General features: G+C 44.4%; 57 protein-coding genes (2 of these 57 running past the window's edge). 36 read left to right on the top strand and 21 right to left on the bottom strand.

What is annotated here, in order from left to right:
* A protein-coding gene (gene ushA, locus DKT73_RS07750) for a bifunctional UDP-sugar hydrolase/5'-nucleotidase UshA (protein WP_111637989.1) crosses the window boundary here: on the top strand, positions 1 to 719 show its end. It extends 886 nt beyond the left edge of the window; only the last 719 of its 1,605 coding nucleotides appear in the window; its start codon lies off the left edge, out of view; the stop codon is at positions 717 to 719.
* Positions 720 to 828: 109 nt separating this feature from the next.
* Here the strand turns inward: ushA and DKT73_RS07745 are convergent, their stop codons facing one another.
* The 4 genes from DKT73_RS07745 to rph all read right to left on the bottom strand — a co-directional run bounded on the left by DKT73_RS07745 (position 829) and on the right by rph (position 5,700).
* A complete protein-coding gene (locus tag DKT73_RS07745; protein ID WP_111637988.1) occupies positions 829 to 1,338 on the bottom strand; it encodes a hypothetical protein in 510 nt (169 codons plus the stop codon).
* Positions 1,339 to 1,445: 107 nt separating this feature from the next.
* A complete protein-coding gene (locus tag DKT73_RS07740; protein WP_111637987.1) occupies positions 1,446 to 3,860 on the bottom strand; it encodes a sensor domain-containing protein in 2,415 nt (804 codons plus the stop codon).
* A 26-nt stretch (positions 3,861 to 3,886) separates the two neighbouring features.
* Positions 3,887 to 4,678, bottom strand: a complete 792-nt coding sequence (locus DKT73_RS07735; RefSeq protein WP_157959164.1) for a substrate-binding periplasmic protein — start codon at positions 4,676 to 4,678, stop codon at positions 3,887 to 3,889.
* A 302-nt stretch (positions 4,679 to 4,980) separates the two neighbouring features.
* The gene (gene rph / locus DKT73_RS07730; protein WP_111637985.1) at positions 4,981 to 5,700 is read right to left on the bottom strand and encodes a ribonuclease PH; all 720 of its coding nucleotides are present in this window, start codon (positions 5,698 to 5,700) and stop codon (positions 4,981 to 4,983) included.
* A 145-nt stretch (positions 5,701 to 5,845) separates the two neighbouring features.
* Here rph and DKT73_RS07725 point away from each other — a divergent pair, with 145 nt between their 5' ends.
* The gene (locus tag DKT73_RS07725) at positions 5,846 to 6,712 is read left to right on the top strand and encodes a YicC/YloC family endoribonuclease (protein WP_111637984.1); all 867 of its coding nucleotides are present in this window, start codon (positions 5,846 to 5,848) and stop codon (positions 6,710 to 6,712) included.
* Between the two features lie 156 nt (positions 6,713 to 6,868).
* Here the strand turns inward: DKT73_RS07725 and DKT73_RS07720 are convergent, their stop codons facing one another.
* Both DKT73_RS07720 and DKT73_RS07715 read right to left on the bottom strand, forming a co-directional pair.
* On the bottom strand, positions 6,869 to 7,522 hold the full coding sequence (locus tag DKT73_RS07720) for a DUF4276 family protein (RefSeq protein WP_111637983.1): 654 nt from the start codon (positions 7,520 to 7,522) through the stop codon (positions 6,869 to 6,871).
* Positions 7,519 to 8,511 carry an AAA family ATPase gene (locus DKT73_RS07715; protein ID WP_198666568.1) on the bottom strand — a complete coding sequence of 331 codons (993 nt, stop codon included), beginning with the start codon at positions 8,509 to 8,511 and terminating at the stop codon, positions 7,519 to 7,521. Before DKT73_RS07715 ends, DKT73_RS07720 begins: the two co-directional genes overlap by 4 nt.
* A 428-nt stretch (positions 8,512 to 8,939) precedes the next feature.
* Between DKT73_RS07715 and DKT73_RS07710 the strand changes: the two genes are divergently transcribed.
* The 4 genes from DKT73_RS07710 to DKT73_RS07695 all read left to right on the top strand — a co-directional run bounded on the left by DKT73_RS07710 (position 8,940) and on the right by DKT73_RS07695 (position 11,589).
* A complete protein-coding gene (locus DKT73_RS07710; RefSeq protein ID WP_111637981.1) occupies positions 8,940 to 9,119 on the top strand; it encodes a hypothetical protein in 180 nt (59 codons plus the stop codon).
* 90 nt (positions 9,120 to 9,209) lie between these two features.
* Entirely contained in the window at positions 9,210 to 10,523 is a 1,314-nt protein-coding gene (locus DKT73_RS07705; protein WP_111637980.1) for an ATP-binding protein, read from the top strand.
* 503 nt (positions 10,524 to 11,026) lie between these two features.
* Positions 11,027 to 11,404 (top strand): type VII toxin-antitoxin system MntA family adenylyltransferase antitoxin, encoded by a 378-nt coding sequence (mntA, locus tag DKT73_RS07700; protein WP_111637979.1) that lies wholly within the window; start codon positions 11,027 to 11,029, stop codon positions 11,402 to 11,404.
* Positions 11,401 to 11,589 carry a hypothetical protein gene (locus tag DKT73_RS07695; RefSeq protein ID WP_111637978.1) on the top strand — a complete coding sequence of 63 codons (189 nt, stop codon included), beginning with the start codon at positions 11,401 to 11,403 and terminating at the stop codon, positions 11,587 to 11,589. Before mntA ends, DKT73_RS07695 begins: the two co-directional genes overlap by 4 nt.
* Here the strand turns inward: DKT73_RS07695 and DKT73_RS07690 are convergent.
* From DKT73_RS07690 to DKT73_RS07680, 3 genes are all read right to left on the bottom strand, one after another.
* Entirely contained in the window at positions 11,586 to 12,800 is a 1,215-nt protein-coding gene (locus DKT73_RS07690; RefSeq protein ID WP_111637977.1) for a type II toxin-antitoxin system HipA family toxin, read from the bottom strand. The two genes, DKT73_RS07695 and DKT73_RS07690, sit on opposite strands and share 4 nt — an antisense overlap.
* Positions 12,793 to 13,104, bottom strand: coding sequence for a type II toxin-antitoxin system RelB family anti-toxin (locus tag DKT73_RS07685; RefSeq protein WP_111637976.1), 312 nt, complete (start codon positions 13,102 to 13,104; stop codon positions 12,793 to 12,795). The genes DKT73_RS07690 and DKT73_RS07685 overlap by 8 nt, the downstream gene beginning before the upstream one ends.
* A gap of 211 nt (positions 13,105 to 13,315) precedes the next feature.
* On the bottom strand, positions 13,316 to 14,149 hold the full coding sequence (locus DKT73_RS07680) for an ion transporter (RefSeq protein WP_111637975.1): 834 nt from the start codon (positions 14,147 to 14,149) through the stop codon (positions 13,316 to 13,318).
* A gap of 254 nt (positions 14,150 to 14,403) precedes the next feature.
* Here DKT73_RS07680 and DKT73_RS20390 point away from each other — a divergent pair, with 254 nt between their 5' ends.
* Positions 14,404 to 14,538 (top strand): entericidin EcnAB, encoded by a 135-nt coding sequence (locus tag DKT73_RS20390; RefSeq protein ID WP_111637974.1) that lies wholly within the window; start codon positions 14,404 to 14,406, stop codon positions 14,536 to 14,538.
* An 80-nt stretch (positions 14,539 to 14,618) separates the two neighbouring features.
* Here DKT73_RS20390 and rhuM read toward each other — a convergent pair whose 3' ends face one another.
* Entirely contained in the window at positions 14,619 to 14,813 is a 195-nt protein-coding gene (gene rhuM, locus DKT73_RS20270) for a RhuM family protein (RefSeq protein ID WP_232827819.1), read from the bottom strand.
* A gap of 364 nt (positions 14,814 to 15,177) precedes the next feature.
* On the opposite strand from rhuM, the gene DKT73_RS07665 reads away from it, so the two are divergent.
* A complete protein-coding gene (locus DKT73_RS07665; protein WP_111637973.1) occupies positions 15,178 to 19,086 on the top strand; it encodes an NACHT domain-containing antiphage protein EruA in 3,909 nt (1,302 codons plus the stop codon).
* 120 nt (positions 19,087 to 19,206) lie between these two features.
* On the opposite strand, the gene fic is transcribed toward DKT73_RS07665, so the two are convergent.
* The 5 genes from fic to DKT73_RS07640 all read right to left on the bottom strand — a co-directional run bounded on the left by fic (position 19,207) and on the right by DKT73_RS07640 (position 23,519).
* A complete protein-coding gene (gene fic / locus DKT73_RS07660) occupies positions 19,207 to 20,319 on the bottom strand; it encodes a protein adenylyltransferase Fic (RefSeq protein WP_111637972.1) in 1,113 nt (370 codons plus the stop codon).
* 203 nt (positions 20,320 to 20,522) lie between these two features.
* On the bottom strand, positions 20,523 to 21,773 hold the full coding sequence (locus DKT73_RS07655; RefSeq protein ID WP_111637971.1) for a type II toxin-antitoxin system HipA family toxin: 1,251 nt from the start codon (positions 21,771 to 21,773) through the stop codon (positions 20,523 to 20,525).
* Positions 21,770 to 22,075 (bottom strand): transcriptional regulator, encoded by a 306-nt coding sequence (locus DKT73_RS07650; protein ID WP_111637970.1) that lies wholly within the window; start codon positions 22,073 to 22,075, stop codon positions 21,770 to 21,772. The genes DKT73_RS07655 and DKT73_RS07650 overlap by 4 nt, the downstream gene beginning before the upstream one ends.
* Positions 22,076 to 22,226: 151 nt before the next feature.
* Entirely contained in the window at positions 22,227 to 22,523 is a 297-nt protein-coding gene (locus DKT73_RS07645; protein ID WP_111637969.1) for a helix-turn-helix domain-containing protein, read from the bottom strand.
* A 108-nt stretch (positions 22,524 to 22,631) separates the two neighbouring features.
* Complete coding sequence (locus DKT73_RS07640) at positions 22,632 to 23,519, bottom strand: LysR family transcriptional regulator (RefSeq protein WP_111637968.1); 888 nt, start codon at positions 23,517 to 23,519, stop codon at positions 22,632 to 22,634.
* A 96-nt stretch (positions 23,520 to 23,615) separates the two neighbouring features.
* Between DKT73_RS07640 and DKT73_RS07635 the strand changes: the two genes are divergently transcribed.
* The 3 genes from DKT73_RS07635 to DKT73_RS07625 all read left to right on the top strand — a co-directional run bounded on the left by DKT73_RS07635 (position 23,616) and on the right by DKT73_RS07625 (position 25,647).
* A complete protein-coding gene (locus tag DKT73_RS07635) occupies positions 23,616 to 23,933 on the top strand; it encodes a DMT family transporter (RefSeq protein WP_111637967.1) in 318 nt (105 codons plus the stop codon).
* 95 nt (positions 23,934 to 24,028) lie between these two features.
* Positions 24,029 to 24,958 carry a LysR family transcriptional regulator gene (locus DKT73_RS07630; protein WP_198666567.1) on the top strand — a complete coding sequence of 310 codons (930 nt, stop codon included), beginning with the start codon at positions 24,029 to 24,031 and terminating at the stop codon, positions 24,956 to 24,958.
* Positions 24,959 to 25,032: 74 nt separating this feature from the next.
* On the top strand, positions 25,033 to 25,647 hold the full coding sequence (locus DKT73_RS07625) for a LysE family translocator (RefSeq protein ID WP_111637966.1): 615 nt from the start codon (positions 25,033 to 25,035) through the stop codon (positions 25,645 to 25,647).
* 23 nt (positions 25,648 to 25,670) lie between these two features.
* Here DKT73_RS07625 and DKT73_RS07620 read toward each other — a convergent pair whose 3' ends face one another.
* The gene (locus tag DKT73_RS07620; RefSeq protein WP_232827813.1) at positions 25,671 to 26,480 is read right to left on the bottom strand and encodes an AraC family transcriptional regulator; all 810 of its coding nucleotides are present in this window, start codon (positions 26,478 to 26,480) and stop codon (positions 25,671 to 25,673) included.
* Between the two features lie 95 nt (positions 26,481 to 26,575).
* On the opposite strand from DKT73_RS07620, the gene DKT73_RS07615 reads away from it, so the two are divergent.
* From DKT73_RS07615 to DKT73_RS07595, 5 genes are all read left to right on the top strand, one after another.
* Positions 26,576 to 27,793, top strand: a complete 1,218-nt coding sequence (locus DKT73_RS07615) for an MFS transporter (protein WP_232827812.1) — start codon at positions 26,576 to 26,578, stop codon at positions 27,791 to 27,793.
* An 86-nt stretch (positions 27,794 to 27,879) separates the two neighbouring features.
* Positions 27,880 to 28,503 carry a guanylate kinase gene (gene gmk, locus DKT73_RS07610; RefSeq protein ID WP_111637963.1) on the top strand — a complete coding sequence of 208 codons (624 nt, stop codon included), beginning with the start codon at positions 27,880 to 27,882 and terminating at the stop codon, positions 28,501 to 28,503.
* Between the two features lie 57 nt (positions 28,504 to 28,560).
* Complete coding sequence (gene rpoZ, locus DKT73_RS07605; RefSeq protein WP_111637962.1) at positions 28,561 to 28,785, top strand: DNA-directed RNA polymerase subunit omega; 225 nt, start codon at positions 28,561 to 28,563, stop codon at positions 28,783 to 28,785.
* Positions 28,786 to 28,846: 61 nt separating this feature from the next.
* Positions 28,847 to 30,964: a RelA/SpoT family protein gene (locus DKT73_RS07600; protein WP_111637961.1), complete on the top strand. Its 2,118-nt coding sequence runs from the start codon at positions 28,847 to 28,849 to the stop codon at positions 30,962 to 30,964.
* Between the two features lie 49 nt (positions 30,965 to 31,013).
* On the top strand, positions 31,014 to 31,400 hold the full coding sequence (locus tag DKT73_RS07595; protein ID WP_111637960.1) for a deaminase RidA: 387 nt from the start codon (positions 31,014 to 31,016) through the stop codon (positions 31,398 to 31,400).
* 296 nt (positions 31,401 to 31,696) lie between these two features.
* On the opposite strand, the gene DKT73_RS07590 is transcribed toward DKT73_RS07595, so the two are convergent.
* Positions 31,697 to 32,542, bottom strand: a complete 846-nt coding sequence (locus DKT73_RS07590) for an NAD-dependent epimerase/dehydratase family protein (protein ID WP_111637959.1) — start codon at positions 32,540 to 32,542, stop codon at positions 31,697 to 31,699.
* 182 nt (positions 32,543 to 32,724) lie between these two features.
* Here DKT73_RS07590 and DKT73_RS07585 point away from each other — a divergent pair, with 182 nt between their 5' ends.
* The 3 genes from DKT73_RS07585 to DKT73_RS07575 all read left to right on the top strand — a co-directional run bounded on the left by DKT73_RS07585 (position 32,725) and on the right by DKT73_RS07575 (position 36,664).
* Complete coding sequence (locus DKT73_RS07585) at positions 32,725 to 33,630, top strand: hydrogen peroxide-inducible genes activator (protein ID WP_111637958.1); 906 nt, start codon at positions 32,725 to 32,727, stop codon at positions 33,628 to 33,630.
* Positions 33,631 to 33,701: 71 nt separating this feature from the next.
* A complete protein-coding gene (recG, locus tag DKT73_RS07580; RefSeq protein WP_111637957.1) occupies positions 33,702 to 35,783 on the top strand; it encodes an ATP-dependent DNA helicase RecG in 2,082 nt (693 codons plus the stop codon).
* A gap of 206 nt (positions 35,784 to 35,989) precedes the next feature.
* Positions 35,990 to 36,664 carry a ComEA family DNA-binding protein gene (locus DKT73_RS07575; RefSeq protein WP_111637956.1) on the top strand — a complete coding sequence of 225 codons (675 nt, stop codon included), beginning with the start codon at positions 35,990 to 35,992 and terminating at the stop codon, positions 36,662 to 36,664.
* Between the two features lie 30 nt (positions 36,665 to 36,694).
* Here the strand turns inward: DKT73_RS07575 and lrp are convergent, their stop codons facing one another.
* Positions 36,695 to 37,171, bottom strand: coding sequence for a leucine-responsive transcriptional regulator Lrp (gene lrp, locus DKT73_RS07570; protein ID WP_111637955.1), 477 nt, complete (start codon positions 37,169 to 37,171; stop codon positions 36,695 to 36,697).
* Positions 37,172 to 37,782: 611 nt separating this feature from the next.
* On the opposite strand from lrp, the gene DKT73_RS07565 reads away from it, so the two are divergent.
* From DKT73_RS07565 to phoR, 9 genes are all read left to right on the top strand, one after another.
* Positions 37,783 to 38,805 (top strand): amino acid ABC transporter substrate-binding protein, encoded by a 1,023-nt coding sequence (locus tag DKT73_RS07565; protein WP_111637954.1) that lies wholly within the window; start codon positions 37,783 to 37,785, stop codon positions 38,803 to 38,805.
* 107 nt (positions 38,806 to 38,912) lie between these two features.
* Positions 38,913 to 40,085 carry an amino acid ABC transporter permease gene (locus DKT73_RS07560; RefSeq protein ID WP_111637953.1) on the top strand — a complete coding sequence of 391 codons (1,173 nt, stop codon included), beginning with the start codon at positions 38,913 to 38,915 and terminating at the stop codon, positions 40,083 to 40,085.
* A gap of 10 nt (positions 40,086 to 40,095) precedes the next feature.
* A complete protein-coding gene (locus DKT73_RS07555; RefSeq protein WP_111637952.1) occupies positions 40,096 to 41,196 on the top strand; it encodes an amino acid ABC transporter permease in 1,101 nt (366 codons plus the stop codon).
* 22 nt (positions 41,197 to 41,218) lie between these two features.
* On the top strand, positions 41,219 to 41,998 hold the full coding sequence (locus tag DKT73_RS07550; protein WP_111605872.1) for an amino acid ABC transporter ATP-binding protein: 780 nt from the start codon (positions 41,219 to 41,221) through the stop codon (positions 41,996 to 41,998).
* Between the two features lie 86 nt (positions 41,999 to 42,084).
* Entirely contained in the window at positions 42,085 to 43,353 is a 1,269-nt protein-coding gene (locus tag DKT73_RS07545) for an HDOD domain-containing protein (protein ID WP_111637951.1), read from the top strand.
* Positions 43,354 to 43,359: 6 nt separating this feature from the next.
* The gene (locus DKT73_RS07540) at positions 43,360 to 43,920 is read left to right on the top strand and encodes a chorismate--pyruvate lyase family protein (protein ID WP_111637950.1); all 561 of its coding nucleotides are present in this window, start codon (positions 43,360 to 43,362) and stop codon (positions 43,918 to 43,920) included.
* On the top strand, positions 43,917 to 44,771 hold the full coding sequence (gene ubiA / locus DKT73_RS07535; protein ID WP_111637949.1) for a 4-hydroxybenzoate octaprenyltransferase: 855 nt from the start codon (positions 43,917 to 43,919) through the stop codon (positions 44,769 to 44,771). Before DKT73_RS07540 ends, ubiA begins: the two co-directional genes overlap by 4 nt.
* Positions 44,772 to 44,855: 84 nt before the next feature.
* Positions 44,856 to 45,551: a phosphate regulon transcriptional regulator PhoB gene (gene phoB / locus DKT73_RS07530; protein WP_111637948.1), complete on the top strand. Its 696-nt coding sequence runs from the start codon at positions 44,856 to 44,858 to the stop codon at positions 45,549 to 45,551.
* Positions 45,548 to 46,909 (top strand): phosphate regulon sensor histidine kinase PhoR, encoded by a 1,362-nt coding sequence (gene phoR / locus DKT73_RS07525; protein WP_111637947.1) that lies wholly within the window; start codon positions 45,548 to 45,550, stop codon positions 46,907 to 46,909. The genes phoB and phoR overlap by 4 nt, the downstream gene beginning before the upstream one ends.
* A 135-nt stretch (positions 46,910 to 47,044) precedes the next feature.
* On the opposite strand, the gene DKT73_RS07520 is transcribed toward phoR, so the two are convergent.
* Together DKT73_RS07520 and cysZ are read right to left on the bottom strand one after the other, a co-directional pair.
* Positions 47,045 to 47,887, bottom strand: coding sequence for a response regulator (locus tag DKT73_RS07520; protein ID WP_111637946.1), 843 nt, complete (start codon positions 47,885 to 47,887; stop codon positions 47,045 to 47,047).
* Positions 47,887 to 48,822 carry a sulfate transporter CysZ gene (gene cysZ / locus DKT73_RS07515; protein WP_232827811.1) on the bottom strand — a complete coding sequence of 312 codons (936 nt, stop codon included), beginning with the start codon at positions 48,820 to 48,822 and terminating at the stop codon, positions 47,887 to 47,889. The genes DKT73_RS07520 and cysZ overlap by 1 nt, the downstream gene beginning before the upstream one ends.
* Positions 48,823 to 48,977: 155 nt before the next feature.
* On the opposite strand from cysZ, the gene DKT73_RS07510 reads away from it, so the two are divergent.
* The 8 genes from DKT73_RS07510 (at position 48,978) to DKT73_RS07475 (ending at position 57,421) form a co-directional block, all read left to right on the top strand.
* The gene (locus tag DKT73_RS07510; protein WP_111637945.1) at positions 48,978 to 50,588 is read left to right on the top strand and encodes a peptide ABC transporter substrate-binding protein; all 1,611 of its coding nucleotides are present in this window, start codon (positions 48,978 to 48,980) and stop codon (positions 50,586 to 50,588) included.
* Positions 50,589 to 50,708: 120 nt separating this feature from the next.
* A complete protein-coding gene (gene oppB / locus DKT73_RS07505; RefSeq protein WP_111637944.1) occupies positions 50,709 to 51,629 on the top strand; it encodes an oligopeptide ABC transporter permease OppB in 921 nt (306 codons plus the stop codon).
* A gap of 9 nt (positions 51,630 to 51,638) precedes the next feature.
* A complete protein-coding gene (oppC, locus tag DKT73_RS07500) occupies positions 51,639 to 52,565 on the top strand; it encodes an oligopeptide ABC transporter permease OppC (protein ID WP_111637943.1) in 927 nt (308 codons plus the stop codon).
* A gap of 9 nt (positions 52,566 to 52,574) precedes the next feature.
* Complete coding sequence (gene oppD / locus DKT73_RS07495) at positions 52,575 to 53,564, top strand: ABC transporter ATP-binding protein (RefSeq protein ID WP_111637942.1); 990 nt, start codon at positions 52,575 to 52,577, stop codon at positions 53,562 to 53,564.
* Positions 53,564 to 54,565, top strand: a complete 1,002-nt coding sequence (oppF, locus tag DKT73_RS07490; RefSeq protein WP_111637941.1) for a murein tripeptide/oligopeptide ABC transporter ATP binding protein OppF — start codon at positions 53,564 to 53,566, stop codon at positions 54,563 to 54,565. Before oppD ends, oppF begins: the two co-directional genes overlap by 1 nt.
* 168 nt (positions 54,566 to 54,733) lie before the next feature.
* Positions 54,734 to 55,261: a putative pterin-binding protein gene (locus DKT73_RS07485; protein WP_111637940.1), complete on the top strand. Its 528-nt coding sequence runs from the start codon at positions 54,734 to 54,736 to the stop codon at positions 55,259 to 55,261.
* Positions 55,261 to 57,087: a sensor histidine kinase gene (locus tag DKT73_RS07480; RefSeq protein WP_111637939.1), complete on the top strand. Its 1,827-nt coding sequence runs from the start codon at positions 55,261 to 55,263 to the stop codon at positions 57,085 to 57,087. Before DKT73_RS07485 ends, DKT73_RS07480 begins: the two co-directional genes overlap by 1 nt.
* Positions 57,080 to 57,421, top strand: coding sequence for an Hpt domain-containing protein (locus DKT73_RS07475; protein ID WP_111637938.1), 342 nt, complete (start codon positions 57,080 to 57,082; stop codon positions 57,419 to 57,421). Before DKT73_RS07480 ends, DKT73_RS07475 begins: the two co-directional genes overlap by 8 nt.
* On the opposite strand, the gene DKT73_RS07470 is transcribed toward DKT73_RS07475, so the two are convergent.
* Positions 57,418 to 57,671, bottom strand: the 3' portion of a protein-coding gene (locus DKT73_RS07470; RefSeq protein WP_111637937.1) for a free L-methionine (R)-S-oxide reductase MsrC. Its footprint extends 247 nt past the window's final position; only the last 254 of its 501 coding nucleotides appear in the window; its start codon lies off the right edge, out of view — the gene reads right to left on this strand; the stop codon is at positions 57,418 to 57,420. The genes DKT73_RS07475 and DKT73_RS07470 overlap by 4 nt on opposite strands.

The following is a 57,671-nucleotide window of genomic DNA, read 5'->3' as shown; positions in this document are numbered from 1 at the left end:
AATACAAACTCATTCCAGTCAACTTGAAGAAAAAAGTCACCACGGCTGACGGCAAATCTGAACGTGTTTTCATTGAAGAAGAAATTCCTCAAGACCCAACCATGCTAGCCATGCTAACGCCGTTCCAAGAAAAAGGTGAAAAAGGGCTCAATGTGGAAATCGGTTTCGCCAATGCCGACTTCGTTGGTGATCGAGATCAAGTGCGCAGTCAAGAAACCAACCTTGGTAACTTGATCGCCTTGGCAATGAGACAAAAAGTAAACGCAGACATTGGTATCATGAACTCTGGCGGTATTCGCGATAATCTCGAAAAAGGCCTTGTTACCTACAAAAGCGTGTTGAAAGTACAGCCTTTCGGTAACATGGTGTCTTATGTCGATTTCAGCGCCACTGAACTAACAGATTACCTTTCTGCTGCTGCCGCAAAAGAAGCCGGCACCGGCGCATTTGCTCAATTTGACGGTGTTTCTTTGACACTCAAAGACGGCAAAGCCACCAACATCATGGTGGCAGGCAAAGCACTGGATATGAATAAAACCTATCGTGTTGCTGTAAACAATTACACGGCGTCAGGTGGTGACGGTTACCCTAAAATTTCCGATCATCCAAACTACGTCAACTCAGGTTATGTGGATGCCGATGTATTGGTGGAATACATCCAAAAGAACTCACCATTGGATGGTGCTAAATTCGCCCCAACAGGTGCTGTAAAGCGTTAATTGTATTTCGCTAGTTGCCAGCATTAGCCACTAAAAAGCCCCAATATTGGTTGTCCAATCATTGGGGCTTTTTTATTGGTAACATGCTGTTGAAAAGTCAGTTTTATAGTTACTGTTTTTGATAAGACAGTGACCAAGTTAACGGTGTTGGCAGCTTTTCAGATTCTAACTTAACAGTAAACAACACTTCGCTGTCACTGATTTGTTGCCAGGTGTTCGTGCGCTTACCACGTTCAGACTCAAGCACCAGAATCACAGCATCATTAGTTTGCTGATAGGTGCCTGATATCTCGACACCCTCCTCGTCCTTCTTAATCACCTCACCTTTGGCGCTCATTGGCATGACATCAGCTTCGGCTGCATCACACTGCCACTGAAACGCTTCTGCCTGCCAGCCTAGTACCCATTGCTGACAAACTTGCGTCTGTTTCTGCAACACAGGTCGCGCCAAAGCACGAATAAAAAAATTCATCTCCTGCGCCACGTTTTCAACCGCTTCATCCAGTTTCGCTTGCGTATTGTCTGCGTCTTGCAATCGCCACGTTCCCTCTAAACTCAACGCTTGCACACCAGAACTGACGACCATGCTTAATACGCCAACACCGATCAATTTATTCACCTTGCTTCTCCTTATTGTTATTGTGGTTAGATCATCGCAGAGTGCAAGAGACTTGTAAGGCGCAAAAACGCTCACAATAACTAACATTTAGCGCCAAAACACCATGACTACGCATCTTGGCATTCGAAGGGAAACACCTCATTATCTTTTAGGTACAAGGTCGCCAGATCAGCTTTAACCGGTTTTGAAAAATAATACCCTTGGTAGCGCGTACAACCAATGTGCTCTAAGATCTGTTTCTCAACACGACTCTCGACCCCTTCTGCTAACACCGATAAATTCATGTGTTCAGCCATAGACACTATGGTGTTAATGATCACATGGCTGTTAGGATCACTCGATAGATCTCGTACAAACGTCTGATCAATCTTCAGCTGATTGAGTGGAAAATGCTGTAAATATCGCAAAGAAGAATACCCTGTACCAAAGTCATCCACCGAAAAACGTATGCCATGCTCTTTTAAACGCCACATTTTTTCGGCCACTGACGCAATATTCTCCACCAGCATCCCCTCTGTGATTTCTAGATCGAGCAAGTTCGGGTCCACTTGTGTTCTCTCTATTACCGCTTCCACTGTGCCCACAAAGCCTTCTTGCGCAAACTGGTAAGGACTGATATTGATCGCAACGCCTTCAAATGACGATGGTAAGCCGATACCTTGCCAAATTTTCACTTGTCGACAGACGTTTTCGAGTACCCAGTCTCCTATTTCATAGATCAGGCCGATCTCTTCCGCCACGGGAATAAAGCGCGCTGGCGATACCAGACCAAGCTGAGGATTATGCCAGCGTAACAAGGCTTCATAGCCCATCAGCTCGCCTCGTTTATTCACTTGGGGCTGATAGACTAAATAGAACTCATCGTCACGAATGGCGCCGTGTAAAGCTTTTTCGAGTATGGCGAGGTCCGTAATTTGCTGCAGCATTTCTTGGCGATAAAAACGAAAACCATTGCGGCCCTTCTTCTTCGCCTCATACATAGCGGTGTCCGCTTGTCGGAGAATCTGAGAGTCACTGGCCTCGCCAAAGGGAAACAAACTGATGCCAATACTCGCAGAGATAAACACATCCGTCTGTTCTAAACGAAACACTTTAGATAGCTGCGACAGTAATACTTCAGCAAGAATCGTCGCCCTATGTTGTGCCTCATCATGGTCATTGGCGAGCACGGGTAACAAGAGCACAAACTCATCGCCACCGATCCGCACGGCAATATCCGACTCGGATAAACAGGATACAATACGCCTAGCGGCTTCGATCAAAAGAGCATCACCAACATGGTGCCCCATGGAATCATTGACATTTTTAAAACGGTCTAAGTCGATAAACACTAAACCACCAACCTGGCCAGTACTACGCGCCTCTGAAATCACCTTTTCCAGATGCTGATTTAAAAAGCGTCGATTAGGCAAACTGGTCAGAGCGTCGTAATATGCCAAAAACTTGACCTGCTCTTGGTCCTTTTTACGCTGCGTAATATCACGAAAAGACGCCAAAAAGCGCGCCTCATTGTCCAAATAAATGATGTTTGCACAGACTTCAACGGGAAAGCTCTCACCGTTACTCCGACGATATTGTGTTTCAAATATCTTAGGATCGCCTTGAGCACTTTTCACCCAGTCTTGCAACAAGCTGGGAGTTTGTTCTGGGTCTATGTCTTGAATGTTTAATGTAAGCAATTTAGGCGCGTCATACATCAACAAACGACAAGTTTCATGGTTACAATCGAGTATTTCGCCCTTCAAATTTGTCAGCAACATACACTCACTGGATTGATGTAAAACCGCTTTAAAATAGGCTTCTCTTTTGGCTAATTCGCTTTCAACCTTTTTTCGCTTATGCCAAAGCGCCGTGATAGTGCGTGCCAAGATCCCCAGCTCATCTTCCCGAGAGGTTTGTTTAAATTGCAATTGCGCAGGGTCGTTTTCGGCATTTTCCAAGAGACTAAGTTGACCAATTAAACGTGACAGAGGATGAGAGATCTGTACGTAAAACAGCATAAACATCGCCGCGCCAAGCAACATGGCCGACAATAACGAGGTACTAATCAAACGGAAACTGCGACGAATAAAACCGTTAGTCACGGACCCACTGTCTATGGTGACAACGATGGTACCGACCACTAAATGATTATTGCGCTTTAACGATAAGCGGAAGTGTTTTGGTAAATCACTAAAAATGCGTTCCGATAACCAGCGTGATGACACAGGCTCCAGTGACCGATAAGCACTTGCTAATTCATAACCCAAATCGTCTTCTAAACGCGCCGTATGAAAGCTATTCGAACGCATTAGGCCTGTCAGCACTTTTTTTGCCAAGGTCTCATCCAACGAATAGGCGGCTTCTGTCGCGGCATTTTCGACAATCTGCAGCGTCGACGTTACCTGTTTCTGAATGGTGGCTTTTTCATCCTGCCAATCAAAAAACACTTGAAAGGTACTCATCAACAAACTCAGCAATAGCAAAAGCACCAGTGCCCACTTGGCTTGCTGATAAGAAAGGCGTTTACGCAAAGCTAACATAATCCCTCACCGTTTATAGCGCGAACTTAAGGCGCAAAAGATAGCCCGTATTGCTTAAAAATTTCGTCCCTTTTTCCGCTTCGATCCAGCTCTTTCAAACCGTCATTTAATATATCACGCCACTTTTGAGCATCAGGATAACGTTTACTAAAACAGACCGCATAGTGGTCTAATCCCAAGCCTTTCACATCGTAAAAACTCAACTTATCCGCGACACCCATTTGATGCGCTTCAAACAACGCACTATCACGCTCCGTCATGAAAATATCCTGATTGCGCCGTAAGATCAGATTAATCCCTTGTTCTAACCCAGTAACAGAAGAATAAGAAATGCCTGCATCTTGCAATATATTCGTTTGCGACCAACCATTTACCGCCGCCACATCAAATCTTGTTAGTATATCTAGGTTGGTATTTTCCACATCCAAATACCCCAAACGCGTGACAAACGCACTCATAGACTCACTCAAGGGCGAAGAAAAATAAGCAAATGTCTCGCGCACAGGCACCCGACGGCAAGACACCGCCCCCAACACTAAGCCTTCTTCAACATCACGCATCACGCGCTTCCATGGATGTAACTCAATACGCACAGAAATACCCTGCGTCGCGTAAGCAGCCCGCAATATATCAACGTCCGAGCCATAGACATCACCAGCGTTAGGGAAACGGGCTGATGGTGGTAAAATCGACGCATCTATAATACGTGGCGGCAAATGCACCGTGTGCAAGACTATCTCTTGCGCGTAACCGCGCACCGAAAATGCCCCAAACACAATGCTCAGGCTATAGATTAGAATCCAAGAAATACCTCTCAAGCCCCCTCCTATCATGCTCTTTCGGTCAAAAAACATTCTAAATCTGATCAAATATCCCCTATAACGCTGTGTCACTCAAGCAATATCCACAATTCATACTCAGTTTTACTAGCAAAAAATAAACCAGTAGGCATAAAAGAAGGCACAAAAAACGTCTTGAGAACCCCTAAAAATACAGATGAGAAATCGATAGGTAAAAAAAATCTAGCCGAGGCTAGATTTTCATGATTAAACGACCCTTATCTATGCATGATAAGGGTATCGTTAATACGCTTTTTTGGGTGGTGCTTGTTTGTCAGCTCTTACTTATCAAACAAGGCTGCGCGCTGCGCTTCCATGATTTCGGTAATGCCTTTACGCGCCACGGCTAGCATCCCCATCATGTGTTCGTCGCTAAACGCCTCACCTTCGGCTGTGCCTTGAATCTCGATAAAACCGCCTTTGTCGTTCATGATAACGTTCATATCTGTTTCGGCGTTGGAGTCTTCTGGGTAATCCAAATCCAAGACTGGCACACCTTTGTAAACGCCTACTGAAATGGCCGCGATTTGTGACACGATTGGATTCACTTTGATCTTTTTATTCTCAACCAAGACACGCATCGCATCCGCCAAAGCAACAAAGCCACCCGTAATAGAGGCCGTACGCGTACCGCCGTCGGCTTGAATCACATCACAGTCAATCGTAATGGTATTCTCACCCAATTTTTTAAGATCCACCGCGGCGCGCAAAGAACGACCAATCAAACGCTGAATCTCCACCGTACGACCACCTTGCTTACCTCGAGCCGCTTCACGGTCCATACGGCTGTGTGTAGAGCGAGGCAACATACCGTACTCTGCTGTGATCCAACCTTGGCCCTTGCCTTTTAAAAAACGCGGCACGCCAGAAACCACAGTCGCCGTACAAATAACTTTCGTGTCGCCACATTCGATCAGCACCGAGCCTTCCGCATGCTTAGTAAAATTACGTGTGATTTTAAGGGGACGTAATTGATCTGCTTCTCTACCGCTTGGACGCATACTCATCTCTCTATCAGGTTAACCATCATAAAGCCGCAATTATAATGATCTTAGATAAAATTGCGCCCCTTCCCTGCGAAACTCTTGACGATAGGCTACAATATTGCCTTTATTTTTTTATTGCATTTTTTATTAGGTATTCAACATGACAGCAAGCATGACCGCCTTCTCACGCCAAGAAGCCGTATACGATTGGGGCACCATCAGCTGGGAAGTACGCTCCGTCAACCAACGCTACCTAGAGCCTAGCTTTCGTCTACCCGAAAACTTTCGCGAGCTTGAGTTTGCCTTTCGTGATGTGCTGCGCAAAAAGATCAATCGCGGCAAACTGGAATGCCAACTGCGCTTCCAAGGCGTCGACAAAGCCGCTACCCACTTAACCATCAATCCAAGCAACGCCCAAGCCTTGGCAAACGCCATCGACACACTCGGCACTTGGTTTAAAGACCTAGATCCAGCCAACCCGCTCGACATCCTAAAATGGCCAGGCATTCTCAGTGACGAAGGAAGCGACTTTGAGATGATGAAAAAAGCCGTTGTCACACTGTTTAATCAATCGGTCGACGAACTCATTCAAGTACGTCTTCGTGAAGGGGCGCAGCTAAAAGACATCATCGAACAACGCTTAGACGCCATCGAAGCCATCGTCGTCGAAGTTCAAGCCAAACTGCCCACCATCATTGCCGCGCAAAAACAAAACCTGCTCGACAAGCTGGAAGCCGCCAAAGTCGACCTCGACCCCATGCGCGTCGAAGCCGAAATCGTCTTATTAGCACAAAAGGCCGACGTTGCCGAAGAACTCGACCGCTTAGCCACCCACACAAAAGAAGTCCGCCGTCAGCTGCAACAAAATGGCCCAATTGGCCGTCGCCTCGACTTCTTAATGCAAGAACTCAACCGCGAAGCCAATACACTCTCATCAAAATCCATTGTCGTCGAAACCACCCAAAGCGCCGTGGAATTAAAGGTTCTTATTGAACAGATGAGAGAGCAGATCCAGAATATTGAGTAGACTTCAATAATACGGAATAAAACTCATAACCTATTGAAAAGCTCGATTTATTTCGAGCTTTTGTTTCTTTTGGTTTCATTCGATTAGCGTATGAATTTCACTGCCAGCCTCTTTGTGGTGGTCATTTTTACTCGACCACTACAACCATTACAAAGATCAACGAGCTAAATCTAAAATACTGCCTATCCAAGCATCAAAGTGTGGACATTTCCTCCTGAAAGTATCAATCCCTATAACTTCAGCGATCATTGGACCATGCAAAGTCTTTTTATATTTTGGAGCATGCTTCTCAATTCTTTTGGATGGTGCAGTATGCTCACCTTCATTGATATATTCAGGACTTGGGAACTGTTCGGAAATTTTTTTCAGTGCACTGTCATCAACATTGTCTATCCAGTCTGAAATAACATCAGTATCGCAAAAAAGCAGCGCTTCAAACTCGTGAAGCATTAAAAAAGGTATAAAGTTACTTATACTAAGATCATCCTTCATAGCTTGCTCAAGATAAGTAACTTTATCATAGCAATTATTCAAAGCATGATATGAAGGATCCGATCGACCAGGAGAATCTTTTGGATACCTATAGAAATCAATAAGGGTCGTTATCCAAGCATTTTTATCTTGTTTCCGAATTTTCCCTAGTTGATTTCTAACTTTTTGATAATTAACAATTCCCCCTTTATGGCCAGGGCTCGTTGTAGCAATGATAGGAGTAAGATATATCCCAGAACGCATAAAATAATCGTATAGGACCTGAGTCACAAAAGCCTCTTCGGATTGCCCCTCTACAAATACAATTACTCTTGTCACTTCTGAGGCCTCCCGCCGATGATGTTTTTCTTCCAAATATCGCCAAGAGAGTATTCTTCAAGCCAGCCAGATAATGACTCAATGTCTGGCCGCGTAAAGGTAGATTTCCCTTTATGCCTATCAACTATGATTAAATCTTCTAAATCAAATTGGTTCACTAACTCAACTGACTGAGTGGACACTATGATTTGATGATCTTCCGAAGCACTTTTAATCAAGTCAGCCAACACATTAATCGCATAAGGGTGCAAACCAAGTTCAGGTTCATCAATTATAATCGCACTTGGCATGAATTCTTCTGGCTGCAAAAGAACAGTAGAGAGTAAAATGAATCTCAATGTCCCATCTGAAAGTTCACTCGCCTTGAAAGGTATATCTTGTTCAACCTCTGTCCACTCAAGTTGAATGAAATCCGCATTATCCGTAGTAGGCCTTAAAAAGAAGTCACCAAAGAAAGGAGCTACTAATTTTATTGTCTTTACTATTCTTTTATAGTGCTTCTCTTGATGCTGCTTAAGACGGTATAAAAAAGCAGCTAGATTCGATCCGTCTTCTCTTAAATATTCATTATCATTTAGCCGATGAGTTTGTTTCACTTTCGCACTATCACTAGTGTCATGAAAGTGATAAACCCTCCAACCTGTCATTGTTGATAAGGTATATTGCTTAACTCCAGATCTATGCTCATCAGCTCGTGACTCAAAATGACCAGAGTAATTTCCAAAATCGCCCTTCATATTCCAAAACAAAGATTCATTTTGAAACATCATTCTGTTGTCATTAGTTGCTTCTAGAGTAAATTTGTAGCCATTATTCCCAAAATACAACTCAGCGGACAGCGACTCAGTCTGCTTCCTACCGAAGTGTAGCAAAGAATCTGGCCCTCCCGATTTTCCAACTAGCGTTTGCAAACGATGATCTAGCATTATAGAAATAAGCTTAAAAAAGCTAATGAAATTAGACTTACCTGCTCCATTAGCACCGATCATTACATTCAGGCACCCCATACTTAAGCAACATGTCTCTATCGACTTATATCCATAGATATTTATCTCACTCAGATGTGTACGATTGGTTACAGGTTTCATGTTGAGCCTTACGAAATAGAAGCTAGTATACCTATCAAAGATAGACGTATTTCAGAATTAGATGATGCCATCTATCGCTTGCAGAGCAAAGCCACTACCCCCTAGAAAAGACCTATCTCGTTTAAATTTCAGATAAAATCCCAAATTTCCCAGCAATCCCAAGAAAAAATAAGGATTTACTACTTCTCAGCAACAAAAATCGTAACTAACTGAAAATAAATAATATATTAAATCATATTGTCTATTTTCGACATTAAGGTCCAAAATATTGAGCAATTTCGATCAAGGAGTGGATAGCGATACTATCTACTTACTCCAATAGAGGCGTTATGAATGAAATCATTGATCATAAAATCGTGATAATCCATCACAGCCTAGCTCGGATCAATGAAGTCTATCGCCTAGCAAAAGATCACCTTGATACTAACCTAACAAGCCAAGACTCGATCATCTTCAATCCGGCGTTTTTCAACTCAACCATAATGCAACAAACACTTTTATGCGCATAAAAATGTAAAAAACCACACTTTAATGCGCGTAAAAATGTGGGATGAGTTATGCTATAGGCTGTTAACAATCTTGATTGGCGGGAACAAACAATGCAGCGTAACTTACTCAACGCCTTAATAGCATGGAAAAAACAGTCTGTGCGCAAGCCATTATTGATCGATGGCGCGAGACAAACAGGTAAAACCTATCTGCTGAAAGAGTTGTTTGGTAAAACCTTTGCCAACATCCTTCGTATCGACTTCCTTGAAAACCCTGCCTACAAAGAAGCGTTCGATGGCTCACTGTCACCTGACGAGCTAGTAATGAACATTGAGTTGTTAACCAACCAAGCGTTCAATCCAGAAACCGACTTGCTGATATTAGATGAAATTGGCGAATGTGAACGAGCCGTTACTTCGCTTAAGTATTTTGCCGAAAAAGCCCCGTCCTATTTTGTCGCAGCCAGCGGTTCTAACATTGGTTTGCTCAACACCTTCCCTGTGGGCAAAGTAGAACAATACAATTTACGACCACTGACCTTCCAAGAATTTATTTACGCATCCAACGAGCAAGCACTGATCAAAGCATTTGATAGTCAAGCAAGCACACCAGCGGTGCATACTAAATTGATGGATAAACTAACCGACTATTTTTTTACCGGTGGTATGCCGGAAGCCGTTTCTGCTTGGTATCAGTATAAGGATTCAAGCATTCTAGAGCGTGTTGAAAAAGTCACAAAAATTCATGCCGATTTAGTTGAAGGTTATCGCCGCGATTTTGGTAAGTACGCGGGCAAGGTCGATGCCACACTGATTGAATCGGTATTTAATAGCATTCCAGCCCAGCTATCACTTGTCAGCGATGAGTCGGTTAAACGCTTTAAATTTAAGCATGTGCATGAGCGTAAATCTCGTTATAGCGATTTTGAAACCGCGATCCATTGGCTTAACTGCTGCCGCTTAGCTTTGCCAAACTACCCTATTGAAGGATTGCCGAAATCTCCGTTAGCGGCCTATAAAAAAGAAAATATGGTCAAGCTGTTTCTGTTTGATGTGGGCCTGCTTAATCATATGCTCGGCAGCAGTTATAAAGAAATTAAACAGCAAAACTATGAGTACAAAGGTTATGTGGCTGAAAACTTTGTGCAACAAGAGCTCACTGCCATTGGCGTTGACCCAAGCTATTCATGGAATGACGCCCGCGCCGAAATCGAATTTATTTTGGCGACCGATGAAGGCGATATCGTCCCTGTGGAGGTCAAAAGTGGTAAACGTACAAGAGCAAAATCGTTGGCATCCTACTTTGAAAAATGTACTCCAAGTAAAACCTTTAAGTTAACGGGTACACAAGGCTCATCAGCGCTAGAGCAAACCAATATCGTGATGCCTTTGTATTTCACGCAGTATGTACCCCAGAGATGGTAAAAGCGCGTAGTCTAGAAGTATGAGGTCTACACAACATTACCTTATGAGTAACAATTTGTAGACCTGGATGACGGATACTCGATATTCAGTCTTGGCAATATTGGACACCACAGCATCCGAATCGAACTTTATTCAATGAAAATGGACACCATGATATCCATTTAAGGCTAGGCTAATTTTCTGCTGACTCATCACGGTCACATAAAACAAGCGAAAAATGGCGAAGCTATGTTGGCAGAAATCGTGCTCGATAAAGCCTTTCAAAACTGCTATGTTTTAGCTCTAACAGCAGCATAAAAACGGCACTGTTTTTCCGTAGTCATAGCCAACAAGCACCACTAAGATTTAGTAAAAGCCAGAGGCAGGTGGTGGGCAGTTTGGTGGGCAAACAGGCATTTTTGAACGGCTTCTTTTCGATAAGCTATTGAGTTTGTTGGGGTCTAGGCCGCTACTCAATGAGCAAATTCAGAATATTGAATAATCTGAAACCGTAAGGTAGCACTATGCTCGATAGAAATAAGCTAATTCAAGCCATACAACACCTAATGCCAAAGGCTAGGTTGATTTACTTGTTTGGTTCTCAAGCTGATGGTATTGCTACGGCTTCCAGTGATATTGATATTGCCGTGCTACTGGACAAAAAAATAGACTCAGTAGCACGCTTTGATCTCCAAGAAACACTCGCCATCGAACTGAATCAGGACGTGGATTTAGTCGATTTGCTAACGGCTTCGACAGTCTTACAAAATCAGATCATTATGAATGGTGAGTTACTTGTCGGTAGCGAAGACGAGCAAACTAAGTTTGAAATGCAAATCATGTCTATGTATCAACACTTGAACGAAGAACGAGCTGGCCTATTGCAGGACTATTTACAATGAACGACTCAATTATTAATAAGCTCACCTCTATTGATCGCTACCTAGATCGTATTCGGGAGGTTTATGCTTTAGCAAAAGAAAACTTCGACTCAGACTACACCAGCCAAGATTCGATCTTCAAAATCCATCGTCTTAGGAACAACGCAACGCACCGTGGAATTGAAGCGCGTCGATTCCCATTTTAGCGCAGCGGTATGCTTCGTAAGTGCAGCTCAATGGCTTCTATCATCGATTTAGTCAGCGGTAAATGCGCTTTTTCTTTCGCCCATATTTCATGGAAACCTGCCACGGTTTGTTTGGCGGTATCCAACACCAATTTTTCTGGCAGCATGGCTTTAGCGGCTAAGTGTGATAACTCATCCAGCGTGAAATCACTGAATCTCTTGCTACGGCTAACCTTCAGCGACGCACTATCATCGGGAATATAAGGAATGGTCGAGACAAAGTCATAAGCAGGTGCTATCGATGCGGTGCGCTTGTCTTTGTAAATCACAGACCAATTCTTCAAATGCATATCGGCATTGCCAATTAGAGTGTTGAACACCAATCGGCGAGTAAATTCTGCGATATCCTCGTCTTGTCCTTCGATGCCGATAACCTGAGCAATATTCCGCATACTGGCTTTTTTGTATTTATCTTGAGGATAAACGCCAAACACTTGCGCAAAATCTTCAATATGTACGGCTTGCTCACCTGCACGATCAAAGCGCTTGATCACAAACGCACTGTCACCAAATTTACCGATACCATCTGGGATATTAGCAATCTGGTTAATCGGGAGTAACTGCGTTTCTGGCACGTCCATTCCCAACATTCGAGCCAGTTCCATCATCGAATATTCATTTTCTGGCACAGCGTCAAAGCGAGACGATGGCAATTTTACAATCCAAGAACCACCTTGACCAGTTGCTGGAATAGTCAAACCACCGCCTGCCTGTTGTACGGCTGAAAACTTCAATTGCACACCCGCTAATGAAAAACGCATTGGCACTTCAACTTTCGTTTCATCGTCAATGTCTTGACGCACATTAGGTGGCAGCGCTTCGCCATCAGTAGGTTCAACCGTGATCGCACCTGCTAAATCTTGTCCTAACACCCACAATAGAAAAAATTCTCGCGCGGGGTTCACACCGGCACGCTCTGCCAAGTAATGACGCATGGTTTCTTCTGGCAAAAGGTTAGAGAAAAACGGAGTTAACTTAGTTTGGGTCGGTTTAAAGTTAGTCAGCAAGCCACCTAGCGAATCTTTAAAACCCAGTCCTAACACGGGCCGCGATTCGTCATTAATGTACGAATCCATAAAGGCAAAAAGTGTTCTGTCATTACCCACGTTGGTGATCGTTGCGATAGGTTCACCGTAGAGCAACACGTTAAGCGTAGAAACATGATTAGTCATCGTCGTCTTCCCCTAACTGATATGCGGGCGACATCTGCTCATCTTCATCGCTGAGACCTTGGCTGCTTCGAATGATTGACTTGATGGCAGGAATGGACTTTTTAGGCGCAACCAATAGCTCTAGGTCGAGTACACGGGCAAGAGCAATCAAACTGGACATTCTTAAATCAACACCACCAGACTCGATTTTCGATATATGGCTTTGCGGTACACCCGAACGCGCACTTAACTCTCTCTGGCTGAGCCCCTTACGCACCCGAGCCTCTCGAAGACTTTGCAGTATTTGCTCGGTTACATAGCTCATATTGATATGCCTTAATAAATCACTAAAGAAGATTTATATATTAAAGCACATCATACACCGAAGAGCACAAATATGATGACTTATTACATATCAAAAAGTATATTTTGATATGTAATTATAGATAATTTTGATGTTTTTCGTGAGTATTAAAGCCAATACGCTTTCGTCAACATTCGCCTTACAAACTCGATAGGAGCGTTTTTATAAACCCTCACTCCTTCCCTTGCTTCATTTCCCGACGCAATTCCTTCAACTCTTGCTGAAGTTGTTGCATTTGCTCCAGTAACTGTTGCTGAGTGGCTTTTTCCGCATCCAGCTCGTCTTTAATATCGTCGTCGTGCATGGTTTGCACAGCATTGACGATGACAGCGATGAAGAGGTTCAGCATGGTGAAAGTGGCGATCAGGATAAAAGGCACAAAGAACGCCCAAGCATAGGGGAATTCTTCCATGACGGGACGCGCGATGCCCATGGACCAGCTTTCTAGCGTCATCACTTGGAACAGGGTATACAAAGACGCGCCTAGGCTACCAAACCAGTCTGGGAAGGCTTCGCCAAATAACTTGGTCACCATCACCGCAGCCACGTAATACACCAGCCCCAATACCATGGCGATGGACAACATGCCATTTAGAGATTTGATTAACGCTCCGACAATTTTTCGCATCGATGGCACAAAAGTCAGTACACGTAATACCCGCAAAACGCGGAGCGCACGCAACACGGCAAACGGCCCGCTGGCTGGAACTAAAGCGATCCCCACGACAATAAAGTCGAACACATTCCAACCATCTTTGAAAAAGGCAAAGCGATGCACAAACAAGCGAATACTCAGCTCAACCACAAACACGGCCAGAATCGCCTTGTCCAAGGCCATTAAAAACGGCCCAACGCTTGTCATCACCTCAGAGGAAGTTTCTAATCCGAGAATAACGGCATTGACTAAAATCAACGCCAACAAACTACGTTGTATTGTCGAATTTTCAATAAACGCCTTTAAACGCTGACGAATGGGATTCGTTGGAACCACCGGTGTACTGGGCATGCGCCACCTCAATGCTAGATTGTCCCGAACTTGGGCTAAATTGACGCCATTCTATGCCAGAGCCAAATAAGATCAATCTCTTTTGATGTAAATACATGGGGCTGTTTAAGGATTTTGCCATAAGGCTTTTTTGTCAGAAAGAAAGAGCAAAAACCGGTAAAACCCTTTATCCTAAGTTAAATCAAAATAGTGCGTCATTCTTTACAAAACTTTTTGGTAATGTGTAAAGACTCATAACGAAGAGAGGTTTGAACATGAAGTTTCCATTATTAGCCATTGCGGTAACACTTGCGTTAGCTGGCTGCGCAAATACTTGGGAAGGCGTGAAAGAAGACTCCTCAAAAGCCTACGAAAGTACCAAAGAAACCATTCATAAAGCGACTGAGTAAGCCGATTTTATAAACCATGACCGTATTTTAAAGCCCGCTTTTACCCTGTGTAGAAGTGGGCTTTTCACATACAAAGCCTTTCAATAAATCGCTTCTCTATTCTCCATGCGCTCTTTATCAATCACATAACCCTTGATAGAAAACTCACGCAACCCCTGAGTCGCCCACTGACGGAACTGAGTCGCTCGCACAGAATTAACGCGATAACCAACAAAGATAATGGCGTCTAGATTGTAATGCTGCGTATCATACTTTTTACCGTCAGAAGCAGTTATCCGGAATTTCCGGATAACTGCTTCTTCATTGAGTTCGGCTGATTGAAATATATTTTTGAAATGCTCACTGACCGTTCGTACATCAACATCGAACAGCTCAGCAATCAGCTTTTGGGAAAGCCAAATAGTGTCTCATAACGCGCCTCAATGCTCTGCTCACCAGATTGCCCAGTAAAAATCAAAAACTCAGCCGTGCTATTGCAGATTAACTTGGTGGTCATTGGCACATCCAAACTCTTTTTGAATCAGAAAATCAGGAAACTAATTATAAACTGTCTCATTTATCTTGTTCCTACTCAACTTCGTTAAGCAATAACTGCTAAGATCATATAAATCAAATACTTCTATAGGCAAAGGATAACTAATGCCCGAAATTTCTATTCCTCGCACATTTTGGTATGACACCGAAGACAAAAGACTAGAACTCTATCAAGCAGAGCTTCTTGATAGAGAAGAGCCGCTGATTATTCTGGGTGAGGCAGGAATGGGGAAAAGCCATCTTTTAAAGCAGTTAGCGCAGTCAGACACCTGTGTTCTTTGTACTGCAAAAAGGCTAATTGCAAGCCAACAACCAGAAAGTATTATTGGTGATGCAACCATTCTAGTAATCGATGCATTAGATGAAGTCAGCGCTAAAAACGATGGTGACGCGTTAGATAAGGTTCTATCTAAGTTAGAGCTGCTTGGAAACCCTAGATTCATTTTGTCTTGCCGAGCAGCAGAATGGCAAAACGCTACAGGCACTTCGTTAATCAAAGAATTTTACAACACCGCACCTCTCGCACTTCATATTAAATCATTACAAGACCCTGAAATTCTAGAATACTTAGGTAGTAACCTAGATAACGAAAGAGCGTTATTTGTTTTGGAACATTTTAAAGGGCTTGGCTTAGAGGAATTACTTGGTAATCCTCAAACTCTAAGCATGATTGAAAAAATATCCATGGATGACCATCTTCCAGAAAGCAAAAGCGAAGTTTACAAATTAGCAGTCGAGAAGTTAGCAACAGAACATAATGACAAGAAAGAAACTGGACAGCTGGCAGAAACTAACATTATAGATACTGCGGGAGCGGCATTTGCAGGTCTTATACTGACAGGCAAAGAAGGTATTTCACGTAAGGCAGTAGCAAATACGGCAAAAAGTGATGTATGTCTTGTAGACTTAGGCATTTTATCCAATGTAGAAAACTTAAAAAAAGTAACCAACTCAAGACTATTTATTGCTATTGGAGACGATAGATTTAGTTATATTCACCGAAGTATTGGTGAATATTTAGGTGCTAGATGGTTAGCAAAGCAAGCGAACACAGCAAGAAAAAGACGTCGTTTACTAGCCATATTTCAATCCTATGGTGTTGTACCTGCCAACTTACGTGGCATTCATGCATGGTTAAGCCAAGATCATGAACTTGCATCAAATGTACTTAGTGTTGACCCAATGGGCGTTATTGAATACAGCGGCACAGACAATCTATCCCCTAACCAGTCTAATATACTACTTGATGCGCTTATCAAGTTGGCAAACGACAACCCGAACTTCACAGGATGGAAATCTTACTCAGCCAAAGGTCTAATTAATCAAAAATCTGCTGAAAAATCACTTTCTTTAATCGCTTATAAATCCACACCGTTTGCGCTGCGTATATTGCTTTTAGAGGCTTTTCAAGACTCACCACTGGCTGAAAGCTACGACCAACTGTTCAATAATTTATCTTTCGATACTTCTGAATATTTTGCCATTAGAAGTGCAGCTTTAAATCTTTTAGCAAATATAAGAAATAAAGAAAATTGGCTAAATATAGCCAAAAATCTTGCTGATTTAGAAGACAACGATTCATTGCGATTAGCTGAAGAGTTTATTAATACCATCAACTTTGAAAGTATTGATGATGAGCTCATTGTTAATTTAACAATCAAGTATGCCCAGTCCCATGACAATACCGCATTAAAATTCTATTCATTGGCTAGAAATCTTCCTATTGAAAGAATCTCTAACACTCTAGATCAGTTTTCAGAAAAGTTATCCACTCTAGGAGAGTGGTACGAAAGATCAGGGCATGATGATATGGCAGATCTAGTTTGTACTCTACTTTGCCGGCTTATAGCAAAAGGAGAAATATATCTAGAAAAAATGTGGTATTGGCTAACGTCAATCCAACCTCAAACACAAAGTAGAAGAGATTCAGAAAAGCTCACTCTGTTAATCGAAGAAAAAAGTCTACGTACCAGCATTCATGTTTTCGCTTTCCTATCGAAACCAAATACCAATATACGAGAACAAAGCCGGCTATTGCAACATTCGTTTCCAGCATTAGGTGTCAATGAAAACGACGTAATTACTTTACTTGGGCACCTTAACCCATTCGATAAAAACGACACACGTTGGCGCGACTTATTGCTCCTTTGTTACCACAATGGTGTGAGTGGAGAAAAAGTACGTGAAGCAGCACAAGAATTTGCAAAGCAATATTATGGAGACTTAACTTGGCTTAATGAGCTTGCCAATCCACCTCTAACTGAATGGGAAGAAACTCAAACCCTGAGAATCGAATTAGATGAAGCAAAAAAAGCAGCCCGTCATAAGCAACATAGAGAAGAATACTCAGAAAAAATTCAAGAGTTGATAAAGGGAGAGTTTAGCTGGCTAGTTAACCCTGCGCGCGCTTATCTAAGAATGTTTAATGATATTGAACAAGACCTTCCTGCCCATAAACGCGTAGTGGACTGGCTTGGAGATGATATTTCTAAAGCTGCACTATCTGGCTTTGAAACTTACCTCAAAAGTAATCTCTTTGAGCCTGACACGATAGCCAAAACACATTTAGAAAATAAGCGCTATGATGCTGAATTTATCTTCATTGCTGCAATCGCTGAGCGCTTAAGAAAAGGCCAAGTCTTAAACGATTTAAGCGATAAATGTTTGTTGGTCTGCTTATTTTCACATTGGGGAAGTCTAGTCTCTGTTGACTATGCAAAAATAGGTGATATTGGACAATACTTAGAACAGGAAGTAATAAATAGAAATTTAATAAAAAGTGCGTATCAGCGCTATGTTGAACCACAACTACAAGCCAATAAAACTTCAATTCACTGCCTGTATAAATTACTACGAGATGAGAATCTATCTAACATTGCCTGCGAACTAACATCTAACTGGCTATTGAATTTCCCAAACTTATCTTCAGAAACCGAAATAGCACTCTTAAAAAAGCTCATTAATTCTGGTCATAACTCAACAGTTCTAACCTTTTTAAAGCGAATCTCAGAAACTGAAAGTATTGAGCAACAAAGAAACAGGTTAGCAGCTCGGCTCATAGTTGATTTTGAAGTGGTAAAAAGTGAAATAGAAGAATCAGTGGAAGCTGAATTACTTTGGAATATTCAAGACTTATTACCAAAAAACAACACACCGAAACTTACAGCTTGGATTATCAAATCATTTAGAAATTTGTGGCCTATACATGATTATCCAGTTGGAGGTTGGTCTGGGAGATCTAATAAATGGGATGCAAGTAAGTTTATTTCTAACCTTATCAATCAACTCGCTACTAACACTTCAGACGAAGTAATACAGGCTCTTCACAACCTAAGGGATCAGGGAGAGGATGGCTATTCCAATCAAATAAAGAGTGTTATCGCCGAACAGAATCAACGTATCGTAGAGCAACGATTTATTCTTCCAGACTTAAAAACCATCAAAGCCATAATAGACGACAGCACACCGACCACTATAGATGATTTGCAGTCTTACTTAATTGAAGAGCTTGCTGTCGTTCAGGCAAAAATAAAGGCAGATGACATAGAGTCTTGGCAAGGTTTCTATGATGACAATAAAGAGCCCTACAAAGAAGAACGGTGTCGCGATCATTTATTAGGCTTATTACGTCAAAATATTAACGACATTGATCTCGTACCCGAAAGTCATGTTGCGAGCGATAAAGAAGTCGATATTACCTGCTCTGTTACTGGAGGAATAAGACTACCTATCGAAATAAAAGGTCAGTGGCATAAAGACTTGTGGACAGCCGCAGATAAACAACTAGATACGCTCTACACAACAGACCATCAAGCACAGGGCTGTGGAGTTTATTTGGTCTTATGGTTTGGTTTAGGCTCATCTAAGAAACTAAAAAACCGAGGAAAAGGCAAAGAACAACCTATGACAGCAAGCGAGCTACAGAAGATGCTCGAAGAAGATTGCTTAGCAGCTAAACATGGCCGCATAAAAATAGTTGTGATCGATATTGAGCGAAGCCAACAAACCAAATAAGCCTTCTAAATCAGCTCAAAAATTAATCGTCCAACTTCTTCAATAGACGTTGGCATGCAAAGATTTACCAAAGCAGCAAAAAGTCACTCTCCCAGCTCTAGTGATGCACTAGCCCAAACCTCACTCTGCATCATAAGCTCTCACGTCATTGCCATCTTGCGTCATAAGCTGCATCAGCTTTGGGTGAACGAATAGCTTTTCCTTGCCTACTGACACTTCTTTTAACACGCCAATGTCTGTAAGTTTTTTTAGGTAAGTCGAGGCGGTTTGTCGCTTGGCGATGTCTTTTTCGACTAGGTTATTAATACGGCAATAGGGTTGTTCGAATATGAGTTGAACAAGCTCATAACTGTATATTTTTGGTAGCTGGTCGCGGATATAGTCTGCGGTGATGTCGATCAACTCTTTAATAGCGGCGATTTTTTTACACGTCCAAAGGCAAGTTTGCTCTACACCTTGCAAGATAAAGAGTAACCAATTCTGCCAATGTTGCTCACGAGTAACTTGGTTAAGAAGTCGATAGTAGTCTTGCTTGTTCTGCACGATATAACGGCTTAAATATAAGATTGGCAGGCTGAGCAGTTTTTGCTCAATCAGAAACAGTACATTCAAGATCCGTCCGGTTCGGCCATTGCCATCGTAAAAAGGATGAATCGCTTCAAATTGATAGTGACTCACTGCCATTTTAATCAGAGGGTCTATGTCATTTTCGTCGTGTAAAAATTTTTCCCAATTGGCCAGCAAGCCACGAATAACGTCTTCACCAACAGGTGGAGTATAAACAATCTCGCCTGTTGTTTGGTTGCCAATGATAGTCCCTGGGACTTTACGAATATCCATATCCGTATTTTTCAAGGTGCTGCACACTTCAACGGCGGTATTACTGCATAAGGGTCTACGAGTCAGTTGTTTAAAACCTTGATTCAGTGCCGTTCGGTAGCGCAATGCCTCCTTAGTGGCATGGTCAGCCCCTGTGTCTTCTTGTGCATATTGGAATAACTGATCAGTCGTCGTGACGATGTTCTCTATTTCAGAGCTGTCTTTTGCTTCTAAGAGAGGTAGCAAATTGATCAACATGCCCTGATTCGGAAGTAATTCTCCCGCTTGTTTTAGCTCTGCCAATGCGGCTCTCGCACTAATGCAGGCTTTAAGCACGACTCTTGTTTCTATCAAATCAATATTGGGAGGAAGTGGCGGCAACTGGTTATATGGCTGATCAGCACGAAAACTCATGTTTAAATTCCTCAACAATTTCGACATATCTCTATTTCTTTTGTAGCTTATGTCGATGCCATCGACATATCAAGATATCATGTTGAAATTCTCTCACTTTTTCGACATGAAAAGAGCAAATCCTTATGACGTGTCTATTTTTTCGTGTTTTTTATACATGACCCAACAGACATCTGCTTGCCTATGTCTCCTATAAACCGCTCTCAAACATTAAACGCTTCATGTTTGGCAAGTTGCTCGCTGCGACGAATACCGATCTGGTTGGCGATGCTTTGCCAGTGCTTCACGGCACCAAGCACTTCATCGTAAATTCGGGTCGCTTCGTCGCGGTCGAGGCGGAAGAAGTCGATCACGTCGAATGCTAAGCGGTAGTCAAGTTCGTTAGAGGTATCGGTAATGTTTAAGTGCAAGCCTTGCTTACCAACAATAGGGTTCAGGTCATAAGCGGGTGACAGTTTCCAACCTTTATTTGTCAGTAAGAATCCGTGATTTCTTAAATGATCGTCTGTATTAGAAACCGCAATATTAAACACAATTCTGCGCCAGAGTTGGGCTAGGTCGGTTTTGGTTTGCGATCCGCTGGTTGTTAAGAATTCTGCAATTTCTAAGTAGCTTGCGCCGTCTGAATATTCTCCATCATAGTATTGTAGCTGCGTCATAGCGGAGGAAAAATGCACTCGCTGCGCGCCAATTCGGTCAAACCGTTTGGTGATAAAAGTATGATGTTCAGAGGAGTATCGGCGTATTTCACTGGGAAACATCTCTACGCCAGCCGCTTGAGCCAGTTCGTAGCAGAGCATTTCCCAAGCCCCCACATCGAAAGCATCACTTTGATTGGGAAATTTGGCAATCCAGAGGTGATCATTCTCGTCCTTCACGCACGCTTTTGGTCTCGCACCGCCTAAAGAGGAACCGGGAGAAATTAACATTTTTAGCCAGCGATAGTATTCATCGCTCTCAATATTGTCGTCTTTTTCTATTTGGAGAGCGGCATATTCTAACTCTCGTAGAGAAGCCATAGGCGGTGCAGCAAACTCGCTGTTGTTATCTAAAAAGTCTGTCGCACCAGCGAGTTTAAAGCGAATACCACCCATTCGATAAGAGTCATGCACACCTAACAAATAGTCTAATTCAGTGAGTCGACTCGTTGTCCGTAAGCCTTTGTTAAACTCAATGGCGGCTCGTCGCTTCATGAGAATTCGACCCCAACGATCCGGCGATGAATCCAAAAATGCGCGGAAATTTTTATCAGGTGAATCGTTATACAGTTCACCATCATGAAGCGTCAGCAGTGGATCTATCTGCAAGCGGTAATCTGATGTTAGAAAGGCTTTATCGTAAGCAAAGCTAAACACACCACCTCGGCTGCTTTCTGCGAACGTCAGCTGTCCCACTAACAAAGGCGAGTCGATAGGCATCCAATGGGCATAAACATCCACCACTCGGCGACTCATTTCACGCCCTCTAGTAATTTAATGTTTTGCAACTTAACGCCAACTTCATCATGGGCAGCAAGCGTCGAAAAATTTTCTTCCATGCCAAGTACTGACATGACTTTAATATAAGCGCCTATCGCCACACCAGGATCACCAGCAAACACTTTGTTCACTGTCTTGTTGTCAAATCCTGTGCGGTCACAAATCAATTGCTTGGTAAAACCTCGTCGTTTAGCCGCCAACAACAAATCTTCACCGAACACACGCAAGACCTTGAGTTGTTTAGGAAATAACACTCGATGCATATCTCTCTTGGGCATTTTGTTTATCCCTATTTAAAAGTAGGACTGTATTCCTATATTTTTGACTATTATGGGAATATAGTCCTACAAACAGTAAAAATCAATATTCAAGAAACGGCCCTATCTTTATAAAAATGGGACTGTATTCCTATATTTTTAACTAATGGATTTAAAAGCCATTTTTCAGCACCTCCTCAATGGACGTTGGCATGCTGGATTGATTATTTTCTGTATTTTGGGTCAACGCAAAGAGCCGCGACAGTTCATCAAGACTTTGCCAGAGCAACAATAGCTGACGAAAGGAAATCTGCCCTGTCAGTTCGAACTTTTTAATAGTAGGCGCGGGCACGCCACTGCGAGCGGCCAATGCATCACGAGACAGTTTTTCTTGCTCTCGCCGTTTACGAAGATGCGCCGCAAAAGCGTGCTGTACGTCGCTGTCGTCCAGCAGTAGGAAATGATTCATAGAAAAAATCACCAAATAAATGGATATAATAGTATCTATTTTAACCTAAATTTAGGTTTTTTGGACATTATTGTATCTAATAGGTAAATTCTTATTCTTTGACCTTGCCTACCGTTCAGCAGAAAAGGCGTTTTTTAAGGCGTCGAACAACCATTGATGGGCGGGACCACGTAAGGTGCCTTTTTTACAAACAAGGTCGACAGGAACAGACCAAGGTTTGTGGTCAAAGGTAACGTCTATCTTTTGCAATAAGCCCGTTTGCACAAAAGGCTGAACCAAGGACAAAGGTAGGTAAGCCCAGCCGATTTGCTGTTTCACCAATTCCAATACGCTGTAGTTGCTTGAACACCACCAGGCATTTGGGGTCATGCTAATGAGTACTTGGGATTCTCGCTTTTGTTGGCCTCTGACGGCAATTTGCCGATAGGGCATTAAGTCCGATTCCGAGAGTCTTCGCATCGCCGCTAAGGGAAAATCCGCATGACATACGGCCACAAAGTCGACGCTGCCCACGTAACAGAAATCCACTTGTTTGTTGGCTTCCACTTCTGAAAACATCACGCCAATATCCGCGTTGCCATCTTTCACCATAGCAATCACATCAGGAGACGCCAGAGACACTAGATCGATCTCTACATGAGAAAAGGTGCGCGCAAATAACGCCAAAATAGCGCTCAAATACGGTGTGAGCAGAGCATCGTCAACGGCCATCGTTAACGCGCCTTCTTCATGGCGCGTAATGGATTCGGCAATTTTTTCGAATTCATAAGACTGTGCCAATAAGGCTTTCGCGCTACGCAGTAAGCGCTCCCCTTCTGGCGTGAGTTTGGGGCTACGAGAGGTGCGATCAAACAATTCGACACCCAAGTCTATTTCTAAATTGTTAATCCCGTGACTCACCGCCGATTGCACCTTACCGAGCTTTCTTGCGCAGGCGGAAAAGGAACCCAGCTCGGCAGACAACACCAGCATATTAATTTGTTCTAGACTCAACATATGAATTTTTTCGATGGTTATTAACTTTTAAATATCATAATTATTGATAGTCTAGCCTGCAAATTACATTGTCTTCAACATAATAAGGAGTGAGGCATGAGTTGGTTATATTTGTTGTTGGCAGGGTTAACGGAAATTGGTTGGCCTGTTGGGCTAAAAATGGCGCAATCTGGCGGCTCAAAAGCACTGGGCATCGCCATGGCGGTGGGGTTTATGGCCGTCAGTGGCACTTTGCTTTGGTTGGCACAAAAAGAGATCCCCATGGGCACCGCCTATGCCGTCTGGACAGGCATCGGTGCGTCAGGCACGTTTTTAGTGGGTATTTGGTTTTATGGCGACCCGACCTCTTTGCTGCGTTATATGGGCGTGTTGCTGATTATTCTTGGCGTGGTCGTGTTAAAGTTTGCCCATTAAGCTGTTTGACCATTAAGCTGAGCAATCCACCTTGCGTTATGATGGGTAAAGCCAAACAATAAACCGACCACGCTTCAGCCTGTGAGCCTATCGAGATGATCCACCGTGTTAACCTAAATTTGTTGCGTTCGTTGAAGGTACTGCTGGAAGAGCGGCATGTTAGCCACGCGGCCGATCAGTTGAACCTAACACAATCCGCGGTGAGTCGTCAGCTTAGTCAGCTCAGGCATTTATTTGCGGATCCATTGCTCATTCGCGAAGGCAATAGCCTGATTCCCACACCCAAAGCATTGCAGCTGCAGGCTAAATTGGCGCATTGGTTTCTGGAACTGGATGATTTGCTGGTGGAAGAGACGTTCGAACCAGCAAAATGGCATAGCGAATTTGTGCTGTCCTCCAGTGATTATGTGGCCCAGTATATTTTGCCTGACATTGTCGAGGCCTTGGCGGCACAAGCGCCAAATGTCTCACTACAATATCGTTTATGGCAGCCGGATTTATTATCTCAGCTTGCCACCTCAGATATTCAGTTGGCATCCAGCATGTCACCGGTGCAGCCAAAAGGCGTGTCTTCAATTCAAATAGGCGAAGACTTCCCGGTGTGTGTGATGAGTGATGCTCACCCTTTGGCAACGCAGGACACTCTCAGCATCGCAGATCTACTCGCCTACGCTCATATTAAAGTGATCGGTGGTGGTGACAAAGACAGTTACGTTGATGAGGCGTTAGCCAAGCTAGAAAAACAGCGACGCTTTGCGCTGAAGGTGCCTTTTTTTTACGCAGCAGCACAATCACTGTGTCAAAGCCAGCACCTTTTGGTGATTCCAGAACACATTGCTCGCAATTTGAAAAACCACTTTTCACTGATCTATAAACCACTTTCCATAACAACTCCACGTCATAAGTACTGGCTCATTTGGCATGCAAAATACGACAATGACCCTTCTCATCTGTGGATGAGAAGCCTCGTTTTGCAGGTGATGTCAAAAGCCGCTTACTCCATTGGCTATGATCTAAGATCATAACCATCATGAGAAAAGATGATTTCATATAATATCAATAGCTTGCTAATCTGCTTCAATCATTAAGGAGCAAGCGTATGTCACTGTCTATTTGGTTTTCCCTATTTACCATTTGTTTGCTTGGTGCTATCTCACCAGGTCCGAGTCTCGCTATGGTCATCAAGCACAGTTTGGCGGGTGGTCGAATCAACGGTTTAGCCACGTCATGGGCTCACGCCACGGGCATTGGCTTGTATGCCCTGCTTTCCATGCTTGGCTTGGCGGTAATTTTTCATCAGTTGCCTTTACTGTTTCAGATCATCAGTTACGCGGGAGCGGCGTATTTGGCCTATCTTGGTATTAATGCTCTGCGTTCCAAAGGAGGCATTGCGGCTAAGTTAGAATCAGGCACTCGCGTGAGCGTGTTTCAATCCGCCAAAGAAGGTTTTCTGGTGTCGATTTTAAGCCCCAAAATCGCCCTATTCTTTGCCGCATTATTCAGCCCTTTTGTGGCAGAAGTCCATCAAGTCAGTGGAAAAATGCTCATGGTGGCGACACCTTGGCTGGTGGATGGCCTTTGGTACACTTTGATTGCATGTCTGTTATCGAACGCGCGCTTTTTAGAAAAGTTGCGTAGCAAGGCTATGTGGATTGATCGCTTGTCTGGCTTAGCATTACTTTTCTTGGCGCTGTATATTCTCACAACAGTCTAAGCGAGTCATAACGTAACGCCTTGTCACTCCTTGCCCCAACGCTCTATCCGATATTGTCTTGGCGATTTCCCCAACGCTTTTTTAAAAAAAGTGATGAAGGCGCTGACGGAGTCGTAGCCCAGTTCTTCTGAGATGGTTTGGATGGGCAGATTAATAGCGAGCTTTTGGAGAGCCAGCACAATATGCAATTGGCTTCGCCATTGACCGAAGGTGAGTTGTACATGACGCTTGATCATCCGTGCCAGTGTCCGCTCACTCATGGCGAAGTCGCTGGCCCATTCACTTAAAGTGCGCTTTTCATTGGGTCTGGCGATGAGTTCGAGCGCAAGGCGATTCAAGATAGGCTCATCGGGAATAGGAAAATCAAACTCTTCTCGCTCTAACTGAATCAACTGATCGAGCAGGACATCCACCAGCCGATCCGTTGCTGGATCTGTCTTTTCGTAGTCTTGTCGCGTATGCAAATGCAAGATCAGCTCGCGCACAAAAGGTGTGACCGTTAAGGTGCAAGCCGCGTCTGGCAAAGACAAATCAGCACCATCCACAAACAACATACACACATCTGCATTGGGTGAAATCTGGTTGCGATGCATGACATTGCTGGGGATCCATACCGCACAACGGGGCGGTACAAGCCACATTTTGTCATCAATAAAACTGGTCACCACCCCGGTTAATGGTAAGACAAGCTGTGCTTTTTGATGATGATGCCATGGGGTTTCTTCACTGTGCGGCACCGATTGAGAACGCAAGACCAACACCCTATGTGGGTAATGATCGGCAAAGCAAAGATCCGTCAGCGATTCAAAAATGCTTTTGTCTGTATTTCGCAATTTATTGTCCAAGTCTCTCAATTCAGCAAACAGAGTAGCGCATATAATAGCGAATCAACAAGCATTCCCAATAACCTCTTTTCTAAATGGACACCATGAAACGATTACGACGATTAGCACAGCACGATGCGGCCTTTTTACTCTTGTTTATTTTTCTGGTGGCATTGAGTTTGCGCGGCCCAGTCACAGGCTTGCCACCGTTATTAGACAGGATCAGTACAGACCTCAGTCTCAGCAGCTCTCAATCCGGTTTGCTCACCAGCTTGCCCCTATTGGCGTTTGCTTTTTTTGCGCCCGTAGCGTCTTGGCTGACTCGGCATTTTACCATTGAGCGCATTCTTGCTTCGGGTGTGGGCCTGATAGCCCTTGGCATGGTAATTCGGACATTCGGTTCTATTAGCGGCCTGTACCTTGGTGCCGTGTTTATTGGCGCAGGCATTGCCATCGGTAACGTATTGTTGCCGAGCTTGCTGAAACGCGAGTTCCCAAATTACGTGGTGCAACTCACGGCCATTTATGTATTGATGATGAGCATCGGCGGCTTTTTGATGTCGAGCCTTGCGGTGCCATTAAGCCTCTATGCAGAACAACCCACTTTTCAGTTGCCGATGAGCGGCTGGTCGTTTGCTCTGGCGTGCCAAAGCCTACTGATTCTATTGCCTTTAGTGGTGTGGTTTAGCTGCAAAATCACCCAACACCAAGCGCCTCAAAACGGGAATGTCGAGGTCGCCACATCCGTTTGGCGCTCTGTCACGGCATGGCAAGTGGCCGGTTTTTTGGCCGTTAATTCGTTGATTAATTATATTGTTGTTGCTTGGGTACCGGCCATTTTAATGAGCAAGGGTTACACCGATACCACGGCGGGGCTTTATCAAGGTTATCTGCAATTAGCCGGTGCCATTCCGTCGTTAATTCTAGCGCCCTTTATCAATCGTTTGGGCAGCCATAGACGCTTATGTTTGTTTGCTACTGGGCTGACATCTTTGAGCGTAGCGGGCTTGTTATTTATTCCGAGCTGGTCAGGCCTATGGTCAGTATCGTTTGGGTTCGGCGTCAGCATGGGTTTTATTTTGGGTTTATCTTTCGTGAGCTTACGAACCCACAGCCCAAAACAAGCAGCGGCATTGTCTGGTATGGCGCAGTTAATTGGTTATACGCTAGCGGCGATTGGGCCTGTGTTAATTGGTGCTTTGTATGACATACAACAATCCTGGACCGCTCCGCTCTACATCATACTGGGTATTGGTTTACTTTGGATGGGCTTAGGCTGGATGGCGAGTCCAAAACCATCCATAAAAAATACGCGTCATTAAACGAGGAAACACAGCGAGATATAAGGTGGTGTGATATACTCATTCGTCTCTTATATCGACCCAGATTATCGGATGTAAAGACTCCTATGCACAAACATACTGGCAACTTATTTATATTGTCTGCGCCTTCTGGTGCAGGTAAGTCTTCTCTGTATAAAGCCCTGCTAAAAGCAGACGATAACGTGCGTATTTCCATTTCTCATACGACGCGCGCCCCACGTGCTGGCGAAGAGCATGGGAGAGAGTACTATTTTATCGACGATGAATCTTTTTTGGACATGATTGCAGAAGACGCTTTTTTTGAGCATGCCCAAGTGTTTGATCATTATTATGGCACTTCTAAAGCGTCTATTTTCAGTCAGTTAGAGCAGGGATTGGATGTCATTTTAGAAATAGATTGGCAAGGCGCCCGTCAAGTACGCCAACTCTACCCGGAAGCCATTGGTATCTTCATACTTCCGCCATCATTGTCATCCCTAGAAGAACGATTAAAAAAACGCGCTACCGATACGGATGATGTGATTCAGCGTCGTATGGCGAAGGCGGTCAATGAAATGTCCCATTACCACGAATACGATTTTGTGATTGTGAATGACGACTTTGATGTGGCTCTTGCAGAAATGTCGTCCATTTTTATGGCAATGCGCTCAAAAACACCTGTTATGCAGCAAAAATATGGCAATCTTATAAATGATCTCTTGTCATTGTGAGAAGCCGTTAAGTAGAATTACCCTTGGAAAAATAGATAACCGAACACAGAGGTCAAAATGGCTCGAGTTACCGTAGAAGATTGTTTAGAAAACGTTGATAACCGCTTTGAACTAGTGATGGTCGCGTCAAAACGCGCTCGTCAACTTGCTACTGGCGGCGAAGACGCAAAAGTGCCTTTAGAAGGCGACAAAGTGACTGTAGTTGCACTACGTGAAATAGCCGAAAACTTGATCAACGCTAAAAATGTTGACAAGCAAAAACGCCCATTGCACGAGTTTTAATTTCTATGGTGTCGCTCATTGCAAATTGTCGCGCTTCTTTTTTGCCAATGTGAGGTGAGCGATGTATACCATTGAAGATTTAGCACTGACCTTGAGTCAGTACTTACCTTACGAGCAAGTCTCTAAGGTAAAGCGTGCTTACTATTACGCTGAGCAAGCCCACGATGGGCAGCGACGCAAAAGTGGTGAGCCTTATGTCACCCATCCTCTCGCAGTCGCCGAAATCCTCTCGGAACTTCGGATGGATTGTGATGGTTTGACAGCCGCTTTGCTACACGATGTGATTGAAGACACAGGCATCAGCCGAGAAGCACTCACCGAGCAATTTGGTGAAGGTGTCGCGGGTCTTGTGGATGGCGTCAGCAAACTGACACATTTAGAATTTAACAGCCAAGTCGAAAAACAAGCCCATAACTTCCAAAAAATGGCCATGGCCATGGCCGATGACATTCGTGTAATTTTGGTAAAGTTGGCGGATCGTTTGCACAACATGCGCACATTGGATGCCATGCCAGCGAATAAAAAACGCCGTATCGCTCGTGAAACCCTAGATATTTATGCGCCCATCGCCAATCGCCTAGGTATGTACAATGTCAGGGTCGATCTAGAATCTCTCGCTTTCCAAGCCTATTACCCGATGCGCGCGCGCATGTTACAACGAGCCATTCATAAAAAGTATGGCCAGCAGCGCATCAAAGACACACAAAAGCTTGAAGACACCATTCGCTCAGAATTAGCCGCTGATTACATAGAAGCCAGTATCAGTGTTCGTGAAAAGCACATCTATAGTATTTATCAGAAGATGGACAAGAAACGTCGCTCTTTGGATGAAATTATGGATGTTATGGGTGTGCGCATCGTGACAGATCGTCATGATAGCTGTTATCGCATCCTTGGCGTGATTCACGCACTTTTTAAACCGATAGAAGGTCGTTTCAAAGACTATATCGCTGTGCCAAAATCCAATGGCTACCAATCTCTGCACACTACCGTATTGGGCGCCAACGGTATTCCAATGGAAATCCAGATCCGTACAGAAGAAATGGACCTGGTGGCGAATAATGGTATTGCCGCACACTGGGCTTATAAAGTCAGCGGCACATCCAACATGCCAAGCAACCACGATCGCGCTACAAAATGGGTGAAAAGCCTGTTGGAAATTCAACAAAAAGCGCGTAACCCGGTCGAATTCGTTGATAACGTGAAGAGTGATCTATTCCCCGATGAGGTGTATGTCTTCACTCCAAATGGTCAAATCATTGAGCTACCCTCTGGCGCCACGCCAGTGGATTTTGCTTATGGCGTACACACAGAAATTGGTAATACTTGTATTTCTTGTCGTATCAACCGTCGCCTAGCACCACTGAGTACACAGCTAGAAAGTGGACAGACGGTAGAAATCATTACGGCCAAAAATGCCCAACCCAATGTCGCTTGGTTGAGCTTTGCCATTACGGGTAAAGCTCGCACGAACATCCGCCATTATTTAAAAGACAAACAACGGGAAAATGCCATCTCCATTGGCTATCGCCTGCTGACTCGCTCTCTCAATGCATTTAAAACGAATGTTGAAGAGTTGACGGCGGAACAAATTGCACAGGTATTAGCAAACCACCAGCTCGCCACCATGGATGACTTACTAGAATCCATCGGTAAAGGCCGCCATGTAGGCTATCTGGTGGCCCGAGAGCTTTTCCCAAATATTGATGAAGATACCTTGGTCACGCCAAAATCCTTTAAGGTTAATGGCTCAGAAGGCATGCTGATTTCCTATGCGAAATGCTGCGCCCCTATTCCAGGCGACCCTATTGTTGGCTATGTACAAGTCGATAAAGGCATCATTATTCATCACCTTAATTGCCCGAATGTTCAGGACCATCTCTCTAGCCCTGAACGCTTTATTCATATGGCATGGGGCAAAGAAATTGAAGAAGAACTGCACATTAGTCTTATCGTGACCTACATTAATGAACGTGGTGCCGTGGCGAAAATCGCCAGTTCCATCAGCGATACCGATTTCCAAGTATCAAATCTCGATATTATTGAACGTGGCCGCGTCAGTCGCTTACGGTTAAGCATTACTATCTCCAGTCGCGTAGGCTTAGCGGATGTCATGCGTCGTATCAAAGCGGTTCGTTGTGTCGAGAAAGTCACACGAGAAACCATTGTCGGGCGTTAATGAGCCTTTATTTACTGTTTAATGACCTTCTAAAATAGGATACGTATTTATGTCAAAACAAGTCATTCACACTGAAAATGCACCCGCGGCCATCGGTCCTTATTCACAAGCCGTTCGTGCTGGTAATACCGTGTATTTGTCTGGTCAAATCCCTTTGGTACCTGAAACCATGGAAGTGATCAGCGAAGACATCGTTGAACAAACCACTCAAGTGTTTAAAAACTTACAAGCGGTTTGCGAAGCGGCAGGAGGCTCTCTTGAGAACGTGGTAAAATTCAATATCTTTATGACGGATTTGAGCAACTTCGCTACCGTAAACGAAGTGATGATGAAGTTCGTCAAACAGCCTTACCCTGCTCGCGCTGCGATGGGTGTTCGTGCTTTACCAAAAGGCGTTCAAGTAGAAATCGAAGGTATCATGGTGTTGGAAGACTAATCTCTTCAAACCCATAAAAACGCCGACTCTCCTGTCGACCGCGCTTTACCCTTAAAAAGTATGCAGACAAAAACCTAGCCCGACAAATCACGTTTTGTTGGGCTAAAGCTGCGGCCTACAAAACCCCAATCCCCTGTAGGTCGGCCTTTAGGCCGTCAAAAATCTGATCACACCAAACCAAAACTCTTGACGCGCTAAAGCACGGAACTACAAGATCGACGAAAGTCGTTTAGAGACAGCCTCCTGAGCGGGAGTGACTTGTTACAAAGGATTAACGCACTACACCGACTTACGTATCACCCGCGCGTCGCATTAAACTCACGCAATAACGCATGATAGCCGGCCACGTAACTCGGATAACGTGGCACCCAACCTTGGGACATCAAGTATTGGCCTTGAATGCGCTTACCTGAAGTGGGAACAAAGCCTCCATCGCCACTTATCGAGACGTTAGCACCAAGACACGTTGCCAACCACAGCTTTACCTCCCACATGGACACCGGTGTTTGATCGGTCACAATCACCTGTTTAGGTAAGTCTTTCCCCTCAAACGCGATGTTGGCTAATGTTACTAGAGCTGACACAACGTCGTCCCGATGAATACGGTTGGTCCAACTGTTAGCCTCCCAATCCTTTCCACTTAATACCGTCTCTAATAATCGAAAACGCCCCGGACCATAAATACCGGAACAACGCACGGTCACACTGGGAAATACTGCCGCAAGCGCTTGCTCGGTTTCGAGTAAGATTTTTGCCGTCGCCGATGCCGGAATCGCGGGCGTTGTTTCATCAACCCACTCACCTTGATTTTGTCCATATACGCTGGTGCTTGATACAAAAAACACCTGAGGCAAGGTCGCCATCTTTTTGTAACGACGAATCAATACCTGAGCGGTCTCAAAATAAGCCGCACGATACGCGTTTTCATCGCGGCCATTGGGTGTCATGATCAGAAACGCCACCTCCACGTCCGGTAACAGGTCGTCTGTCATATCAAGCAAGTTACCCGTTATTCCCTCTACGCCTTCTGGAAACTGGTTTTTTGTGCGACGAATTCCCGTCACCTGATGACCGTTTTTAACCAATTCAGCGGCCAAACCAGAACCTAAATCACCGCAACCTGCAATCAGTACCTTTGCCATTCACCTTCTCCACACCACGTAAACCCTGAGCCTTATAAGACCTTTGCCGCAATACTACGCGAAATAGTGACAGATATAACAAGGAAGAAACACTCAGTAACAAAAAAGTAACGAGTATACTTTATCAAAATATGTATTATCATAGTTATTAACAATGAAACAGCTTAAGCAAAAGGTGTGTTATGACATTAACGGAACTGAAATACATTGTAATGCTGGCAGAAAAAAAACATTTTGGCCAAGCAGCACTGGATTGCCATGTGTCGCAGCCGACTCTCAGTGTCGCCGTCAAAAAGCTGGAAGACGAACTAGGCGTGGCGATTTTTGAGCGCAGCAAAAGTTCGGTCTACGTCACACCGCTCGGGGAGCAAATTATTACCCAAGCGAAACGTGTACTGGACCAAGCCAATACCATCAAAGAACTGGCCTCTTCGGGGAAAAACCAACTAAAAGGCCCTCTCAAAGTCGGTGCTATTTTTACCATTGCCCCTTACTTGTTTCCTTTTATGATTCCGTCTTTGCACAAAATCACCTCTGGCATGCCGTTGATCATCGAAGAGGACCTCACGGAAAACTTGCGCCCTAAACTACGCAATGGTGAATTGGATGCCATTATCGTGGCACTGCCTTTTCGTGAACCGGACGTGGTGACACAGCCTATTTACGAAGAAGAGTTCATGGTGCTGATGCCAAAGTCACATCCATGGACCAGATTAACCAGCATAGACACAGATCAGCTGTCGACCGACAACCTATTACTGCTCGGCAAGGGACATTGCTTTAGCGAGCAAGTGCTTGAAGCATGTCCCTTGGTTAACGAAAGTGAATTTGGCGACGGTCGCACTATCGTGAATGGCAGCTCACTGGAAACCATTCGCTATATGGTGGCTTCAGGCTTAGGCGTCACCGTGCTGCCAAAATCGGCGGCCATGAACATTAATCATGACATGCTTGAGGTAAGACCTTTTACCGCACCCGCGCCAAAACGCACTGTGGCATTAGCATGGCGAGCGAGCTTCCCGCGCCCTAAAGCCATCGAAGCCGTTAGCCAGTCTATTCGCGATGCTTGTAAACAGCTGGACTTGTAATGCAATGGATGCGTAGAACATTAGATTGATAGACAGATTGGATTGACAGATTGGATTGACAGAGACTAGGCATGATCGATGGATTAGACACTCAGGACGTTCGTGAGCTAAAGGGCGTTGGCGATGCGATGGCAGAAAAACTGGCTAAGCTGCATTTGAACACAGTACAAGATCTGTTGTTTCACTTGCCTATTCGCTATCAAGACAGAACACGCGTGGTGCCAATAGGACAGCTGCGTTTTGGTGACGAAGCCGTTATCGAAGGCCAAGTCACGGGCGCGGAAATCAAAATGGGCAAACGTCGTAGCTTGCTGTGTCGTATCAAAGATCATACTGGTACCCTATGCCTACGTTTCTTTCACTTTTCCGCCGCACAAAAAAAACAGCTAGAGTCGGGTAAACGAGTACGTTGCTTTGGTGAAATTCGCCGGGGCAGCACAGGATTTGAAATCTATCATCCTGAATATAAGATCATTGGGGAAGAAGACACTCAAGAAGAAACCGCACAACTGACACCGATTTACCCACTGACTGACGGTTTAACACAAACGAAAATTCGTCAACTTTGCGAGCAAGCTTTGGAGCGTTTAACGCCCTATAATTTGCAAGAATGGCTGCCTGACGAGATACGCTCTCAATTCCGCCTACCGCCATTGGTTGATGCCATTCGATTTCTGCACCACCCCTCAAGAGAAGCCAATCTTGAGCTGCTGAAAACAGGCTCCCATCCAGCACAATACCGTTTATCTTTTGAAGAGCTCATGGCGCATCAGCTTTCTCTGATCGGCAAACGCATGAAAGCCAAACAAGATGTTGCGATTAAAGTACCCTCCGCGGGTGAGTTAAGCCAACAACTCTTGCAACAGTTGCCCTTTTCACCCACCCATGCGCAGCAACGGGTCTTTCAAGAAATCCTTAAGGATCTCGGCTCAGGCCATCCCATGCTGCGTTTGGTTCAGGGCGATGTAGGGTCAGGAAAAACCTTGGTAGCAGCACTGGCAGCAGCGTCAGTTGTACAAGCGGGCTATCAGGTTGCCATCATGGCGCCAACCGAAATTTTAGCCGAACAACACTATATCAACTTCACCCAATGGTTTGAGCCGCTTGGGCTTAAGGTGGCGTGGATGATCGGCAAGCTCAAAGGCAAAGCCCGTGAGAAAGAGCTCATTGATATCGCTTCTGGACAGGCTCAGATCATTGTTGGAACACACGCCTTATTTCAGGATACCGTAGAGTTTGATCGCTTAGCCTTGGCGATTATCGACGAACAGCATCGCTTTGGCGTACATCAGCGCATGGCGTTGCGTGAAAAAGGCATGAAGCATGGCTTCCAGCCTCATCAGCTCATCATGACGGCAACGCCGATTCCCCGAACCTTAGCTATGTCGGCGTATGCTGATTTGGATTGCTCCATCATTGACGAGCTACCGCCGGGGCGTACTCCGGTAAATACGATTGTGGTATCGGATCAGCGCCGACAAGAAGTAATTGATCGTGTGAAAAGCGCCTGCGAGGAAGGCAAGCAGGCTTATTGGGTTTGTACCTTGATTGAAGAGTCCGAGGCGTTGCAATGCCAAGCCGCAGAAGACACCGCCATCTTGTTGCAAGAACAGCTTGGCGGGCTTCGTATTGGCTTAGTTCATGGGCGTTTAAAAGCCCAAGAGAAAGCGGACATTATGGCGAAATTCAAAGCGGGTGAAATTCAACTACTGGTTGCCACTACGGTGATTGAGGTGGGTGTTGATGTCCCAAACTCCAGCCTAATGGTCATCGAAAATCCAGAGCGACTGGGTCTTGCACAGCTCCATCAGCTGCGCGGACGCGTGGGTCGAGGTCAGACGGCTAGCCACTGCGTATTATTGTACAAAGCGCCACTAGGGCAACAAGGTAAAGAACGACTTTCCACCATGCGTGAAACCAGCGACGGTTTTAAAATTGCTGAGAAAGACCTTGAGCTACGCGGCCCAGGAGAGCTACTCGGTACGAGGCAAACGGGCCTTTGGGAATTCAAAGTCGCAGACTTACAGCGCGATAAAGGCTTGCTGGATAACGTCCAAAAAGCCGCCGTATTGCTGCACAGTCGGTATCCGGAAGCTATTTCCCCTCTGCTATCACGATGGTTGCCCAATCATGATCAGTACTTAAATGTCTAGGCTCTACTCTGTCCTCGTGTTTTTTCTCTTCATTACGTCTTGTCCAGCGACAGCAATGACAGATAAAACCTGATATAAATAGACAAGACAACGGTATTTGCTTGCACCTGAATAAAATTTAATCAAAAATTACGCAACGCCAACAGCTCGGCATAAAGTTGATCTTAGTATTTTGTCACTTAATCGGTTCGCCAGAAGGAAAGAACATGGACTCTTTGAATCACGCCCCTCAAGACACGAATCTCGCCCTACAAGGATGTGGCTACCGAATTGAAAATGACCGTATTCTTATTTTTGTTCATCGTATTGAAAACAATAGATCAGATGAAAACCTCAGTGGCACTTTATGTTTACAGTTGAGCGCCTTTCCGAAAGGCTCAGATGATGGAACCGCACCTACCGTGCTTGCTTCAACGACAATTGGTGAAATCAAGGGGCAGCACTTTCTCGGTGATTGCTATTATGACCTGATTTTTCAACAACCTCCGGTTGGCTCTTGGGTATTAGCCTTACAACTAAGTGAGTGGAATGGAGTCGCTTATTCTCTGTGTGACTCTGTCTATTTTGAAAATCCTTATCAGAGCACCAGTTCTGCGTTTGACACTGCAGATACCGTCAACAAACAAGAAGATGTACAAGCGCCCACACCCAAAACACCAGAACAGGTCGATCGTATAAAAAAAAACATTGGCTGCTCAGATGGCTATCTCGCCATCAATAAATCAAAAGTGGACAAGCTTTTAAACGTGAAAGGTGTGCCGAAGAAAGTACTTGAAAAACTCGTGGCAGAACGGCCCTTCCATTCAGAAAAAGCCGTGCTCAACATAAAAGGCGTTGGACCAGTCATGTTAAAAAAGATAGTCAGCGAATTAACACGCTAATGTCGGCCGAGACAATCAGCGTTTATTTCTCTAGGGAATACTAACAACCGTAGTATTTTTCACTTCTTCCATGGCCACATAAGTGCGTGATTCTCGTACATGTGGCAAGGTCAACAAGGTTTCACCCAGTAAAAGACGATAAGAGTCCATATTCGACACTCGCGCTTTTAGAAGGTATTCGAAGTCACCAGCAATAAGATGACATTCCAAAATTTCGGGGATTTCAGTCACCGCCGCTTTAAATTCATTAAACCCTTCTGGAGACGTGGTCTTCAAACGAATTTCAACAAAGACAAGCAAACCCGCATCTACTTTTTTGGGATTGACCAAAGCGCAGTAGCCCGTAATATAACCATTACGTTCCAAACGACGCACCCGCTCCAAACACGGTGTCGCACTGAGCCCTACTCGACTCGCCAACTCCACATTCGATAAACGACCATTAATCTGTAATTCTCGAAGAATTTTTTTATCTAAACGGTCAAGCGGTTTTGCTGAGTTATCCATCTGATGTGGATCTCCTTTACATGACTTAATTGATAGTTAAAGGAAAGTAAAAAATACGTTTTCTAAGTCTACCACGCAGATTACAGATTATGGAAAGTGCTTTATTCATTATATTGTCTATGGGTATTCAAATTAAGCACAGAAAATCTCAGAATGGCACCAAAATGATGCAAAAATTTCATCTAGCACAAAAAAGATTCACGACTTCCGTGTCTCGCCCTATATTTGTGCGAAAAAAAACCAACATTTAATGACAGAGCCTTGTTTTTACTGCATTTAATTAAGGTAACTGCTCAACCAAACAAACGGAGAGACGACAGCCGAAATCGCTAAAAAGTGCAAAAAACAAGTATCACACACCCCTTTTCTGACATTTTATCCTTGACTCCTCCTTAAAAGAGTAATTCTATAGGGGAATGTGATGATCTTTTAGAGGAATCATCTACATATACCTAACAACAAGAATAATTAAATGTTGGCACTAAGCTTGCTTGTATTTTAATTGAATGGCTAATGAATAGTAATTCGCAGATTGCAGAATCTGACATTAAGAAGTTAGTAAGATCTAGATAACAACATATATAAAACAACCGCCTGGGAGGCTCAATATAATGAAATCGAATGTTGGTAAACTACTGTCTACAGCCGCAATCGCCGCTACAATCAGTACTGGCGCAGCAGCAGCAACGCTTGACGATGTCAAAGCAAAAGGTTTTGTTCAATGTGGCGTTAGCCAAGGTGTACCTGGTTTTTCTAATGCGGATTCAAACGGTGATTGGTCTGGTATTGACGTTGACGCTTGTCGTGCAACAGCCGCCGCTATTTTCGGCGATGCTCAGAAAGTAAAATTCACACCGCTTTCAGCTAAAGAGCGTTTCACTGCGTTACAATCTGGCGAGATCGATATTCTAGCTCGTAACACCACTTGGACTTACACTCGTGATGCGTCTTTGGGTCTAGACTTCACAGCGGTTAACTTCTATGACGGTCAAGGCTTTATGGTTCGTAAGGACCTAGGTGTTGAATCAGCGAAAGATCTTGATGGTGCAACGGTTTGTACTGAGCAAGGTACCACCACAGAATTGAACATGGCGGATTTCTTCCGTAAAAACAAATTGTCTTATGTGCCAGTTGTCGTGCAAAAAGCCGATGAAGCATTGTCTGCTTATTCATCTGGCCGTTGTGATGTCTTCACAACAGACAAATCTGGTCTAGCGGCACACCGCTCTAAACTAGCGGATCCAAGTGCACACATTATTCTTCCAGAAACGATTTCTAAAGAGCCTCTAGGTCCAGTGGTTCGCCATGGTGACAACCAGTGGAAAGACATCGTGACTTGGGCAATGTTTGTTCAAGTAAACGCGGAAGAAATGGGCATTTCTTCTAAAAACGTTGAAAAGATCAAAACCGAAACGATTGACCCTGAAATCAAACGTTTGCTAGGTGCTGAAGGCGATATGGGTGCGCAACTTGGTCTACCTGCTAGCTGGGCATATGACATCATCGCTAAAGTCGGTAACTACGGTGAAGTCTTTGAGCGTAACGTTGGTCCATCTACACCAGTAGGTCTTCCTCGTGGTATCAATAATCTATGGACTGAAGGCGGTGTAATGTACGCGCCACCAGTACGTTAATACCTAAAAGCAATCCGCTTCGGGTATTTACCCAGCGACTAGACTGTCGCTGGGTTTCTCCCCCCTTTCTTACACATCTGACGAGCATTTCATTTGCCTGAATTAAGATGAGCAATAATACAAAACCTAATAATAGCATGTTGAATGACGCGGGGACTCGTGCCCTCATTTTTCAAATATTGCTTCTAAGCATTGTGGTTTTTGTGGGTTATTTTCTTTTTACCAACCTGCAAAACAACCTAGACAACCGAGGAATATCGACTGGTTTCGCCTTTTTTAATGAACCCGCTGGTTTTCCAATTCTGATCCACCTAATCGAGTATACAGATTCTGGCACGTATGGACGCGCCTTCGCTGTCGCGTTAATCAATACCTTTGTTATTTCTCTAATCGGTATCGTACTGGCGACCATAATTGGTGTCATCGTCGGCCTTGCTCGTTTGTCCAACAACTGGCTAGTGGCAAGACTGGCAACCGTTTATGTTGAGACATTGCGTAATTTGCCATTACTCCTGCAAATGTTTTTCTGGTATTTTGCGGTTCTCGCCGCTTTACCTGCGCCAGGAGACAGCTATGAGCTTGCCGATTTTCTACTCAATAAACGAGGTATCTACTCCCCTAACCCTATTTTTCAAGACGGTTTTGGTGTGGTGGTGGCTGGTTTTATTTTGTCTATTATTGCGTCTATCGCTTTGGTGGTCTGGGCTAAAAAACGTCAAACTAAAACAGGGTTGTGGTTTCCTGCTTATTGGTCATCCCTTGGTCTGATTATCGCTATTACGTTTTTAGCCTTGATCGTTTCCGGTTTCCCTATTGAGTTTGATATCCCACAAAAGAGCCGTTTCAACGTCAGTGGTGGCATGGTACTTCCACCCGAGTTTGTTGCGGTGCTGATCGCACTATCAACCTATACAGGTGCCTTTATCGCTGAAATCGTCCGTGCGGGCATTTTGTCGGTTAACTGGGGACAAACAGAAGCAGCACGCTCACTGGGTCTACGAGATAGCCTAACGCAACGCTTGATTGTTTTACCGCAAGCGCTACGAGTGATTATCCCACCGCTCACCAGCCAATATCTCAACCTAGCGAAGAACTCGTCGTTAGGGGCAGCCATTGCTTACCCTGAGCTCGTGTCCGTGGTGATGGGAACAACCTTGAACCAAACTGGTCAAGCGATTGAAACCATTGGTTTATGTATGTTGGTTTACGGTTCATTGAGTTTAACAATTTCAATGTTCATGAACTGGTATAACAAAAAAATGTCATTAATTGAGCGCTAGGAGGCAGATCATGGCTATTGAATTTAAACCATCACCCAGCCTGCCACCACCAGTTAACTCTGTGGGTGCCTTGGCATGGCTACGCCAAAATCTATTGTCGTCGCCGCTTAACGTTTTTTTGACGTTATTCAGTCTCTATGTTTTGTATTTGCTCGTGCCACCAATAATCGAATGGGGCTTAATTAATGCGACTTTTTCAGGTGACTCTAAAGCCGCATGTACGGGCGGTGGAGCCTGCTGGGCTTTCATCGGAGTGTATTTTGAACAGTTTATGTATGGCTTGTACCCATCTGAAGAAACATGGCGCATCAATTTATCTTTGATTCTTCTGGTTTTATTGGTAGGTGCCTTTGCGATAAAAACCATCAATAAACTGTACCTTTCTTTGGCGATTATCCTTGTTTACCCTGTTGTGGCTTACTTTTTGTTTGCTGGCGGCGTATTCGGTTTAACCGTGGTAGAAACGTCTCTTTGGGGTGGATTGTTTTTAACGACGCTGTTGGGTGTGGTGGGTATTGTCGCCTCATTTCCACTTGGTGTACTGCTTGCGCTTGGCCGTCGTTCAGACATGCCAGTGGCAAAGTCTGTTTGTGTCGTGTTTATTGAGACCATTCGTGCTGTACCACTCATTACAATTCTTTTCATGGCATCAGTCATGATCCCACTGTTCTTACCAGATGGGATGAATTTTAATAAGTTAATGCGCGTTTTGATCGGTATTACCTTATTTTCTGCCGCTTACATGGCAGAAGTTATTCGTGGTGGCTTACAAGCGATTCCGAAGGGGCAATACGAAGCAGCCGATGCGATGGGATTGACGTATTGGCAATCAATGATTCTTGTCATATTGCCACAGGCTCTGAAACTCGTCATACCTGGTATCGTTAACACCTTTATCGGTTTGTTCAAAGATACGACTCTAGTGTATATCGTCGGTATGTTTGATTTATTAGGACGCATCCAAGCCGCTAACCACGACGCAAACTGGTTAGGAACAACGGTGGAAGGCTATGCCTTCGCTGGTTTTGTTTATTGGATTATCTGCTTTGGTATGTCACGTTACAGTATGGCAATCGAACGCAAGTTAGAGACCGGACACAAGCGGAATTAGTTAAGAATTTGAGGCCTTTACAATGACAGATAGAAATATGGCACTCGCCCAACTTGAGCCGGGCGAAGAAGCAATCATCGAATTTATCGATGTAAATAAATGGTACGGTGATTTTCACGTACTCAAAAACATCAACTTTAGTATTAAGAAAGGGGAACGCATCGTTGTGTGTGGTCCTTCTGGTTCGGGCAAGTCAACCATGACTCGTTGCATCAACCGTCTAGAAGAACACCAAAAAGGGATTATCTCTGTCGATGGCGTTGAAATGAACGATAACCTAAAAAACATCGAAGCCATTCGCAAAGATGTTGGCATGGTTTTCCAACACTTTAACTTGTTTCCACACTTATCCATTTTGGAAAACCTGACCTTAGCGCCAATTTGGGTTCGCAAAACACCTAAAAAAGAAGCGGAAGAAATGGCAATGCATTATTTGGAGCGGGTAAAAATCGCTAACCAAGCATTGAAATACCCAGGCCAACTCTCTGGTGGACAACAGCAGCGCGTGGCGATTGCTCGCGGTCTTTGTATGCAACCACGCATCATGTTGTTTGATGAGCCAACATCCGCCCTTGACCCAGAAATGATCAAGGAAGTATTGGACGTTATGATTCAGTTAGCCGAAGAAGGCATGACCATGGTGTGTGTAACGCACGAAATGGGGTTTGCAAAAACCGTTGCTGACCGAGTGGTCTTCATGGATGCGGGAGAAATTGTCGAAGCGAATAAGCCTCACGAATTCTTTGATAATCCTCAGCACGACCGTACGCAAATGTTCTTAAGTCAAATTTTGAATCACTAGACAGAACGAAAGCGTTAAAATCTGTTATATTGACAAAAGCCCCTAATAGGGGCTTTTTTATGTCAGTCATTTAACCGAGAAAATGTATGGAACCGTCATCAGACCGTCAGACAAGCCAGAAATTACGTGTGGTACATTTAGCGGATCATACTGGTCGTCTGCAGGTCATTTTCCCTGACAGTCACATGCTGGATATTTCGGCCATATCACGTTTAACAAAACGCCGATTTGAACCCGTCACCAATGCTCATAAATCAGGTGACCCCTTACTAAAGCCAAATACAGTGGCAACAATATTGGAAGCCAGCCTATTAAAAGAGGCTGCGGTTTCGATTCAAACAAAAAGCAATGGTCAATATCATGACATTAGTGCTGCGGAATTAGCCGAGATGTTTTCTGGCCCATTAAACCGTTTTGAGAACATCTCTATTCATCATCAGCTCATCAAGCCATCTGTGGAAAATCACGAAAACGACGAAGAGCAAATACTTCAAGCACTGGGACGTTTTCAATCTATTCGACTCAAACAGCGTTTAGAAGAAACTCTCGAAATTCCACCATTACCTGCGTCATCTCACCGTATTATCCGCCTTTCAACAGATCATACGGCAGGAACGGATGAATTATGCGAGGTCATTGCATTAGACCCAAGCTTGGCAGCTCAAGTCATCAGCTGGGCTTCATCACCTTACTATGGTGCACCGGGCAACATAGAATCCGTCGAAGACGCGGTTATTCGCGTATTAGGCTTTGATATGGTGATGAATCTGGCCCTAGGGCTGTCTATGGGAAATGGCTTTCAAACCCCAGAGGATGGCCCACGCCACTATGAAGATTTTTGGCTAGGCTCAGTTTCCAATGCGGTTTTAATGGAAGCCTTGGTAAAAGCTATGCCTGCTAAAAACCGCCCTAAAATAGGCCATGCCTATCTGGCTGGCTTGCTGCATAATTTCGGTTATTTAGCCATAAGTACCATTTTACTGCCGCATTTCTCTATTTTGTCCCGTTATCAAGAAGCGAATGCTCACCTTTCTTCAGAGCTTATTGAAATGCAAATCCTACACTTTACCAAAGAGCAACTGGGATCTTGGTTACTACGCTATTGGAGCCTACCAGACAATATTTGGACAGCGATCCGTTACAGTAAAAAACCGCATTATTATGGCGAGCACGCCCTGTTGGCCAAATTACTTTATATTTCTAATCAACTGCGTACTGAGGAAGAAATCGAGCCTTCTGTGTTGGTCGAAGTGGGGTTAACGCTTGAAGAAGCGCAGACATGTCGAGACACGGTTTATCAGTCTTCAACCGAATTACATAAAATGGTCGCTCTGATCAATAAAATGAACGCTTAGCTTGTTATGACAATCATGAACCCATTAGCCGCCCAACAATTCAACTACCGTTGGAGCCCTATTCATCGTGTCAATAAAACCAAGGTTCCTAAAGCAACCTGGCCATGGTTGATCACTCACGCATCACTAACCGCTGCTCTACAATGTCTTGGCCAGCTGGATGTTGAGGTCATTGAAGAGGTTTGGGGCACGCCTACTGCTCGAGAAAAAAAACGCTTAAAGTTACGCCCCAGAGAAGCCGCTCGAATCCGTACGGTTTTACTGAAAGTGGATGGCAATGTGGTCATCTATGCGCGCTCCATTATTCCCGCTCGGTCTTTACAAGGTCATTGGCGGCAGGTAAAACGGTTAAAAAATAAACCTTTAGGCGGTTATTTGTTTCAACACAGATCGCTCATTCGCAGTGATATCGAAATCACACAGTTACCAAAATGCATGTTTCCTGATCAGCAAAATGCCTTGTGGGCAAGACGTTCCGTATTCCATCAATATGGTCCTGGAATATTAGTCAATGAAGCTTTTTTTAATGAGATTAACCAGCTAAAACCACCGTTTGGATTGTTATGAGCAAACTTAAAGACTACGCAGACTTAACTCGATTTAACCGCCCTATAGGCTCTTTGCTACTATTGTGGCCAACATTATGGGCTTTGTGGTTAGCCGCCGGCGGTGTACCACAATGGCATTTGATCATCATTTTTGTGCTAGGCGTGTTTAGCATGCGCTCTGCTGGATGTGTTATTAATGACTATGCAGACCGAAAAGTCGACGGTCACGTAGATAGGACGAAACTTCGCCCTTTACCATCGGGTCGGGTCTCAGAAAAAGAAGCCCTAGTCTTATTTGCTGTACTCTGCGTTTTAAGTTTTGTGTTGGTGCTGTTTACTGACATACGCACGATTTTGTTGTCATTTGTAGGGCTGGGGCTTGCTGCACTGTATCCCTTTATGAAACGATATACCCATCTGCCTCAGCTTTTTTTAGGGCTAGCCTTTTCTTGGGCCATTCCTATGGCTTACAGTGCTCAGGGCGGAGACTTAGCCGATCCACAATTATGGATGCTATTTGTGGCAAATTGCTTCTGGACCATTGCTTACGATACCTATTATGCAATGACAGACCGTCCTGATGACTTAAAGATTGGGGTAAAATCAACCGCGATATTGTTTGGCCAATACGATTTATTTGTCATTATTTGCCTACAGGGACTAACCTTATCGTTACTCACATGGATTGGCCTATTAGCAGAATTACAGTGGCCATACTTTGTAGCGCTTATTGCTTGTGTCGGGCTGTTTTATCAGCAATTTAGACAGGCAAAGGACCGTGATCGACAAGCGTGCTTTCGCTCTTTTTTAGACAATAATCGCATTGGTTATTGCCTCTTTATTGGTCTCGTTGCAAGCTATTTTATGTAATATATGGCAAAGTTGTGACAATGTCATTGAATTGTCACATTTGCTCGCTTTAATGAAACCGTTCCTGAGATGAGGATAAATCCTGTGACCGGTAAAAAAGTATTAATTATTGACGACGAATCTTCCATACGTGAAATGATTGCCATCGCTCTTGAAATGGCGGGCTATGAGTATTTGGAAGCGGAAAACATTCAACAAGCTCATGAGATCATTGTAGATCATCGCCCAGATCTCATCCTAGTCGATTGGATGATGCCAGGAGGCAGCGGTATTGAACTGACTCGGCGCCTAAAAAAAGACACCACAACGGCCGAAATACCGGTCATTATGTTGACGGCCAAGAGCGAAGAAGACAACAAAATTCAAGGCCTAGAAGTGGGTGCGGACGACTACATCACCAAACCCTTCTCTCCTCGAGAATTAGTCGCACGACTCAAAGCCGTACTGCGTCGCGCCACGCCTCAAGGAGTCGATGAGCCAATAGAAATAGAAGGCTTGATGCTTGATCCCATTAGCCAGCGCGTTACCATAGGTACTCGCCCTTTGGACATGGGACCAACTGAATACCGTCTACTCAAATTCCTCATGACACACCAAGAGCGAGCTTATTCAAGAGCCCAGCTGTTGGATCAAGTGTGGGGCGGAAATGTCTACGTTGAAGAACGTACTGTGGATGTTCATATACGTCGTTTACGCAAAGCCATTGGTAACACTCATGATTTCTTGATACAAACCGTACGAGGAACTGGCTACCGCTTCTCAGCAAAAAGGTCTTTATGAAAACTATTTGGCGAAACACCATTATAGCGTGGCTTACTGGTTTAACGGCCAGCATTATCATTGGCCTCATTATTGGGCACTTGTTGGGTGTTTTGCTCTTATACGTATTAGGCTCTTTATACTGGCAACTGTATCAGCTGTATCAATTTCATGATTGGCTTCGCCATTCAGGCCGAGCAGCGCCACCAGAGGCAAGTGGTATTTGGGGAGAAGTCTTCGATGCGGTCTATCGCTTGCAGAAAAAACAGCGTAAATCCAAACGTCGTATGCGTCAGGCCTTAACACGCATCGAAAGCTCTACCACAGCCTTAAAAGAAGGCGTTATCATGGCAGACAACCAAGGTAACTTAGAATGGTGGAACAACTCTGCAGCGCATTTTTTTGGTTTGCAGAGGCCCACAGATCGCGGCCAAGCCATTACCAATATTGTCCGTAACCCTGATTTTTTCCGTTACTTCAGCCAAAAACGCTTTGGCGAACCATTGGTCATAAAGTCTCCCGCTAAAGAAGGCATGTACTTAGAAATTCAGACCACCTTATACGACAAGAACGATCACCTCATTTTTGTCAGAGATGTGACTCGACTGCATTTACTAGAACAAATGCGCAAAGACTTTGTCGCTAATGCTTCCCATGAGTTGAAAACACCGCTTACTGTCATTAAAGGCTATTTAGAAACGCTTGAGATGTTTAAGGACAGCTTGCCAAAAAGCATGCAGAAAGGCATTGTGAATATGTCTGAACAATCCGAGCGGATGGAACAACTGATTGAAGATTTGTTGCTGTTGTCGCGCTTAGAAAGCAATGACAAACGTGAAGAAAATCAGTGGCATAAAGTCTCAGACTTAGTTCAAGCCATCCAAAAAACCCTTACGCCCATCTTGACCGATAAACACACAGTGTCTCTCGCCATTCCTGAAGATGCGCGTTTATATGGCTCCTACAAAGAACTCTACAGTGCTTTCTCGAACCTCATCGTCAATGCGATTAAATATTCACCCGATGGCGGTGACATTGCCATTAAATGGGAATCCAGTGAGTTTAACGGTGTTTTCTCTGTCAAAGACAGCGGTCTGGGGATAGAACCAAGATACATTCCAAGGCTAACAGAACGCTTTTTTCGAGTGGATAAGGGAAGAGGCTCAAAAACGGGTGGAACGGGTCTTGGCTTGGCCATTGTAAAGCATGTGCTATTACACCATGACGCCAAACTGCAAATTCACAGCCAACCAGGTTTCGGCAGTACGTTTTCGTGCCATTTCCCTGCAAATCGTACTCGAAACGATACGATTCCTGCGCTGCCTATTCCTACGGATGAAAGCACAAATACATCCAATACATTGGGCATTCAAGAATAAATTGTTGTTTTGTGGATCGTGCTTTAGCGCGCCAAGGGATTTAGTTTGGTGTGATAAGGTTTTTGACGGCCTAAAGGCCGACCTACAGGGGATTAGTTATTTGTAGGTCGTGATTTTATACAAACAAACGACAAATCATAAGCTATCAAACAACTGAGCAATAAAGGTTTCTTTTTCACTGTCTTGATCAATTAAGCTCAATACCACGGTTAAAAACGTTGAATCATGTTTTTTCTCTGTCGTAGCGACCGATTGAACATAGTAGTTTAGACGATTTACCTTGCCACTAAACTCCAAATCTAACACGGCTTGTCCCAGCACTTGCGGCACAACATCATCACTTTTAATAAACATGGTCGCTTCTGTTTTACTAAACTGAATGATCATGCAGCGAAACTGTTTGCCTTCAAAGCGAACCATGGTGGGGATTTTGACGTCCTTTACTGACACAACGGGCGCATCTGGATGGGTAAACTTAGTGGCTTTTACGGGAGTGGCTTTCCCCGCGCCCATTAAAACATCTAACGATGCCGAGCTCACGCCACCGGGCGAGACAGATTCTCGCGCCTTTTGCGACATCAGCTTCTTATCAAGACCGTGCTTTTTCGCAGCCGATATGACTTTGTTGGCTAGCTGCTCACTGGAAAACGGCTTGCCGAGGTAATCCGTCACACCAGATTGAACCGCTTCGATCACATGACTTTTATCGCCACGACTGGTGATCATCACAAAAGGCACATCTTCTTTTTTGTATTTAGGCTGCTCTCGGCACCATTTAAGCAGCTCAACACCTGTCATTTCAGGCATTTCCCAGTCGCACAACACCATATCAAACTGAATCTTATTGAGCATCTGTTGTGCTTTTCGACCATTCACCGCTTCTTCAATTTCCACGGCCGGAAACTGCTTTTTTAACGAGCGGCGAATCAGATCACGAGTGAAAGAGGCATCATCTACTACCAAAATTTTTAACGACATCACAAAGTTCCATTAGTGCGATCTAACAAGGCTGAAAAATCCCCATGCTCCGATCGGAAAACCGAAATCCACAACAAAGTGGCCGCAACCACCGCAATAGGCATAACGAATAAATTAAAGAACGGGATCGTCAATGAAACCATCACTATTGCGCCAAACGTCCAACATAATAAGGGTTTGGAACGTAATGCCATTCTCATTTCATTAAATTTTACTTTGTTATTATCGAAAGCATAATCCATGTATTGCAGTGACAACATCCAAGCAGAAAAGAGTAACAACAACACAGGTGCAATGACGTTAACCAAAGGAATAAAGGAAAGCAGTAACAATAAAATAAACCGTGGCAAAAAATACAGTATCTTCTGGCACTCGCGCTGCAAACTATGACCAATGATAGCCATAACTACGCCCGCCGTCAGCGTTTCTTCAAAGACTCTTCCCGTCTCTTTTTCTTCCACCTTTTCGGCCAAAAATGCCATAAATGGCGCCGCTAGGATATTTACCCCAACCGAAAAACTGTAAAACAACAGCACGGTGATAATGGCGCCAAAAATAATGTAAAACAGCCAATTTAAAAAAGACACCCACTCAGGCACATATCCCATAGCGTAGCTTAAGAGGTCTTGAAAATAACCAAATGCCACCATGTAAATCAGCGCCATTAAAACAAAGTTAGCCAACAAAGGGGCCAAAATAAACAACCTCAGGTCTTTCGAAAACACCAAGGGAAACGCTTTTAAAAAAGCCCCAGCGGCTTTAAATGGATGTGTAATCACAATATACCTTTCTAATTCATTCATCTTTACGTCACAGAATACCATGAGGTCTTTCATGGCTCCACAAAGCCTTTCACATTGGCGATTCTTAAATGAAATCTTCAATGCCTTCAAGCCTTCAACACCATTTCCATCGCTCTTTAATAAAGCTGACATTTATTAGACGCATGACCTGATACGCAATTTCGATTGTGACCTTTTGTAAATTGGTGAACTATGAAAGCGTAAGACGAATACGAACCAGTACAGGTATCGCGTCTGAATATAAAAAAAAGCGCACACAAAAGTTAACTACAAGGGACATTATCAACATGAAAAAAACATTGCTCGCCAGTGCCATCATGGCCACTTCTCTTTTTGCTTTGCAAGCTCAAGCCGCGGACGTACCAGCGGGTGTCGAATTAGCCGCTAAACAAGAACTCGTTCGTGGTGGTGGCTCCGAACCTGCGACCATGGACCCACAAAAAATGGAAGGCACACCCGCTTCGATTCGTTCGAAAGATTTATTTGAGGGTTTGTATAATCAAGATGGCGACGGCAACCAGGTACCAGGCGTAGCCACAAGCTACGATGTTAACGCTGACAATACTCAATATACGTTTCACCTTCGCAAAGACGCTAAATGGTCTAACGGTGACCCAGTCACGGCCGAAGATTTTGTCTATGCTTTCACTCGTGCCGTTGACCCAGCTTTAGCGTCTCCGTACGCTTGGTTCATGGAAATACCAGCGATCGTCAATGCCACTAAAATCATTGCCGGCGAAGCAGATCCTTCCACGCTTGGCGTAAAAGCCCTTGATGACCACACCTTCCAAGTGACACTTGAGCGTCCCGTCCCTTATTTTGTCAAAATGACCTCCCATCAAACCATGTTCCCAGTACCGAAAAAAGTGGTCGAAAAATGGGGCGATGACTGGACGAAACCAGAGCACATGGTATCAAACGGTGCCTACAAAATGGACGAGTGGATTGTAAATGAAAAGATGGTCTTTTCCCGTAACACACATTATTGGAATGACGCCAAAACCATTATCAACAAGGTGACCTATTTACCGATTGAATCTCCTAACGCTGAGTTGAAACGCTTCCAAGCGGGTCAAATGGATCTTAGCTATGAAATTCCCAACGACCACTACAAACAGCTTCTGCGCGACATTCCAGATCAAGTAGTGGTGACACCAAAATTGGGGACTTATTACTACCAGTTCAACGTCACAAAAGCGCCCTACAATGATGTTCGAGTTCGTAAAGCCTTGTCTTACGCTATCGATCGCGATGTGATCACCAAGTTCGTGACTGGCGTCGGCGAGCTACCAGCCTATTCTTTCACTCCAGAAGTGGTCAATGACTTCAACCCAGCCACGCCAGAATACGCGACATGGACACAAAAAGAACGTAATGAAAAAGCCAAAGCCTTGCTAGAAGAAGCGGGATACACGCAAAGCAACCCACTGTCTTTTAGCTTGCTGTACAACACCAACGAAAACCATAAAAAAATCGCCATTGCAATCGCCTCTATGTGGAACAAGACCTTGGGGGTAAACGTAACGTTAGAAAACCAGGAATGGAAAACCTACTTAGAATCGAAAAAACATCAGCAATTTGATGTGGCACGTGCTGGCTGGGTTGGAGACTACAACGAAGCTTCTACCATGTTGGATCTTCTAACCACCACTCATGGTAACAACGACGGTAAGTACAGCAACGCAGAATACGACAAGCTGCTAACCGAAGCTCGTACCATGCAACACCCGGCTGAGAACTATAACAAGGCGGAAGCCATCGCCATTGAACAAGACATGGCGGTCGCCCCTATTTACCAATACACCGAAAAACGTTTGGTAAAAAGCTACCTAGGCGGTTACATGCCAAACCCAGAAGACAACGTTTATGCGCGTGATATGTACATCATCAAGCACTAATTCGGCGCTGTTGTTCTGTATTGAAAACCCTCCTCAGCACTTCGGTGCTGGGGATCTCTTGAACTTCCTACAGGTTGTTTGTGTTGTCCGTCACCCAACACAACTAATCCGGTAATTTTTATGCTGACATTTATTGCAAAACGCATTTTAGAAGCCATTCCAACCTTATTAATTTTAATTACGGTTTCTTTTTTCTTAATGCACTCGGCTCCCGGCAGCCCATTCTCAAGCGAACGCGCTTTGCCACCAGAAGTATTGGCGAACATTAATGCTAAGTACCATTTAGACGAGCCCGTGATTAACCAATACTTTTATTACCTTGGCGGTTTACTGCAAGGGGACCTAGGCCCTTCTTTTCGCTACAAAGACTTCACCATCAATGAGTTAATTGGTCAAAGTTTTCCCGTCTCAGCAGAAATCGGCATTTGGTCTTTTCTGGTCGCGCTTATTATTGGTGTGGGCTGCGGTATCATCGCTGCACTGCGACAAAATTCATGGTTAGACTACAGTGTGATGGGCTTTGCCAACCTCGGAATCGTGTTACCAAATTTTGTATTAGCTCCCTTGTGTATCCTCTTTTTCTCTATCTACAACCAATGGTTACCACCAGGCGGTTGGAATGGTGGTGCCTGGCCTTATCTGGTGATGCCTGTGATCGCCATGTCCACCAGCTATATTGCGCAGATTGCGCGTATTACGCGCGGTAGCATGATCGAAACCATGCATTCCAATTTTATTCGTACGGCACGAGCAAAAGGTCTGCCGAAATACCGCATTATTTTCCAACACGCCTTGCGTCCAGCCATGCTGCCCGTTATTTCCTACCTTGGACCGGCTTTCGTCGGCATTGTGACGGGATCTGTTATTGTCGATGTGTACTTCGGTACCGGCGGTATTGGTCAGCACTTTATCAATGGCGCCTTAAATCGAGACTACTCCATGGTGATGGGTGTGACGATTTTAGTCGGTACATTGACGATTCTATTCAATGCCATCGTTGATATTTTATACGCGGTTATTGATCCAAAAATTCGCTACTAAGGCCTCCTTATGATTACTTCAAAAGATAAAATTCAGGCCGTCGAACAGTTCGCCGAAAAAGTGGTGGAAGTCGAAGGTCGCAGCTTATGGCAAGACGCGCGCCGTCGTTTTTTTTCTAACCATGCCGCAGTGTCTAGCTTGATTATTCTGCTGCTTATTACCGCTATTGCTCTACTTGGGCCGTTGTTCAGCCAATGGAATTACGACGATATCGACTGGGAAGCACTGTCCGACATTTCCACGTTAGGCCGCCCAAACATTGAAAACAGTCATTACTTTGGTACTGACACGTTAGGCCGCGATATTTTTGTGCGCACCATGCAAGGTGGGCAAATCTCTCTATTAGTGGGCATCATGGGCAGTATCGTAGCGATTGTGATTGGTACGCTTTATGGCGCGGCATCCGGTTACATTGGTGGACGCGTTGACAGTGTCATGATGCGTTTCTTAGAGATTTTAAACTCTTTTCCTTTCATGTTCTTTGTGATCATTTTGATGACCTTATTTGGCCGCCATATTTTCTTGATCTTCGTCGCCATTGGCGCGATTTCTTGGCTCGACATGGCGCGTATTGTGCGCGGTCAGACCTTGAGTCTGAAAAACAAAGAATACATTGAAGCGGCTTACGCTTGCGGCGTATCAACACCGAAAATCATCTTGCGCCATATTGTGCCAAACGTGCTTGGCATCGTGGTGGTTTACGCGACCTTATTGGTGCCGAACATGATCTTACTAGAGTCTTTTATCAGCTTCTTAGGACTTGGTGTGCAAGAACCCATGACCAGCTGGGGCGCGTTGATTTCTGAAGGCGCACAGAACATGGAGATTGCCATCTGGCAATTAGCTTGGCCGCTGGGGTTCTTAGTGGTGACGCTGTTTTGCTTTAACTTCCTCGGCGATGGCTTACGCGATGCGCTTGATCCAAAAGACCGCTAAGGAGACGTTATGAACCTATCAAATACAAAAAACTTAGTAGAAGTTAACAACTTACGCGTTAAATTTAGAACGCCCGATGGTTTTGTTACCGCGGTGAATGATCTTAATTTCACCTTAGCACAAGGCGAAACCCTTGGTATCGTCGGTGAGTCTGGCTCAGGCAAAAGCCAAACGGCGTTCGCACTCATGGGCTTATTGGCAGGCAATGGTGTGATTGAAGGGGAAGCACGCTTTAACGAGCAAAACATTCTGACCCTAAATGAAAAAGCCATGAACCGTATTCGCTCTAAAGAAATTGCGATGATTTTCCAAGATCCAATGACCTCATTGAATCCTTATATGAAAGTCGGTAAGCAATTAATGGAAGTCTTGATGCTGCACAAAGGCATGAGCAAAGCCGAAGCCTTTGAAGCCTCAGTGAAAATGCTCGACGCGGTAAAAATGCCAGAAGCGCGCAAACGCATGAACATGTATCCGCATGAGTTTTCGGGTGGTATGAGACAGCGTGTCATGATAGCCATGGCGCTATTGTGCCAACCTAAACTGCTGATCGCCGATGAGCCAACGACGGCCCTAGACGTCACCGTACAGGCTCAAATTCTAACCCTACTGAACGAGTTAAAAAACGACTTCAATACCTCCATTATCATGATTACCCATGACTTGGGCGTGGTCGCCGGTTTGTGTGACAAGGTGCTGGTCATGTACGCAGGACAAACCATGGAGTACGGTACGGCAGAGGACGTTTTTTATCGTCCTACACACCCATATACTCAAGGCTTATTAAAAGCCATTCCACGCCTTGATGCGGAAGACGAAAAACTCTCTACCATTCCTGGCAACCCACCGAACTTATTGCATATGCCGTCTGGCTGTCCGTTTCAAGCACGCTGTGAATTTGCCAAAGAGCGTTGTGGGGACAGCATGCCAGCGCTAAAAGAATTTGCACCGGGTCAACTCCGAGCTTGTCATAAATCCGTTGATGGATGGGTCGCCTAATGAACACTTCAAATAAGGTTTTAATGGAAGTGAACAACTTAAAAGTCCACTTCAACATCAAATCTGACAACGCGTGGCCATGGGAAAAAGGCCAAGCACTCAAAGCCGTAGATGGCGTTAATCTAACGATTTACGCAGGTGAAACACTTGGCGTGGTCGGCGAATCCGGCTGTGGTAAATCCACACTAGCGCGCGCTTTATTGCGCCTTGTCCCAATCACCGAAGGCAATGTGGTGTGGCTTGGGCAAGATCTAACGGATCTCGACAAAAGGCAAATGCGCAGCAAACGCCAAGAGCTGCAAATGATCTTCCAAGATCCTTTGGCGTCCCTTGATCCACGCATGACAGTGGGTGATATTATTGCCGAACCGTTAAGAACCTTTCGGCCAGAGCTGTCAAAAGACGCTGTTAAAGCCGAAGTCCGCGCTATTATGGACCGTGTCGGTTTATTACCCAACGTGATTAACCGCTATCCACATGAGTTCTCTGGTGGCCAGTGTCAGCGTATCGGTATTGCTCGTGCCCTAATCCTTAAACCTAAGTTAGTGGTGTGTGACGAGCCAGTATCGGCTCTGGATGTGTCCATTCAAGCGCAAGTCGTCAATCTGTTGAAAGAGTTACAGGCCGAAATGGGCCTGTCTTTGGTGTTTATCGCACACGATTTAAGCGTGGTAAAACACATTTCAGATCGCGTTTTGGTGATGTATTTGGGCAATGCGGTGGAATTAGCCAGCAAACGCGCCTTATACGAAAACCCTCAACATCCATACACCAAGGCTTTATTGTCTGCAGTGCCTGTACCAGATCCAAGAGTCGAGCGAGGTAAAAAAATCCAACTTTTAACCGGCGACTTACCGTCCCCCATTAGTCCGCCGACTGGTTGTGTTTTTCGTACTCGCTGTCCTCATGCGAACGAAGGCTGCGCGCAACAAAAACCGATATTACAAGTACTGTCCAAAGAGCATCAAGCGGCTTGCTCTAGGCTGGCTGAAATAGGCTAATGTCGCCCATACCATTAAGCCGTTTTGCTGTTGTCATGCACGCAAAGCGGCTTAAATTTGTCTAAAACGTTGACTTATTACACATCAACCTAGTATTCACCGTACAAGCGCGCTATTTTTGTCTATCATAGTAAAATTTGTTTCGTTACTGTGTTAAGGCTTTTATCCATGCGTTTATATTCTGCTTACAGACATTCTCTTATCTTGTTCATCGTTTTAGGCATTATATCTGCTTCATCATTCGCTTCAGATCAATCCAATGGCAGAATACTGCTTACCGTATCAGGGGCGATCGATGCGACAAATCAAGAGCAAGAACGGACGTTTGATCTAGCGACGTTAGGCAACTTACCTCAGCACACCATCGCGACTCATAATCCATGGACAAAAGGCCTACATATCTACCAAGGCTTTTCTGCCGTCGACTTATTACAAGAAGTGGGCAGCTCTGGTTCCTTATTACAAGTCACTGCCCTTAATGATTACATGACGGAACTGCCACTGAGTGATTTTATCGACAATGGTGCCATTTTTGCGACTCATCAAGATGGCAAACCAATGAGCGTCAGAAACCTTGGTCCTATTATGGTGATTTACCCCTTTGATGAGCGCCATGAATTAAAATCAGAATTGTTTTATGGTCGTTCAATCTGGCAAATACACCACATCAAAGTACTGGCAGCAACGGAGCAATAATGACGCGTTTTTTTCAGGGAAACACCTGGCTATCCAAATTCAAAACATGGGTAGTATATGGTTTCATTACCTTCATTATTGCCATTACCATTGCCGTATTTGCCATCATTACCTATACCAGTGACAGCTCCAAAAACAACGGTCGTCGTATTTTCGAAAGTTCGCTATGGAATGCCCTGCAATTACAGGTACAGTCGTATCGATTTCTCAACTATTTAGTCGCATTAAAAGACAGTGATTACCCGCTTAATGGTAATGCTTTTTTCGAGTACGACTTATTGATGAGCCGAGTAGATTTACTTAGAGAAGGCGAAGTTGGCTCTTTAATTCGTAACTTTGAAGGTGGACGTACAACCCGGTTACTCAATATTATTAATGGTGAATTAGAACTGCTGAGTTTTCATCTTTCCAGAATAGAAGACGGCGATCGTTCTTATCTTCCGGACTTAATTCTGCGGATTCAAAACATCGAAGAACAGATCAATGAATTTGTTACCTTAGTGAATAAAGGCAGCAACGAATACATCAGTCAACAACACCGCACATTACAAAAGAATCTAAATGACATTCAGCTGCTTTCAATGGCGCTGCTTGCTTGTCTGTTGTGCCTGTGCTTTTTGACTGTCAAAGGACTAACAGAGCTAAAAAATATTTTTCGCCGTAATGCCAGCTTACAATCCAGTATCCAAGCCGTCCATGAAGACAAATCGGACATGCTGTCCTTCATTCATCAAGAAATACGATCTCCGATTAATGCTATTCTAGGCGTCGCTAAAACACTCAAAAACACCACGTCTTACCACGATACCGAAGCTCTGTCTCAACATATCGAAGAGTCTGGTCAACAACTCCTTCAGACCATAGAGATGTTCTCTGACCTTGCTTTAATTGATGCTAAGAAGCTCACACTAACAGTAAGCACCGAAGATCTCAGTGGTCATATCACAAACTACCTTGCTCTTTTTGAGCCGCAAATGTCACGTAAAAGCCTACAAGGGATTGCTTATATCGATCCACTTTTACCAACACACATCCAAATGGATTTTGCTCGCGTCAAAGAAATCATAGTAGCACTCCTGCAAAACGCCATCGCTCATACGCCCTCTGGCAGTATTAGCGTGCAAGTCCGACCATCGGCATTGCATGCCCCTAAGGGACAGCTCCCCGCGAATGCAAGAGAGGCGAAGATGCTACAAATTGCAATTAGAGACACTGGCCTTGGCATGCCCAACCAGCTACAACAAAACTTACGAATCAACCCTGCGTTACCCATGCAACAAGAAGGCCCACTGCCCAGCAAAGTGGGCTTAAGTCTCGCCCTATGTCATAAACTGGTGTATCTCATGCAAGGTGAAATGCATTTTTCCAGCGCCCCACAGAAAGGCTGTGAATTTTGGGTCGACCTCCCCTATCATGAACCTAACAACAGCGAAAAAAATGTCTCGACCGCGTTCCAATGTCCCGATAAAACACAAGCACTGGTCATAGAAACCGACTCGCATCTCGCTAAAATCATTGGTTTACAGCTTACTACCTTTAATATTGACGTCACGTTTTCTAAAGATGGAAGCTTCCAAGAGCATAAAGACTTCGATCTCATCCTGCTGGGAAATACCCCACGCTTTGAACGAGATGGAAAAGACGCTATCCTTCAGTGGAAGACAAAATCGTGCCCAATACTCAGCTATCACCCAAAAGCCCTTGATACTCCAGAATATTCAGTCATTCCGCTTTGTTTTCCATTGACACAAAATCAATTGGAGTCGCATATTTATAAGCTATTTTCCAACCACAAAGCGTCTATAAAGGTCGATAATCATGATTGATACCGCACATCTCGATACCCTTACCCAGTTGCTGGGAAGAGACACCATTAACCAGATACGTTTAGAATATATTGAAGACAGCCATGAAAAATTGGCGCAATTATTACAAGCTTGGGATGCCAAAGACTATTCGGAACTTAAACAGGTTAGCCACTCGCTAAAATCGGCGAGTTTAAACATGGCAATGTCTGTGTTCGCCAAACAATGCCAACAAATAGAACAGTCCGCCTCACAACACAATGAGCAAGGCATGCAGGCGATTATCGATACATTGCCAAGCTTACACACCCTCTCATTACAGGCACTCAAACGCTATTTCTCAGACTTTGATTAAAATGACCAAGAGACATCCGTCGACTGGATAAAGGTCTCCACAAAAGATTCTAAACCAGCTTGGTCTATCTCGGAGAAGCGCCCAACTTTTGGGCTATCCATATCAAATACCGCCACCAGCTTCCCAGCCACGACCACCGGAATGACCACTTCACTGGCCGAAGCAGCATCACAAGCAATGTGTCCATCAAAAGCATGAACGTCTTCAATTCGCTGAGTCTGTAACGTTATTGCCGCTTTACCACAAACCC

The sequence above is a fragment of the Marinomonas shanghaiensis genome (assembly GCF_003259175.1).
GTDB lineage: Bacteria > Pseudomonadota > Gammaproteobacteria > Pseudomonadales > Marinomonadaceae > Marinomonas > Marinomonas shanghaiensis.
The sequence above is the reverse complement of the archived record's forward strand: the minus strand, read 5'-3'. Positions and strand labels throughout refer to the sequence as shown.

Coding starts and splice junctions, on each gene's coding strand:
- DKT73_RS07690 (WP_111637977.1), bottom strand. CDS start 12,800: ATGACTAATCATGTTTCTACGCTTAACGTGTTGCTCTACGGTGAACCT.
- DKT73_RS07520 (WP_111637946.1), bottom strand. CDS start 47,887: ATGTCGTTAAAAATTTTGGTAGTAGATGATGCCTCTTTCACTCGTGAT.
- DKT73_RS07630 (WP_198666567.1), top strand. CDS start 24,029: ATGATCCACCGTGTTAACCTAAATTTGTTGCGTTCGTTGAAGGTACTG.
- phoR (WP_111637947.1), top strand. CDS start 45,548: ATGAAAACTATTTGGCGAAACACCATTATAGCGTGGCTTACTGGTTTA.
- DKT73_RS07480 (WP_111637939.1), top strand. CDS start 55,261: ATGACGCGTTTTTTTCAGGGAAACACCTGGCTATCCAAATTCAAAACA.
- DKT73_RS07625 (WP_111637966.1), top strand. CDS start 25,033: ATGTCACTGTCTATTTGGTTTTCCCTATTTACCATTTGTTTGCTTGGT.
- DKT73_RS07725 (WP_111637984.1), top strand. CDS start 5,846: ATGACAGCAAGCATGACCGCCTTCTCACGCCAAGAAGCCGTATACGAT.
- DKT73_RS07685 (WP_111637976.1), bottom strand. CDS start 13,104: ATGAGCTATGTAACCGAGCAAATACTGCAAAGTCTTCGAGAGGCTCGG.
- oppD (WP_111637942.1), top strand. CDS start 52,575: ATGAACCTATCAAATACAAAAAACTTAGTAGAAGTTAACAACTTACGC.
- DKT73_RS07485 (WP_111637940.1), top strand. CDS start 54,734: ATGCGTTTATATTCTGCTTACAGACATTCTCTTATCTTGTTCATCGTT.
- DKT73_RS07655 (WP_111637971.1), bottom strand. CDS start 21,773: ATGAGTCGCCGAGTGGTGGATGTTTATGCCCATTGGATGCCTATCGAC.
- DKT73_RS07550 (WP_111605872.1), top strand. CDS start 41,219: ATGACAGATAGAAATATGGCACTCGCCCAACTTGAGCCGGGCGAAGAA.
- DKT73_RS07585 (WP_111637958.1), top strand. CDS start 32,725: ATGACATTAACGGAACTGAAATACATTGTAATGCTGGCAGAAAAAAAA.
- DKT73_RS07595 (WP_111637960.1), top strand. CDS start 31,014: ATGTCAAAACAAGTCATTCACACTGAAAATGCACCCGCGGCCATCGGT.
- cysZ (WP_232827811.1), bottom strand. CDS start 48,822: ATGTCAGCTTTATTAAAGAGCGATGGAAATGGTGTTGAAGGCTTGAAG.
- DKT73_RS07575 (WP_111637956.1), top strand. CDS start 35,990: ATGGACTCTTTGAATCACGCCCCTCAAGACACGAATCTCGCCCTACAA.
- DKT73_RS07680 (WP_111637975.1), bottom strand. CDS start 14,149: ATGCCCAGTACACCGGTGGTTCCAACGAATCCCATTCGTCAGCGTTTA.
- ubiA (WP_111637949.1), top strand. CDS start 43,917: ATGAGCAAACTTAAAGACTACGCAGACTTAACTCGATTTAACCGCCCT.
- oppC (WP_111637943.1), top strand. CDS start 51,639: ATGATTACTTCAAAAGATAAAATTCAGGCCGTCGAACAGTTCGCCGAA.
- DKT73_RS07705 (WP_111637980.1), top strand. CDS start 9,210: ATGCAGCGTAACTTACTCAACGCCTTAATAGCATGGAAAAAACAGTCT.
- rph (WP_111637985.1), bottom strand. CDS start 5,700: ATGCGTCCAAGCGGTAGAGAAGCAGATCAATTACGTCCCCTTAAAATC.
- DKT73_RS07695 (WP_111637978.1), top strand. CDS start 11,401: ATGAACGACTCAATTATTAATAAGCTCACCTCTATTGATCGCTACCTA.
- DKT73_RS07635 (WP_111637967.1), top strand. CDS start 23,616: ATGAGTTGGTTATATTTGTTGTTGGCAGGGTTAACGGAAATTGGTTGG.
- oppF (WP_111637941.1), top strand. CDS start 53,564: ATGAACACTTCAAATAAGGTTTTAATGGAAGTGAACAACTTAAAAGTC.
- oppB (WP_111637944.1), top strand. CDS start 50,709: ATGCTGACATTTATTGCAAAACGCATTTTAGAAGCCATTCCAACCTTA.
- lrp (WP_111637955.1), bottom strand. CDS start 37,171: ATGGATAACTCAGCAAAACCGCTTGACCGTTTAGATAAAAAAATTCTT.
- DKT73_RS07475 (WP_111637938.1), top strand. CDS start 57,080: ATGATTGATACCGCACATCTCGATACCCTTACCCAGTTGCTGGGAAGA.
- DKT73_RS07545 (WP_111637951.1), top strand. CDS start 42,085: ATGGAACCGTCATCAGACCGTCAGACAAGCCAGAAATTACGTGTGGTA.
- DKT73_RS07715 (WP_198666568.1), bottom strand. CDS start 8,511: ATGATCGGTGCTAATGGAGCAGGTAAGTCTAATTTCATTAGCTTTTTT.
- DKT73_RS07555 (WP_111637952.1), top strand. CDS start 40,096: ATGGCTATTGAATTTAAACCATCACCCAGCCTGCCACCACCAGTTAAC.
- DKT73_RS07600 (WP_111637961.1), top strand. CDS start 28,847: ATGTATACCATTGAAGATTTAGCACTGACCTTGAGTCAGTACTTACCT.
- fic (WP_111637972.1), bottom strand. CDS start 20,319: ATGAGTTTTCGTGCTGATCAGCCATATAACCAGTTGCCGCCACTTCCT.
- DKT73_RS07665 (WP_111637973.1), top strand. CDS start 15,178: ATGCCCGAAATTTCTATTCCTCGCACATTTTGGTATGACACCGAAGAC.
- DKT73_RS07640 (WP_111637968.1), bottom strand. CDS start 23,519: ATGTTGAGTCTAGAACAAATTAATATGCTGGTGTTGTCTGCCGAGCTG.
- mntA (WP_111637979.1), top strand. CDS start 11,027: ATGCTCGATAGAAATAAGCTAATTCAAGCCATACAACACCTAATGCCA.
- recG (WP_111637957.1), top strand. CDS start 33,702: ATGATCGATGGATTAGACACTCAGGACGTTCGTGAGCTAAAGGGCGTT.
- DKT73_RS07710 (WP_111637981.1), top strand. CDS start 8,940: ATGAATGAAATCATTGATCATAAAATCGTGATAATCCATCACAGCCTA.
- DKT73_RS07650 (WP_111637970.1), bottom strand. CDS start 22,075: ATGCCCAAGAGAGATATGCATCGAGTGTTATTTCCTAAACAACTCAAG.
- DKT73_RS07540 (WP_111637950.1), top strand. CDS start 43,360: ATGACAATCATGAACCCATTAGCCGCCCAACAATTCAACTACCGTTGG.
- DKT73_RS07565 (WP_111637954.1), top strand. CDS start 37,783: ATGAAATCGAATGTTGGTAAACTACTGTCTACAGCCGCAATCGCCGCT.
- DKT73_RS07590 (WP_111637959.1), bottom strand. CDS start 32,542: ATGGCAAAGGTACTGATTGCAGGTTGCGGTGATTTAGGTTCTGGTTTG.
- DKT73_RS20390 (WP_111637974.1), top strand. CDS start 14,404: ATGAAGTTTCCATTATTAGCCATTGCGGTAACACTTGCGTTAGCTGGC.
- DKT73_RS07510 (WP_111637945.1), top strand. CDS start 48,978: ATGAAAAAAACATTGCTCGCCAGTGCCATCATGGCCACTTCTCTTTTT.
- DKT73_RS07740 (WP_111637987.1), bottom strand. CDS start 3,860: ATGTTAGCTTTGCGTAAACGCCTTTCTTATCAGCAAGCCAAGTGGGCA.
- DKT73_RS07560 (WP_111637953.1), top strand. CDS start 38,913: ATGAGCAATAATACAAAACCTAATAATAGCATGTTGAATGACGCGGGG.
- rpoZ (WP_111637962.1), top strand. CDS start 28,561: ATGGCTCGAGTTACCGTAGAAGATTGTTTAGAAAACGTTGATAACCGC.
- gmk (WP_111637963.1), top strand. CDS start 27,880: ATGCACAAACATACTGGCAACTTATTTATATTGTCTGCGCCTTCTGGT.
- DKT73_RS07615 (WP_232827812.1), top strand. CDS start 26,576: ATGAAACGATTACGACGATTAGCACAGCACGATGCGGCCTTTTTACTC.
- DKT73_RS07645 (WP_111637969.1), bottom strand. CDS start 22,523: ATGAATCATTTCCTACTGCTGGACGACAGCGACGTACAGCACGCTTTT.